At 38.8% G+C, this 57,671-nt stretch carries 60 protein-coding genes (2 of these 60 cut by a window edge); 17 read left to right on the top strand and 43 right to left on the bottom strand.

Features of this window, described 5'->3' with window-relative positions; genetic code table 11:
• From ACTHOQ_RS06185 to dapF, 5 genes are all read right to left on the bottom strand, one after another.
• Positions 1-193: the beginning of a 2-oxoglutarate dehydrogenase E1 component gene (locus ACTHOQ_RS06185; RefSeq protein ID WP_440494876.1), read on the bottom strand. 2,615 nt of this gene lie to the left of the window's left edge; the window shows 193 of its 2,808 coding nt (coding positions 1-193); its start codon is at positions 191-193; the stop codon falls past the left edge of the window.
• A gap of 313 nt (positions 194-506) precedes the next feature.
• Entirely contained in the window at positions 507-1,910 is a 1,404-nt protein-coding gene (locus ACTHOQ_RS06180) for a HAMP domain-containing sensor histidine kinase (RefSeq protein ID WP_440494875.1), read from the bottom strand.
• Positions 1,907-2,578 (bottom strand): response regulator transcription factor, encoded by a 672-nt coding sequence (locus ACTHOQ_RS06175; RefSeq protein ID WP_440494874.1) that lies wholly within the window; start codon positions 2,576-2,578, stop codon positions 1,907-1,909. Before ACTHOQ_RS06175 ends, ACTHOQ_RS06180 begins: the two co-directional genes overlap by 4 nt.
• 108 nt (positions 2,579-2,686) lie before the next feature.
• Complete coding sequence (locus ACTHOQ_RS06170; RefSeq protein WP_440494873.1) at positions 2,687-4,720, bottom strand: sensor domain-containing diguanylate cyclase; 2,034 nt, start codon at positions 4,718-4,720, stop codon at positions 2,687-2,689.
• Between the two features lie 28 nt (positions 4,721-4,748).
• Positions 4,749-5,711, bottom strand: coding sequence for a diaminopimelate epimerase (gene dapF, locus ACTHOQ_RS06165; protein ID WP_440494872.1), 963 nt, complete (start codon positions 5,709-5,711; stop codon positions 4,749-4,751).
• A gap of 387 nt (positions 5,712-6,098) precedes the next feature.
• Here dapF and ACTHOQ_RS06160 point away from each other — a divergent pair, with 387 nt between their 5' ends.
• The gene (locus tag ACTHOQ_RS06160; RefSeq protein ID WP_440494870.1) at positions 6,099-6,647 is read left to right on the top strand and encodes a GNAT family N-acetyltransferase; all 549 of its coding nucleotides are present in this window, start codon (positions 6,099-6,101) and stop codon (positions 6,645-6,647) included.
• Positions 6,648-6,699: 52 nt separating this feature from the next.
• Here the strand turns inward: ACTHOQ_RS06160 and murG are convergent, their stop codons facing one another.
• From murG to ACTHOQ_RS06130, 6 genes are all read right to left on the bottom strand, one after another.
• Positions 6,700-7,776 carry an undecaprenyldiphospho-muramoylpentapeptide beta-N-acetylglucosaminyltransferase gene (gene murG, locus ACTHOQ_RS06155; RefSeq protein WP_440494868.1) on the bottom strand — a complete coding sequence of 359 codons (1,077 nt, stop codon included), beginning with the start codon at positions 7,774-7,776 and terminating at the stop codon, positions 6,700-6,702.
• 437 nt (positions 7,777-8,213) lie between these two features.
• Entirely contained in the window at positions 8,214-8,924 is a 711-nt protein-coding gene (locus tag ACTHOQ_RS06150) for a CAP domain-containing protein (protein WP_440494867.1), read from the bottom strand.
• Between the two features lie 178 nt (positions 8,925-9,102).
• Complete coding sequence (locus tag ACTHOQ_RS06145; RefSeq protein WP_440494866.1) at positions 9,103-10,005, bottom strand: CobW family GTP-binding protein; 903 nt, start codon at positions 10,003-10,005, stop codon at positions 9,103-9,105.
• A gap of 66 nt (positions 10,006-10,071) precedes the next feature.
• Complete coding sequence (locus ACTHOQ_RS06140) at positions 10,072-11,583, bottom strand: lmo1851 family serine protease (protein WP_440494865.1); 1,512 nt, start codon at positions 11,581-11,583, stop codon at positions 10,072-10,074.
• A gap of 165 nt (positions 11,584-11,748) precedes the next feature.
• The gene (locus ACTHOQ_RS06135) at positions 11,749-12,594 is read right to left on the bottom strand and encodes a DUF6612 family protein (RefSeq protein WP_440494864.1); all 846 of its coding nucleotides are present in this window, start codon (positions 12,592-12,594) and stop codon (positions 11,749-11,751) included.
• Positions 12,595-12,849: 255 nt separating this feature from the next.
• Entirely contained in the window at positions 12,850-13,311 is a 462-nt protein-coding gene (locus ACTHOQ_RS06130; RefSeq protein WP_440494863.1) for an RND transporter, read from the bottom strand.
• Between the two features lie 214 nt (positions 13,312-13,525).
• On the opposite strand from ACTHOQ_RS06130, the gene ACTHOQ_RS06125 reads away from it, so the two are divergent.
• Positions 13,526-13,813 (top strand): transposase, encoded by a 288-nt coding sequence (locus tag ACTHOQ_RS06125; RefSeq protein WP_440494862.1) that lies wholly within the window; start codon positions 13,526-13,528, stop codon positions 13,811-13,813.
• Positions 13,814-14,292: 479 nt separating this feature from the next.
• Here the strand turns inward: ACTHOQ_RS06125 and deoD are convergent, their stop codons facing one another.
• Together deoD and ACTHOQ_RS06115 are read right to left on the bottom strand one after the other, a co-directional pair.
• On the bottom strand, positions 14,293-15,000 hold the full coding sequence (gene deoD, locus ACTHOQ_RS06120) for a purine-nucleoside phosphorylase (protein WP_440494861.1): 708 nt from the start codon (positions 14,998-15,000) through the stop codon (positions 14,293-14,295).
• A gap of 196 nt (positions 15,001-15,196) precedes the next feature.
• Complete coding sequence (locus tag ACTHOQ_RS06115; protein ID WP_440494860.1) at positions 15,197-15,418, bottom strand: YozE family protein; 222 nt, start codon at positions 15,416-15,418, stop codon at positions 15,197-15,199.
• A gap of 94 nt (positions 15,419-15,512) precedes the next feature.
• Between ACTHOQ_RS06115 and ACTHOQ_RS06110 the strand changes: the two genes are divergently transcribed.
• A complete protein-coding gene (locus ACTHOQ_RS06110) occupies positions 15,513-17,300 on the top strand; it encodes a methyl-accepting chemotaxis protein (protein WP_440494859.1) in 1,788 nt (595 codons plus the stop codon).
• A 45-nt stretch (positions 17,301-17,345) separates the two neighbouring features.
• Here ACTHOQ_RS06110 and msrB read toward each other — a convergent pair whose 3' ends face one another.
• The 5 genes from msrB to ACTHOQ_RS06085 all read right to left on the bottom strand — a co-directional run bounded on the left by msrB (position 17,346) and on the right by ACTHOQ_RS06085 (position 20,838).
• On the bottom strand, positions 17,346-17,774 hold the full coding sequence (msrB, locus tag ACTHOQ_RS06105; protein ID WP_440494858.1) for a peptide-methionine (R)-S-oxide reductase MsrB: 429 nt from the start codon (positions 17,772-17,774) through the stop codon (positions 17,346-17,348).
• Positions 17,767-18,300 (bottom strand): peptide-methionine (S)-S-oxide reductase MsrA, encoded by a 534-nt coding sequence (gene msrA / locus ACTHOQ_RS06100; RefSeq protein WP_440494857.1) that lies wholly within the window; start codon positions 18,298-18,300, stop codon positions 17,767-17,769. The genes msrB and msrA overlap by 8 nt, the downstream gene beginning before the upstream one ends.
• 12 nt (positions 18,301-18,312) lie before the next feature.
• Positions 18,313-18,885 (bottom strand): YpmS family protein, encoded by a 573-nt coding sequence (locus ACTHOQ_RS06095; RefSeq protein WP_440494856.1) that lies wholly within the window; start codon positions 18,883-18,885, stop codon positions 18,313-18,315.
• Between the two features lie 4 nt (positions 18,886-18,889).
• On the bottom strand, positions 18,890-19,795 hold the full coding sequence (locus tag ACTHOQ_RS06090; RefSeq protein WP_440494854.1) for a GDSL-type esterase/lipase family protein: 906 nt from the start codon (positions 19,793-19,795) through the stop codon (positions 18,890-18,892).
• A 197-nt stretch (positions 19,796-19,992) separates the two neighbouring features.
• Entirely contained in the window at positions 19,993-20,838 is an 846-nt protein-coding gene (locus ACTHOQ_RS06085; RefSeq protein WP_440494853.1) for a DegV family protein, read from the bottom strand.
• Positions 20,839-21,037: 199 nt separating this feature from the next.
• On the opposite strand from ACTHOQ_RS06085, the gene trhA reads away from it, so the two are divergent.
• Positions 21,038-21,685, top strand: a complete 648-nt coding sequence (gene trhA, locus ACTHOQ_RS06080; protein ID WP_440494852.1) for a PAQR family membrane homeostasis protein TrhA — start codon at positions 21,038-21,040, stop codon at positions 21,683-21,685.
• Positions 21,686-21,727: 42 nt separating this feature from the next.
• On the opposite strand, the gene folA is transcribed toward trhA, so the two are convergent.
• From folA to ACTHOQ_RS06055, 5 genes are all read right to left on the bottom strand, one after another.
• On the bottom strand, positions 21,728-22,198 hold the full coding sequence (folA, locus tag ACTHOQ_RS06075) for a type 3 dihydrofolate reductase (RefSeq protein ID WP_440494851.1): 471 nt from the start codon (positions 22,196-22,198) through the stop codon (positions 21,728-21,730).
• Positions 22,199-22,213: 15 nt separating this feature from the next.
• Entirely contained in the window at positions 22,214-23,191 is a 978-nt protein-coding gene (locus tag ACTHOQ_RS06070; protein ID WP_440494849.1) for a thymidylate synthase, read from the bottom strand.
• Between the two features lie 253 nt (positions 23,192-23,444).
• The gene (locus ACTHOQ_RS06065) at positions 23,445-23,636 is read right to left on the bottom strand and encodes an ABC transporter permease (RefSeq protein WP_440494848.1); all 192 of its coding nucleotides are present in this window, start codon (positions 23,634-23,636) and stop codon (positions 23,445-23,447) included.
• 130 nt (positions 23,637-23,766) lie between these two features.
• Positions 23,767-24,261, bottom strand: a complete 495-nt coding sequence (locus ACTHOQ_RS06060; RefSeq protein WP_440494847.1) for an LURP-one-related/scramblase family protein — start codon at positions 24,259-24,261, stop codon at positions 23,767-23,769.
• 104 nt (positions 24,262-24,365) lie between these two features.
• The gene (locus ACTHOQ_RS06055; protein ID WP_440494846.1) at positions 24,366-24,956 is read right to left on the bottom strand and encodes a YpjP family protein; all 591 of its coding nucleotides are present in this window, start codon (positions 24,954-24,956) and stop codon (positions 24,366-24,368) included.
• A gap of 678 nt (positions 24,957-25,634) precedes the next feature.
• Between ACTHOQ_RS06055 and ACTHOQ_RS06050 the strand changes: the two genes are divergently transcribed.
• On the top strand, positions 25,635-26,690 hold the full coding sequence (locus ACTHOQ_RS06050; protein WP_440494844.1) for a nucleoid-associated protein: 1,056 nt from the start codon (positions 25,635-25,637) through the stop codon (positions 26,688-26,690).
• Positions 26,691-26,747: 57 nt separating this feature from the next.
• Here ACTHOQ_RS06050 and ACTHOQ_RS06045 read toward each other — a convergent pair whose 3' ends face one another.
• The 7 genes from ACTHOQ_RS06045 to ACTHOQ_RS06015 form a co-directional block, all read right to left on the bottom strand.
• Positions 26,748-28,544, bottom strand: coding sequence for a M3 family oligoendopeptidase (locus ACTHOQ_RS06045; RefSeq protein WP_440494842.1), 1,797 nt, complete (start codon positions 28,542-28,544; stop codon positions 26,748-26,750).
• Positions 28,545-28,665: 121 nt separating this feature from the next.
• Positions 28,666-30,114: a cardiolipin synthase gene (cls, locus tag ACTHOQ_RS06040; RefSeq protein ID WP_440494841.1), complete on the bottom strand. Its 1,449-nt coding sequence runs from the start codon at positions 30,112-30,114 to the stop codon at positions 28,666-28,668.
• A 28-nt stretch (positions 30,115-30,142) separates the two neighbouring features.
• Positions 30,143-31,141 carry a YdcF family protein gene (locus ACTHOQ_RS06035; RefSeq protein ID WP_440494840.1) on the bottom strand — a complete coding sequence of 333 codons (999 nt, stop codon included), beginning with the start codon at positions 31,139-31,141 and terminating at the stop codon, positions 30,143-30,145.
• Between the two features lie 136 nt (positions 31,142-31,277).
• Positions 31,278-31,910, bottom strand: a complete 633-nt coding sequence (locus tag ACTHOQ_RS06030; protein WP_440494839.1) for a hypothetical protein — start codon at positions 31,908-31,910, stop codon at positions 31,278-31,280.
• Positions 31,911-32,044: 134 nt separating this feature from the next.
• Positions 32,045-33,106 carry a ribosome small subunit-dependent GTPase A gene (gene rsgA, locus ACTHOQ_RS06025; protein ID WP_440494838.1) on the bottom strand — a complete coding sequence of 354 codons (1,062 nt, stop codon included), beginning with the start codon at positions 33,104-33,106 and terminating at the stop codon, positions 32,045-32,047.
• A gap of 258 nt (positions 33,107-33,364) precedes the next feature.
• Positions 33,365-34,354 (bottom strand): SurA N-terminal domain-containing protein, encoded by a 990-nt coding sequence (locus ACTHOQ_RS06020; protein WP_440494836.1) that lies wholly within the window; start codon positions 34,352-34,354, stop codon positions 33,365-33,367.
• Between the two features lie 22 nt (positions 34,355-34,376).
• Positions 34,377-34,856 carry a sigma-70 family RNA polymerase sigma factor gene (locus ACTHOQ_RS06015; RefSeq protein ID WP_440494835.1) on the bottom strand — a complete coding sequence of 160 codons (480 nt, stop codon included), beginning with the start codon at positions 34,854-34,856 and terminating at the stop codon, positions 34,377-34,379.
• Between the two features lie 228 nt (positions 34,857-35,084).
• Here ACTHOQ_RS06015 and ACTHOQ_RS06010 point away from each other — a divergent pair, with 228 nt between their 5' ends.
• The 9 genes from ACTHOQ_RS06010 (at position 35,085) to ACTHOQ_RS05970 (ending at position 42,284) form a co-directional block, all read left to right on the top strand.
• Positions 35,085-35,510 carry a MarR family winged helix-turn-helix transcriptional regulator gene (locus tag ACTHOQ_RS06010; protein ID WP_440494834.1) on the top strand — a complete coding sequence of 142 codons (426 nt, stop codon included), beginning with the start codon at positions 35,085-35,087 and terminating at the stop codon, positions 35,508-35,510.
• A gap of 12 nt (positions 35,511-35,522) precedes the next feature.
• Complete coding sequence (gene paiA, locus ACTHOQ_RS06005) at positions 35,523-36,038, top strand: spermidine/spermine N(1)-acetyltransferase (RefSeq protein ID WP_440494833.1); 516 nt, start codon at positions 35,523-35,525, stop codon at positions 36,036-36,038.
• 9 nt (positions 36,039-36,047) lie between these two features.
• On the top strand, positions 36,048-36,650 hold the full coding sequence (locus tag ACTHOQ_RS06000; protein WP_440494832.1) for an FMN-binding negative transcriptional regulator: 603 nt from the start codon (positions 36,048-36,050) through the stop codon (positions 36,648-36,650).
• A gap of 165 nt (positions 36,651-36,815) precedes the next feature.
• Positions 36,816-37,346 (top strand): YceI family protein, encoded by a 531-nt coding sequence (locus ACTHOQ_RS05995; protein WP_440494831.1) that lies wholly within the window; start codon positions 36,816-36,818, stop codon positions 37,344-37,346.
• A gap of 898 nt (positions 37,347-38,244) precedes the next feature.
• Positions 38,245-38,787, top strand: a complete 543-nt coding sequence (locus ACTHOQ_RS05990; protein WP_440494829.1) for a DUF5412 family protein — start codon at positions 38,245-38,247, stop codon at positions 38,785-38,787.
• An 11-nt stretch (positions 38,788-38,798) separates the two neighbouring features.
• Positions 38,799-39,461 carry an HAD hydrolase-like protein gene (locus tag ACTHOQ_RS05985; RefSeq protein WP_440494828.1) on the top strand — a complete coding sequence of 221 codons (663 nt, stop codon included), beginning with the start codon at positions 38,799-38,801 and terminating at the stop codon, positions 39,459-39,461.
• Between the two features lie 387 nt (positions 39,462-39,848).
• Complete coding sequence (locus tag ACTHOQ_RS05980; protein WP_440494827.1) at positions 39,849-40,370, top strand: sigma-70 family RNA polymerase sigma factor; 522 nt, start codon at positions 39,849-39,851, stop codon at positions 40,368-40,370.
• Positions 40,363-41,916 carry a S26 family signal peptidase gene (locus ACTHOQ_RS05975; RefSeq protein WP_440494826.1) on the top strand — a complete coding sequence of 518 codons (1,554 nt, stop codon included), beginning with the start codon at positions 40,363-40,365 and terminating at the stop codon, positions 41,914-41,916. The genes ACTHOQ_RS05980 and ACTHOQ_RS05975 overlap by 8 nt, the downstream gene beginning before the upstream one ends.
• A 110-nt stretch (positions 41,917-42,026) precedes the next feature.
• Entirely contained in the window at positions 42,027-42,284 is a 258-nt protein-coding gene (locus tag ACTHOQ_RS05970; protein WP_440494825.1) for a translation initiation factor 2, read from the top strand.
• Positions 42,285-42,358: 74 nt separating this feature from the next.
• Here ACTHOQ_RS05970 and ACTHOQ_RS05965 read toward each other — a convergent pair whose 3' ends face one another.
• Positions 42,359-42,835 carry a hypothetical protein gene (locus ACTHOQ_RS05965; RefSeq protein WP_440494824.1) on the bottom strand — a complete coding sequence of 159 codons (477 nt, stop codon included), beginning with the start codon at positions 42,833-42,835 and terminating at the stop codon, positions 42,359-42,361.
• Positions 42,836-43,276: 441 nt separating this feature from the next.
• Here ACTHOQ_RS05965 and ACTHOQ_RS05960 point away from each other — a divergent pair, with 441 nt between their 5' ends.
• A complete protein-coding gene (locus tag ACTHOQ_RS05960) occupies positions 43,277-44,842 on the top strand; it encodes a sensor domain-containing diguanylate cyclase (RefSeq protein ID WP_440494822.1) in 1,566 nt (521 codons plus the stop codon).
• Between the two features lie 227 nt (positions 44,843-45,069).
• Here the strand turns inward: ACTHOQ_RS05960 and ACTHOQ_RS05955 are convergent, their stop codons facing one another.
• The 7 genes from ACTHOQ_RS05955 to ACTHOQ_RS05925 form a co-directional block, all read right to left on the bottom strand.
• Entirely contained in the window at positions 45,070-45,834 is a 765-nt protein-coding gene (locus ACTHOQ_RS05955; RefSeq protein ID WP_440494821.1) for an SDR family oxidoreductase, read from the bottom strand.
• 147 nt (positions 45,835-45,981) lie between these two features.
• Entirely contained in the window at positions 45,982-46,713 is a 732-nt protein-coding gene (locus tag ACTHOQ_RS05950; protein ID WP_440494820.1) for an alpha/beta hydrolase, read from the bottom strand.
• A 9-nt stretch (positions 46,714-46,722) separates the two neighbouring features.
• Positions 46,723-47,508, bottom strand: coding sequence for an ABC transporter ATP-binding protein (locus tag ACTHOQ_RS05945; protein ID WP_440494819.1), 786 nt, complete (start codon positions 47,506-47,508; stop codon positions 46,723-46,725).
• A 5-nt stretch (positions 47,509-47,513) separates the two neighbouring features.
• Positions 47,514-48,542, bottom strand: coding sequence for a FecCD family ABC transporter permease (locus ACTHOQ_RS05940; RefSeq protein ID WP_440494817.1), 1,029 nt, complete (start codon positions 48,540-48,542; stop codon positions 47,514-47,516).
• Entirely contained in the window at positions 48,532-49,542 is a 1,011-nt protein-coding gene (locus ACTHOQ_RS05935; protein WP_440494815.1) for a FecCD family ABC transporter permease, read from the bottom strand. Before ACTHOQ_RS05935 ends, ACTHOQ_RS05940 begins: the two co-directional genes overlap by 11 nt.
• A 66-nt stretch (positions 49,543-49,608) precedes the next feature.
• Positions 49,609-50,607 (bottom strand): ABC transporter substrate-binding protein, encoded by a 999-nt coding sequence (locus ACTHOQ_RS05930; protein WP_440494814.1) that lies wholly within the window; start codon positions 50,605-50,607, stop codon positions 49,609-49,611.
• A 119-nt stretch (positions 50,608-50,726) separates the two neighbouring features.
• On the bottom strand, positions 50,727-51,533 hold the full coding sequence (locus tag ACTHOQ_RS05925) for a helix-turn-helix domain-containing protein (protein ID WP_440494813.1): 807 nt from the start codon (positions 51,531-51,533) through the stop codon (positions 50,727-50,729).
• Between the two features lie 241 nt (positions 51,534-51,774).
• On the opposite strand from ACTHOQ_RS05925, the gene ACTHOQ_RS05920 reads away from it, so the two are divergent.
• The gene (locus ACTHOQ_RS05920) at positions 51,775-52,113 is read left to right on the top strand and encodes a GlpM family protein (RefSeq protein WP_440494812.1); all 339 of its coding nucleotides are present in this window, start codon (positions 51,775-51,777) and stop codon (positions 52,111-52,113) included.
• A 71-nt stretch (positions 52,114-52,184) separates the two neighbouring features.
• Here ACTHOQ_RS05920 and ACTHOQ_RS05915 read toward each other — a convergent pair whose 3' ends face one another.
• The 5 genes from ACTHOQ_RS05915 to sigV form a co-directional block, all read right to left on the bottom strand.
• Positions 52,185-53,471, bottom strand: coding sequence for a hypothetical protein (locus tag ACTHOQ_RS05915; RefSeq protein ID WP_440494810.1), 1,287 nt, complete (start codon positions 53,469-53,471; stop codon positions 52,185-52,187).
• A complete protein-coding gene (locus ACTHOQ_RS05910; protein ID WP_440494809.1) occupies positions 53,458-53,976 on the bottom strand; it encodes a sigma-70 family RNA polymerase sigma factor in 519 nt (172 codons plus the stop codon). Before ACTHOQ_RS05910 ends, ACTHOQ_RS05915 begins: the two co-directional genes overlap by 14 nt.
• 108 nt (positions 53,977-54,084) lie before the next feature.
• The gene (locus tag ACTHOQ_RS05905) at positions 54,085-55,437 is read right to left on the bottom strand and encodes a TraB/GumN family protein (protein ID WP_440494808.1); all 1,353 of its coding nucleotides are present in this window, start codon (positions 55,435-55,437) and stop codon (positions 54,085-54,087) included.
• A 231-nt stretch (positions 55,438-55,668) separates the two neighbouring features.
• Positions 55,669-56,535: an anti-sigma-V factor RsiV gene (gene rsiV, locus ACTHOQ_RS05900; RefSeq protein WP_440494806.1), complete on the bottom strand. Its 867-nt coding sequence runs from the start codon at positions 56,533-56,535 to the stop codon at positions 55,669-55,671.
• Positions 56,528-57,031: an RNA polymerase sigma factor SigV gene (gene sigV / locus ACTHOQ_RS05895; protein ID WP_440494805.1), complete on the bottom strand. Its 504-nt coding sequence runs from the start codon at positions 57,029-57,031 to the stop codon at positions 56,528-56,530. Before sigV ends, rsiV begins: the two co-directional genes overlap by 8 nt.
• 237 nt (positions 57,032-57,268) lie before the next feature.
• Between sigV and ACTHOQ_RS05890 the strand changes: the two genes are divergently transcribed.
• Positions 57,269-57,671: the 5' portion of a YusW family protein gene (locus ACTHOQ_RS05890; RefSeq protein ID WP_440494804.1), read on the top strand. It continues 68 nt past the right edge of the window; only the first 403 of its 471 coding nucleotides appear in the window; its start codon is at positions 57,269-57,271; its stop codon lies beyond the right edge, outside the window.

Raw genomic sequence — 57,671 nt, 5'->3', positions numbered from 1 at the left:
CTTCCGCTGTTGCAACTGGTTGTTGACCATCTGCAAATACAGGACCACCGTAAGCTTGGAATAACTGTACTAATTCCGGTTCAACTTCTTCAGGAGATTGCAGGAATAAGTCATATTGCTCTAATACATAACCTAAGTTAGGACCAGAGAACGCTGACCATGGAGAACCTGCAGGTAATACATTGTTCGACATGAAAATAACCTCCAAATTTTGCCTTATGGCTGTTCCAATAATTTACTTGGAAAGATATAGTTTTGCACATCACTGTACAAAATCAAATTCTTTCTTTGTTGATAATAAAGTATTACTTTTTTATCTACCAAAATAAATCAAATAATATTTTACCATTCTTCCACACAGACTAAAAGCACATTATTAAACGGGGAAAGAACGTTTTTTCCATCTCAATCTTACTACTCTTCACAAAAAATACAACTCTTTTTAGCAAAATAAGCATATTTTTTCTTGAACTATTGAAATAACAATTAGAATGACTAAAATTATTCTATTTTTTCTGGAATTTTAGTAAAAAAACGGTTCCTTTATGAAGGATGCTTTCCACATTCATCTCAATTCGGTATTTTTCCGCAAGCATTTTTGTAATGCTTAAACCAAGTCCTGTACCACTGACTTCATTTGTGCGCGATTCATCGATTCGGTAAAAGCGATCAAAAATATAAGGTAAGTGCTGCTGTGAAATGCCGATTCCATTATCCTCGATTGTCACTGAAATTGTGGATTGCGCATCATAGTCAATTCGTATTCGAAGGTTTGGTATATTGCTACTATATCGTATACTATTACTCATTATATTTCTAAAGATTTGAGCTAGTGCATGTTCAGTAACGGCAGCATTCGCCTTCCGCCCCGCTGCAGCTATTTGAAACCGGACAGCCGGATACAGCTGCTGCAATTCGTTTTTTACATGTTCAAACACTTGTTCGATATCGGCAGAGGCAAGTTCATCAGCTTGTTCACGGCGCGCTAATTGCAGAAGCTCCTCAATCATTTTCTTCATGCGCATAATTTCGGACAATGACGTATCCAACGATTCTTCCATCACTTCCGGTTCATCTTTTCCCCAGCGCTTTATCAATGATAGGTGACCTTCGATTACTTGGATAGGGGTGCGCAACTCATGGGATGCATCCGCGACGAATTGTTGTTGTTTCGTAAATGAAATTTCGAGTTCGTTCATTAAAGTGCGGTACATATGAAGCAAATCGCCAATTTCGTCATTTGCTGTATAATCGAACTGCGGCTGTGCCTTAAACCCGTTATTCCTCACTAAATTCATCGCATCCCGCAGCTGGACAAGCGGCTTCATCAATACGTTCGCCAAATAATAGCTGATGGAAACGGATAAAAGCATGGCACCAAGCCCAACGATAATAATGGTCGTCAAAATATAGTTCATCATCGAGTGAAATGTCATCAATGGATGGATCAGCTGCATAATCCCTTGAAATTGTCCGATTTGAACGGCTTTATGCATGACATATGCTTCTGTACCTTCAATTGATTGTTTCTCTATAATGGTAGAAAAATAATTTTGTTGCCCGACCGGAAAATTGGCGGCAGATGTCGCATCATTGATACGCATTACTTCAATGCCATCTAAATTAAAAACGCGCACAGTTTGCTCTTGCGTTAAGATAGCTTTCATTAAAGCTGTATTGCTCTGCAATTTTTCTATTGTAACACTGTTGCTCTGCGCTTCAAAGAAAGTCGTCATATCATCGACGGTGCGCAGCGCATTTTTTTCCTCGCTATTAATGAGCCATGTTTGCAAAGCAATGTACAATACGATGGATATAAGTGCATAGCTTACAAAAATCGTCACCCCTACAGCAAGCATCCATTTAGATTTTAATGATAGTCGCAGCAGCTTTTCGTATATTTTCCTCATCCGCGCATCACGTATCCTACACCTCGTACTGTTTCAATATACGGGTCATTATTCGTTTGTAGTTTTGAACGCAAATGACGGATATATACATCAACGACATTCGTTTCCACCTCTGTATCAAAGCCCCAAACCGTTTCTAGAATGAGTTCGCGCGTACACACATGATTTTTGTTTTCCACAAGCAATTTCAATAAATCGAATTCCTTCCGTGTAAGATCGATCTTTTTATTTTCAAATTGTACTTCATAAGCATTTACATCTATTTCCAGATTACGCACAATTAACTGTTTTGGGCTTTGTGTATGCTTTACCCTTCTTAAAATAGATCGAATCCGCGCAAGCAGCTCTTCAATTGCAAAAGGCTTTACAATATAATCGTCTGCGCCTGCATCAAGTCCAGCCACACGATCCATTACTTCATCGCGAGCCGTAATTAAAAGAATGGGCACATCGCTCTTCTTTCGTATTCTGCGGCAAACTTCAATGCCATTTAACTGAGGCAGCATAACATCCAGCAAAATACAATCAAAATCTCCGGTGTCCGCCAATTCGAAGCCTGTTCTTCCATCATATGCGACAGCCGTTTCAAATTGTTCATGCTGGAGCTCCAATTCCAAAAATCGGGCAATGCTTTTTTCATCTTCAATAATTAATATTTTTTGTTTCATCCTTTACCCTCTCCCACACGATCAAATGCCATTGTAATTAGTTTACCATGTGCATATCCGAAGTTAAAAAAAGAGTACGGAAAATCCCCGCACTCCCCATCTTTATTGCTACATACTGCTAATGCAGTAATGATTATGTGACATTTGCTTAGCTTTATATAAAGCTTGATCCGCTAAATCGATTAGCTCATCCAAATTTTCACTATGCTGCGGATAAATCGAAATACCGATGGAAACAGTCGGGGAAAAATGAATTCCTCTTATCGTCCATCCTATTTGCAGCTGCTGTTTTATCCGTTCCATAATTTGTTCAATTTGAAGCATCCGCTCTTTAATATTTGCAGACAATCCTGTAAAGACAATTAAAAATTCATCGCCGCCTAACCGGACAATTAAATCTTCATGGCGCACACTTTGCTCGAGGGAATGGCCAAATTGAATTAGAAACTCATCCCCTACATCGTGGCCATATACATCATTTACTTGCTTGAAATTGTCGCCATCGAGATAAAAAATAGCTAGGCTCGTATTGGAAAGATTTGCATTACTCAAAATCATGGGAAATTCCTTGTATAGCTTTCTCCTGTTGCCAAGCTGTGTAAGACTGTCGTGATACGCTAAATATGTCAGCTTGTCCTCCAGCTGTTTGCGCTCTGTTATTTCTCTTGAAACCATGACAATTTCCGACACTTCATGACCGGGCAGATCAAGCGACATCGTATAATCGCCCTCTGTCCAAATCGGGCTATTGTCTTTTTTATGCAATAATAAATCGATTTTTTGTTCTTCTGCTATGTCAATCTGTCCCGGATTCAATGCTTTGTGCCATACATCTATACTTTCCGGCATCAATAAATGTTCGTATGGGGAACCGATCAATTCGTCCTCTTCATATCCAAGCTTACGGGAATATGATGGGGATGCATATTTAATTTTACCGAATCGATCTGTAACAACGATGAAATCATTCGTATTTTCAGTAATAGCCCGGAATGTACGCTCAATTTTATATAATTCGGACAGTAATTTCTTTTCGGAGGAAATATTGTATTGGACCGTTAAAAACTGATCAATCTCTCCGTATTCGTTCTTAAGCGGCACAATTGTCGAATCCATCCAGTAGATTTCGCCGTTTTTTTTGCGGTTGCATACTTCACTGCGCCAGATTTTCCCTTTTTTTACGGTGCGCCAAAGATTTGAAAAGAACTCCTTCGAATGATGTCCGGAATTGAAAACATGATGTGTCTTTCCGATTAGCTCTTCTCGGCTATACCCGGTATTTTTAATAATACGATCATTTATATCGATAATGACCCCGTCCGCATTCGTAAAAATAACATCCGCTGCTGAGCTAATCGCATTCTTGAACATTTCCAATCCATGTGACGCTGTGCGCAAAGCTTCCCCCTGTCTAATAAACGCAGTAATTTCCTGCATGATAATAAATACAGCAATAATATCGCCATTGCTCGTCAACGAGGAAAAAGTAGCAGTAAAACAGCGACGGTCATTGTTTTTATCAATAAAATACAGCATTTTCGATTGTATGCTTTCGCCATTTTGCGCACGCAGTAAAAAATTCTTCAGTCTTGCTGCACTTTTCTCATCGATAAATGGCAATTCAAATAGGCTTTCATCATGAGGACTTTCCATTTGAATATTAAACTCCTCAATAAACTTAGGATCCGCTTCAAGTAATTGCATATCGTTGGACACTAATAAAGTTGACAAAAAGGATTTGAAAAATAATGAGCGCATAAATAAATATTTATCTTCCAAATCCCTGCTTAATGATACTTCTTTTGTGATCGCCAAAATATAGCTTTTCCCGTCTTGCAGCACCGGTATAGCTGTCGTTCGCTGTTTTCGAACTTCCATTTTTTCATACGTATAATCTTCGAATTCAACCTGTTTCTCGTCTTTTAGTGTTAAATCATAATGTTGAATTATCGTTTTCGCTAAGTGGGGCGGGATCACCTGCTCGATAAATTTTCCTGAAGGATTGATATTTATTAGTTTTATCGCGGCTTCATTGACAAAAATATATCGATACTGCTGTCCCACTTTCTCCATAAAAAAAACAGCATCATTACTATTCGCAAATAATAAATTTAATTGATTAATAGAAAAAATGGAGCTCATTGTCTATATCCCCCTATTGCACTATTCTCTACATATAGCTTCTTAACTTATTTTCTGCAAAAATATTACATTTCTCATATTGTACTTGCTCATCCGTTAGAAAACAATTCATAAAAATCATTTTATCACCAATAAGCTCAAATTCATAATAACCAATAATGGTTGCATTTCCGATTAGTGCTAATTTCCATTCATCATGAATTTTGGAAACTTCGCATTGAACGAAACCACCAGGGTTGTATACGGTCACCTTATTCTCTGTGACGAATTTTTCAATCGTCGCAATAAGCACTGAGGCGGTCATCGCCGTACCACAAGCATTTGTAAAGCCCACACCACGCTCAAAAGTGCGCACGAAAATTTCATTTGGCGAAAGAGGCAATACATAGCTGACATTCACACCATCCGGACAATATTCATTATCCGCATTTAAAAAAGAAGCAAGTTGCTGTTGATGTGATGTATTTTCTATATATTTTTTGTCTACGATTCCTATTAAGTGAGGATTAGGTACAGAAACCGCAGTAAATGGAATTTCGTGCGAAAATGCGGGAATTGGTTCATGCTGCTGTTGTACTTTGTTTTCAATCGTCATTGGCAAAGAAGATAAATTAAATGAAATCGGCGAAATTTCAACAGAAAAAGTAGGCAGCTGCTCAAAAATTGACGCTGCCCTTCTAATATTCAAACATGCATGCATCGTCTCAATAGTCGCTTCATCTACGCGCAATTTTTCGCATATATAGCGGGCGACACAGCGCAATCCATTGCCGCACATCGAAGCTTCCGAGCCATCCGCATTGATGACACGCATTTTAGCATCCGCAAATTTTGATGGCAATACGAGGAGCAGACCATCCGCGCCCCCATTATTGGACTGATCGCATAATTGTTTTGCCGCTTTCACAAAATCAATCTGCTCATCATATAATGCTTCGTATAAATAAAATGTATTGCCTGAACCTTGAACTTTAGCAAATTGTACTTTCACTTTTTTTGCCTCCACATTCTCTTTATTACTATATTATACTTTGCAAAAAAAATACCTTTTCATCGGCATATTTAATATTTATATTTTTCAGAATATAAAGATTTTTAATAGAAAAAAATGTTTTTTTCGAGCTTGAAAGTTGCAGAAAGAGAAGATATTATAATAAAATGTAGATACAATTCTTATTTCGATATTGTTTTTCATTGTCTAGGATAGAGCGAGACATACGAATTATGTACAATAGTTTAACGTCAAATTCTTTTAGGTAAGATCAAGTTCGAAATGACTGTTGCCTTATGATAAAGAACCTTTTAGCATTAGAAGATTATTTACACAATTTCTTTACAACAGGCTCTACCATTTTCTTCTTAAAAGGAGGCGTTTCACATGTTAAAACAACGAGAACTTCACGAAACTGCAGAGCTATACGAGCTATTACGTCATCCATCCGTATTTCCATTCGTACGTCATAAAGCAGCTTCAGCAGAAGAGTACTTATTTATGACAAAGCAATTAATTGAAGAAGAACAGAACGGTTTAACGATTTCACGTACGATTGTCGATGAATGGGGTGCTCCTATCGGGACAATCAGTATTTTCGATATTCAAGAAGGTGCTGGTTTTTTAGGCACTTGGATTGGAAAACCATTTCAAGGATTAGGCTACAATCAAAAAGCAAAACTAGCTTTTCTGAATGAGTTATTTTTTGAATTTGAATTCCATACAATTTTTTTGCGTATCCGCGAGGAAAATGGGCGCTCACAAGCAGCGGCGTTAAAATTACCATATGTAGTGGATGCCGAGCTTACAAATCCATCGCTTTTTAACGAAATTAACCAAGGCGCCACTAAATTTCGCCTATACAAAATTCCGAAAGACTTATTCTATTTAACAACTGCTTATGCGCATGAGGAAGCTGAAGAACAAGCAATGTAATAAAAATCAAGGGGCTATCTCAAAAGTTTTGACTTTTGGTTAGCCCCTTTTCTCATTTTTCATATTGTGTAATTAATGCAACCATTTCTTGCGGTGTTTTTGGTTGTTCGACATCAAGCATTTGATCGATCATCTCATCGGCATGCGCTACAAGCTTGTTGATCGCTTGTAAAAAAGCCTCTTTTGTCAATGTTTCTTCATCCAATACTTGTGCAAAGCCTTGTTTTTTAAATAAGTTTGCATTTAAAATTTGATCCCCGCGGCTTTTGGCTGCTGAAAGAGGGATGAGCAGCATCGGCTTATGCAATGCCAAAAACTCAAAGATTGAATTTGATCCTGCACGCGATACGATATAATCTGCCGCATACAAAAGGTCGGGTAATTCTGTCGTCACATATTCAAATTGGCTATAGCCTTGCAAACTTTCAATTGTTGTATCCAGATTCCCTTTTCCGCATAAATGAATAATTTGATAATGTTCGAGCAATGTTGGCAAGTTTTCCCGAAGCGCCTCGTTAATGACAACCGAGCCTAAGCTTCCCCCCATGACTAGCAGCACCTTTTTGTCTGTCATGAATTGGCACAGTGCTAAACCACGCTCACGATTCCCCTCAAAAAGCTGCTGGCGAATAATAGAGCCGGTGCATGTCGTCTTGTCGCTCGGCAAATGCTTCATCGTCTCTTTAAACACCGTAAATATATGCGATGCAAAAGGTAGTGAAATTTTATTCGCCAAACCTGGTGTAACATCAGATTCATGCACGACAACCGGGATATCCGCCAATTTTGCCGCTATCACGACCGGCACCGATACAAATCCGCCTTTTGAAAATATAACGGTAGGTTTCACTTTTTTTATAATTGAAAATGCTTGCGTAACCCCTGCCAATACTTTGAATGGATCTGTAAAGTTCTGCATCGAAAAGTAGCGGCGCAGCTTCCCGCTTGATATGCTGTAATAAGGCAATGATGGGAAAGCATTGCTTATCAGTTCTTTTTCAATGCCGTCATGCGAACCGATGTAATGGACATCGTATCCTGCCTCTATTAATGATGGAATGATTGCCTCATTTAACGAAACATGGCCAGCCGTTCCTCCACCTGTTAAAATAATTGATTTTTCGTTCATAAATTTCTCCTAACAAAACAAATGTCATTTCATATATTTTATGCAACATGATAATTCATCATGCTTCGATAAATTTCTTAATTATTTAGCATGTTATTTTATTAACATTTTTTACTAATATAGCTTTTCAAAAATCAGCAGCTGTTTCTATGTATACAAGCTAACTATTTTCATTATTTCAAAAAAGTATTTTTTTCGTAATTTCTCCCTTCTCACTGCATAAAATTTCCTCGTTTTTTTTATAGAGCATTATAAAGTATATCGCCTATTGTAGCATAATTGAACATGTTATAAAATATTTGCTTTAAATTTGCTCGAGCATTATCGATATTTCCTACTATAAATATGTCAAAATGCGAAAATGATTATTATTTAAATAAAGGAATTTAAATGTAAAAACTACCCTTTCCATTTCGAAAAAGGTAGCTGCATTTTCTTTATTTTTTTATAAATTGCTGTGTCCAAATATTGCCGTCTTGTACATACCCGACACCGATATGCGTGAAATCTTTATTTAAAATATTCGCGCGGTGTCCTGCTGAATTCATCCAGGCTTCTACAACTTGCTCTGGCGTTTTCTGGCCTTTTGCAATATTCTCTCCTGCAGATTTATAAGAGATGCCCAATGCTTTCAAGCGGTCAAACGGGCTGCCGAATGTCGGTGATGTATGCGAGAAATAATTATGGCTTTTCATATCTTGGGATTTTTCACGCGCTGCTGCCATAACTGCCCGATCTATTTGCAATGCCTGTAAACCGTTTTTGGCGCGCTCCGCATTTGTTAGTTCAACAACTTTTTCTTCAATCGACAATATTTGATCTGTCTTTGTTTGATCATTGTTTGTAGTAGTTGCTGTTGTTTTTGCTGATGCCGCAGAATTTGTCGGGACGTTTGCCGATTCCTCTTTTTTTGCTGCTTGCTCTTTTTCGATTGGAGTTGTCTTCTTCTCCGCATTTTTTATCGTCAATTTTTGTGGTGTTGTTTTTACAGTTTTAAAGTAATTATTCAACTTTGTTTTATAGTCGGATGTCGATTGATAATGATTGATTGTTGTTGATTTGCCCCCCTCGATCGCGTTCGCATTCGCAACGGGTGCTTGTGTTGCAAAAAGTATTACTGCACAAAATGGTAGAATTAGTTTTTTCATTTTGTACGCCTCCTTTCGTGATTACATCGTAAATGTAAAATCATTAAAAAAAGGGCCTATAAATTGGTAAACTGTCCATCTACCAATTTATAAGCCTTAAAATCTCGCTTAATTCTGCTGTTTTACGATAAATTTATCCAGTTTCCTCAAACATTGCATCTGAAAAGCTATTGACGAATTATGAATGACCAATTACTTCGACATCTTTTATGTTTTCGCCAATCATTACTAAACTCGGTGCCATCTTCACATATTCAGGCAGCCATTGCACCATGCCGTACGCATATTGAAACAGCATTGGATTCTTAATTCCTTCAATAGGCACATATCCTTTCATCCGGTATACGGTATCCGGCAATGCACGCACCCAATTTTCAAACTGCTCTTGTGTGAAGCTTCCATCAAATTGAATTAGCCGGGAGCCTAAATTAAAGCTCTCCCCGATACGGGCAGGTACAATATCTTTCTTTGAAATACGAGCAGTCGATTGCATATTGTGCAATAGTTTCAGTGGAACGCGCGCATTTGTCGTTTGCAAAATAAAGGCATTCGGGTTGAATCCTTGCAGCTCATATACGACTTGCGCTTGTTCTGAATCAGTTAGCAAGTCTGTTTTATTCGCCAATAGTAAATGTGCATGACGAATTTGCTCCATGAATAGCGAGCGAACTTGCGGTGTCAGGCTGGAGCGGTCCAGCCATAGGCGACTATCGGCAACCGTAACGATTCCTTTAATATTCAACTGTTCCGCAAATAGCGGCGAATAGACAGCATCGAGCGCTTCTACCGGATGTGCGGCACCTGTTGTTTCAATAATGAGCACATCAAACTGCTGGTCGTGTAAAAGCGATTGAATTTGCGCTTCGGTCTTTTCTGCACCGCTACAGCAAATACAGCCTTCCAGCATTTCTTTCAATGGGACATCCTCTTCTACCGCCTGTGAATCAAATGGAAGTTTTCCTAATTCATTCATAATAACAGCAGGTTTTAAATTGGCTTCTTTAAGTTGGCGTATTACATCTATTAACATGGATGTTTTCCCACTACCTAAAAATCCACTGAATAAATACACATCTTTCATGTTTTCACTTCCTATAATAATGGACCGGCAATAAAGTGATATGCACTTTTTACCAGCCCATCTTTTTTATTCGCCAGCAGATGTTTCCGCTGCCTTCACACCTAGTAACTCTTTTGCCTTTAAAATTTGCGGATCATCTGTTTTCAGTTTTTCGCTAATTGCATCCATTAAGGCATATGTCGTATCGCCCGTTAAAATACCCGTTACTTCCAGTTCATTATCTTGCTCATATGCTTTTAATGCAGCCTCTGTCGCTTCATCAAATATTGTGTCCACTTTACCCGGTTCATAGCCCAGCACTTCCAAAATGCGCTCTGCTGTTTTAATGACCGCATGCTCGGCACCTTGTTCGTATTGCTGACTTGGATCAATATAAGGCAATGATGCATAATCAGGATAGTCGACTTTCACGTCAGGGGCGATTCCTTTTTCATTCACCCAATTGCCGTCTGGCGTCAACCATTTGCCTGTAGTGAATTTTAAATTGGCTCCGTCTTCCATATAAATGATTTCTTGCATCGTCCCTTTGCCGAACGAATTTAAACCGACGATTTTTGCACCTGCCGACTCTTTTAAGGCACCTGCCAAAATTTCGGAAGCGGAAGCACTGCCTTCGTCGATCAATACTGTTACAGGCTGCTTATATTTTGTACGATTGTCCGCTGCAACAATTTGCGGCTCTAAATCGCGCTCTTGGATCTGTACAATGGTCTTGCCCTCTTCGACGAATAAGTTCGAAATGTCGATCGCTGCTTTTAAAAACCCGCCAGGATTTTGGCGAACATCCAAAACAATTCCTTTCATTCCTTGTTTTTCGTATTCGGTTAACAGTTTTTCAAGCTCTGCTGCTGTATTTTCGCTAAAAGACGTAATTTGGAAATGTGCAATGCCCGCTTCATCTATATCCCCATATACAGTTTCCACTGGGATATCATCACGCACTAGCGTAATATCAAAGCTGTCTGCGTCTCCACGCTGGATTGTCAAAGTCACTTCTGACCCTTTTTCGCCGCGGATTAATAAGACCGCTTCTGTCGAGCTCATTCCTTTCACGCTTTTGCCATCGACGGCCAGCACCATATCTTTCGGCTGTAAACCAGCTTTTTCGGCAGGTGTGTTTTTAATTGGCGAGACGATCATGATATACCCATTTCGCTCTTGAATTTCTGCACCAATTCCTTGGAAGCTAGAGGATAGACTTTCATTAAATGAATTGGCCTCATCTTTGTTCATATAATCCGAATAAGGGTCCCCCAATGCATCGAACATTCCGTTAATCGCACCGTACACCACTTCTTCTTCATTTACTTCTTCATAATATTTTTGCTGAAGAGCATCATATGCTTCATACAGCTTTTTAAATTCTGTTCGTTCAACCGGCACTTTTACCTCGACAACTTTTTGCTCACCGAATGTTAACGCAAAAATAGTCAAACCGGCTGTACATAAAATTGTTAGGAAAATGAGCATAATGAAGGCAAATGGTTTCAAGCGTATATGCTTGCCGGCAGGCTTTACGCTTTTGACTTGCTGCTCACTCACTTCTGTTTGTTCCTCGTCTCTTTTTTGTTCATCCATTTAAATTTCACCACTCTCATTTTTACACTGACTGATGTCACACTATACCAATAATATCAGTTTACGTGCGACTAGAAAAGGACAGACGCCATTTTTTTTATTTAGTTTCCTATGTAATGGCAAAAAGCAGTGAAATTACGCAAAAGCGAGTTCACTGCCAGCCAATTATTCTGTTTTTGCTTTGTTTTTTACTTCATTAGGTATTTCAATCGATTTTACTACATCGAATTTTGAATAGACAATCTTCGCATCGTTTTCAATAGTTGTTTCCTGGCCGTCGATATTTGTAATTATTTTTAAATCCAAATCAATTTCCTTCGTATCGAATGTGTCTTTTGCAACGACGATATTATACTCAGAATCTTCAAATGACATATTCGCCAAAATGTCGCCGCTCATTTCCATCGATTCACCTAGGCTTGCCCCCATTTGAGCAAGCATAAATTGTTTAAACTTCTCGCCTTCGATATTCAGCGTCAGTAAATAGTTTTCATCATCTTGCTCAAATGCAAAATCATCCACAAATTGCTCAAGCTGTTTCAGTTGCTCTGTCGCATCTGCCTGCGCTCCGGCTTGCGCCAACATTTGGGTATATTGTTCCTCAGGGAGCTTTAGCCATTCATTCGTGTCGCCATTTAGCAAGTAAAATCCGTCTTCCTCAGTCATATACATTTCCAATGGCATTTCATAATTTTCGCTTCCCATATTCATTTCGACCGTGCCTTTAGTGTACATAGCCAGCGGGTTTTGCTGAATGTCCATTTCCAAATTCGAAGCACTCGTTAATTGCATCGTTTCCCCATCCATCATCACGTTCGTCGCTTGATCCATCGTCGCCACCGCATGCACACTCTTCAAATTTTGTTGGCGTTCCATCGCTTTTTCAAATACTTGCTCTAAAGTCAAATTTGATTCATCTTTAGTGCCGCTTACCGGTGCAGCCGTATCACCACATGCTGAAATAAATGCTAATGACATTGCTGTAGCTGTGAAAAAGTATCGTTTTTTCAAAATGCTTCAACCCTTCCTGAAATAAAGTTCACTCATATATACCCTTTTTTAATATATTAATCTCTTCTAAATATGATTATGTTAGAAAATATATGAATGGCATACAGGAAACGCTGATAGATTTATGTACTGGGAAGAACATAAAGTTTGGCAAAAACATATTGGTGGCTTTGTAATCCGGTTGCTGCTTTTCGCAAAGGGGCTGCCAAGAAAAAATCGTGGATATCGATTTTTTCGGACAGCCCCTTCACCCTCTCACCAATTTAATTCAATACTATATCGTTCATGTAAAAATACGTGTAATTCTTTGTACGTAGTCAAACCAATTCCAATCACAATTTCATTTTCGCTCATCTCCGGGGCGATTCTAAGATTTACATCATCAAAAATATGAAAGCCCATAGGCAATGCCTTTATATCTACGCTAATATTATGGGCCGCCTTATTTCGCCAGTAATTCAATAGCCACAAATTTTCAAACAGTTTTTCCTCGATTAGGCCTAATGCATAAACAGAATATAATTTTGTACTGTAATTAGAGCTGGCCATTGGGATATATGTGCTATTATCCTTAAAATTTTTTACTTTCGGCAATTTCTCGTGAATAAGATGATTTATCGCATTTTCACAAAAAAGACTGATTGTGACAATATTCGCTAACGGGTCAACTGTACTTGATATGCGATCGACAAATTTCTTCGCTACTTCTTGACTCATTTCCTTCACCTCTCATCGCTTTGCTCATCGCCACACGAATGCAAAACAGTGTTTTTCCATAGTAAAGCCAGTTTGCCCACAAGGTATATCCGTTATGCCGGATTTTAATGGTACAATTTGTTATTAAAAACAGGTATATGAGCTATAAACAGATTGACTGCTTGTTTATTAACGACTGGAAAAGGGCATTATTTTTAAAAAAGGCGTGGTTTGTTTGAAAATCATTCTTATCGCTTCAATTATTATAGTGCCCGTTTTCATGCTTTATCTTACGAAAAAAAGCGAGCAGTTCCAAATTATTTTGAATGCTGCCGCCGTGATTTCCGTCGTTATTTTCGGTGTCATATTGTCTACTTCTGTTTATCAAATCATTATTGACGACGCTGTATTTATGACGGCGATTCATGCAATTTTTTTAAATCCGTTTTTCCTTCTGACCGGTTCATATTCAGGGGCTTTTATTATTTACCGTCTATTAAAGCTGACAATTGATGAAAGATAATGTTATGGAACGGTTAAAGCATGTTGCCGCAAATAAAGTATATTACTAAAATATTCATGACGCTTAAATCAATGTATTTCCTCTTCTAATATGTTAAACTTATTGGGGTCATAGCGATTATTTGAAGCTATTGCCGGCTTTCGATAGCGAATATCGTTATGCCGGAAAAGCTGTGATACGTCTATTGGAAGGGAGTTTATTTTATGCCGTATTGGTTACATAATACACTTTTTGTTATTTTACTAATTGTGACTTTTGGATGTGTTTCAAGTGGAATAGAGTGGAAATCCAAAGAGAAAGCTGCAGAAAACTGATTACATTTCATTTAGGGATTAGATGAATATGGTAATAGTGTTTAAGTCAAATCACCTCTCCCCGATTAAATTATTCGGGGCGGGTTGATTTTTTCATATTGCATTAAAAAATGAGCACTGTACAAGCATATTTGCTTGCATAGTGCTCATTTTAATAATAATTAATTAATCCTGAATCGCTGCCTCAAGCGCAATAACCATCATATCATTGAACGTTGTTTGACGTTCTTCTGAAGTTGTTACTTCACCTGTCAGGATGTGGTCAGATACTGTTAATACAGTTAGTGCTTGACGGCCGAATTTTGCAGCCAATGTGTAAAGTGCAGATGTTTCCATTTCGACTGCCAGTACACCATATTGCGCCAATTTTTCGTTTTGCGCTTCGTCAGAGTAGAACATATCCGCTGTAAAAATGTTGCCCACACGTACATTTAAATTCGCTTCTTTAGCTGCATTGTAAGCTTTCAATAATAAATCAAAGTCCGCTGTTGGTGCATAGTCAAGCGCACCTCCGAAAATAACGCGGTTCATATTTGAATCTGTTGAAGAAGATTGTGCAATAATCACGTCACGCACTTTAACATCTTTTTGGATCGCTCCGCAAGTACCTACACGAATTAGCTTTTTCACACCGTATTCTTGCATTAATTCAGTAGCATAAATCGAAATCGAAGGTACACCCATGCCTGTACCTTGCACAGAAACACGTTTGCCTTTATATGTTCCTGTATAGCCCAAAATATTTCGCACTTCGTTATATTGCACTACATCTTCCAAAAATGTTTCCGCAATATATTTTGCGCGCAACGGATCTCCTGGTAATAATACGATTTCTGCGATTTCGCCTTGTTTGGCATTAATATGAACGCTCATCAATAAAACCTCTTTTCATCATCATTCTTTTAAATTGTAAACGTTTTCGTATAAATATTCAATCGTTAGACGTCCTTCTTTATAAAAAATAGTGCGCTAAATACAATATTTAGTCAAAAACATAGCCGATTGAATTGTGTCGTACACCTAATTAAACTATACCCTAAAAAATAAGCTGCATGCAAAACATCGATTGCTAGCAGTATTTGCTTTTATACAAATCCCAAAGAATATCAAATGCGCCTATTGTCAAATACTCATTTGATTGAAGTTCAATATAGTTCGAAAGTTCCTCAAAATCATCAGAGGTTTTCGGGAATGCATGATCAACAAACATACTTTCCGCAAAACGGACTTTTTCATCCGCCCATTCTCCCCCTCTAAATGTAAGCACATAATGATAAAATGATTTCTTCAATATATTTCCCCCTTCATATAAATTTTTACAATAAATAGTGTAATATTTCCATTTATGTAGTAGAATAATAAAATATTGACTTTTCAGAAAGATGGTGAGTTTTTTGCGAAAGAAAAAGAAATCAGCGCCTATCAAAGAAAAAAACAACAAAAAGATAAAAAGTGGCAAAACACCATTTAAATTTATTCATCTCATTCGCGGAAAAATATTAATAGCCTTCACTATTTTAATGGCGATTATCCTTTCTATGCAAATATTGTCGTATATTAATATAACGAATTTGCAAAATAGCTTACGTGATTTTGCGGACGAGAATTTAAAGCAGCAAATGCTCATTAATAATCTCGCCTCTGACATCGCAAAGCTTTCAAGCCATGAACAGACATTTTTGATCACAGGCGACGAAAAGTATCTTCAATTATATGAAGATACTAAAGAAGAGATTAATACAAATTTAACTTCTGTCCAAGCTTCACTTGGCAACCATGAGGAAGAGCTTAAAATTGTTGGTCTCATTCAGCAATTTTATGCAAATTATTTATCCTATTCTAAATCGACAATCGAAGTACGTCAAAAATATGGCTATGAAAATGCAGCAAAGCTCTTTTCAAATAGCGGAAGCCAAAACTTTAAAGCATATATTGATGAAAACACGACAAAGCTCATACAAATTCTCGAACAACGCAACGAAGAAACGATCACTGATTTAGAGCAATTTGCCTTAGCTTCCAAAATCTCATTCTTTGTATTGGCGTTGCTAGCGATTATTTTAACTATTTCGCTAGGCTATATATTATCTAAATCGATCCGAAGAAATACGATTGCGATTAATGAATCGATTTTAGACATCGCACAGGCAGGCGGCGATTTAACACGACGTGTAAACTTGAAAACAAAAGATGAATTTTCCCAGATTGCAGACTCTACGAATATTTTAATTGAATCGATTTCAAAATTAATTAAGCGCGTTTCGGACCTTGCGGAAAATGTATCCGGCAGTTCGCAGGAATTGATGGCGTTGGCAGATGAAAATGCCCGCACGATTGATTTGATCGCAAATTCGACAATTGACATTGCCGGTGATAGCACCGAGATTTTAAATAGCATCGGTAATGCAGCAAACGAAATGCAGAAACTCGAGCAATCAATGCATGATCTTAATGAAAAGGCACTAGAGGTTCAGAATGCTGCTTTCCAAATGAAGGAAGCGGCACATATCGGCAGTAATTCTGTCACTCAATCATCCAATGTTATGCTAGAAATAGAAGAAACGATGGCAACTACTTCTGCCACAGTGGAAAATCTCGGCCGCAAATCCGAAAATATTACATCCATTATCAGCACCATTACAGCGATTGCCGAGCAAACAAATCTGCTCGCTTTAAACGCGGCAATCGAAGCGGCGCGCGCGGGAGAACATGGAAGAGGTTTTGCAGTCGTAGCAGATGAAGTGCGCAAACTTGCTGAGCAATCACAACTTGCTGCAAGCGAAGTATCCACTATTGTCGGATCGATTCAAACAGAAGTGAAATCGATTATTGAGCAAAACGAAACGGGTGTACAAAAAGTTATCCGCGGCGTCGAGGTGACGAATGAGACGACCGATTCCTTGCAGAATATTTTGCTGCAAACAGAAAAAACTTCAGACATCTTAACACATATGGTTGGTCAAATCGAGCAAACATTAAACAATAGCCACGATGTGAATTCTTCCTTTGTTCATGTTTCGGCAATCGCTGATAACACTGCTGCCAATACAGAGCGCAGTGCTGCGGCTGCATCACAGGGCTCTGCTTCAATGGAAGAAATTAATGCGTCCGCTGTCGAATTGGCAGCCCAAGCAGACAATTTACGAAGTGTTGTAAGTGAATTTAAAATTTAACAAAAAATAACTCGCTCATGGAGGTTTCCATGAGCGAGTTGTTTTCTATTCAAAAATCTTTAAATAATGGCCATACCCTTCTTTTTCAAGGTCTGCTACGGCGATAAAGCGCAGTGCTGCGGAATTGATGCAATAACGCAATCCGCCCAATTCCTTTGGACCATCAGGAAAGACGTGTCCTAAATGCGAATCGGCCGTTTTGCTGCGGACTTCTACACGTCGCATACCATGTGAACTATCAAAATGCTCTGTCACCTCGACTTCTTCAATAGGTTTGGAAAAAGATGGCCAGCCACAGCCTGCATCATATTTATCCTTTGAGCTGAAAAGCGGCTTTCCGGATACGATATCAACATAGATTCCGTTTTCAAACAAATCATTGTATTCATTCCGGAAAGGTGGTTCTGTTCCTTGGTTTTGTGTCACATGATATTGCATGTCTGTTAATTGAGCCAATCGTTTTGCTTTATCCATTATGTCGCCCCCAATGTTTTTCAATGAACCCCGCGCGGCCTGAGCCGATTGAATAGCGTTCATAATGCGCCGGATTTTTTTTGTAATAGTATTGATGATATTCTTCCGCACTGAAAAACGGTTTTGCTTCTAGAATTTTTACCGCAATCGGTGCTTTAAATTTACCGCTTGCCTGCAAATTTGCCTTAGAAAGCTCCGCAATTTGCTTTTGTGCATCATCATGATAAAAAATTGCCGTTGTATACGATTCACCACGGTCATAAAATTGGCCGCCAGCATCAGTCGGATCGATTAATGTCCAGTAAAGCTCGACCAGTTTTTCATACGGATAAATGTTAGGATCGAATGTGATCTGAACTGCCTCTAAATGCCCTGTTGTTTCACTGCAAACTTGTTCGTATGTGGGATTTTCAACATGCCCGCCTGTGTAGCCTGATACGACCTCGATAATGCCAGGCTGCGTATCGAACGGCTTCACCATGCACCAAAAGCATCCCCCTGCAAATGTTGCTTTTTGTAATGCCATAATAACTACCTCCTAGTTTGATCCGTTTGGAATGATAACTTCCAGTTCTATTTTATCATTCGGCAAATCGATTTCCTTCGCCCGCACCCTTGATCCACTAGCAATATTGATTCGTGAAAGATCAACGTAAATTTCCTCGTCATTCGGCTGGACAGTAATCCATGACGGGAAATTTACTGCACCTTCCATTAGCTTCAATACCGCTTTTGGTTGTATATTAATTTTTCCTACATGGACGGCCTCCTGAGATAAAATAATATTTCCATTGCTTACGATTGGTTCAAAATCCATCTGGATAGGCACTTCAATATTAAACACGGTTAAAGTGCTGTATAAATAAATTTTGTCATCCACAACAAGCTCAACAGGTACTGGAGAATTTTTCATTGCGGCCCCTAAATATTGTTTCGCAATTGCTTCAAATTCCTTGGCTGTCGTTTCTACCGTCAATACATTTCCCTCAATCGCCAATGGTTCATTTCTATTTGTTTGTTCAACGTCTGACGTTAAGAAATAAAGGATGCTTACAACTATTAATAGTACTGCTCCTGCCAATAGCAAAAAGGCTACTTTCCATTTGTTCATATATTCACTCCTCAAATCCTATTAAACCGTCTGACATCTGCTCAATATCACATGTTTGCATCGTTTCAATAATGCGTTTTGCCATGCGATCATACCCTATGCTGTTCGGATGAAAGAAGTCTACATGATATACCATATCCTCATTTGTCACAAATAAATCCTCTACCGATACAAAACAAGCTTTTCCATCTTTTGCTGCAAGTTGTTCAATCGTCATATTCCATTCAGAAATGATCGGTTCAAAAGGTGTCACTTCATCTACTACGATTGAAAATGGGTTGTAAAAACCGACCAGCAAAATCGGAGCTTCGGTATTGACTTTTCGAATTTCGGCAATGATTTTTTCATAGCGTTCAGAAAAACGCGGCAATTCTTTATCGAACATGGATTTTTTCATGGAAAAGAAATTTTTTTTCACGATTTTCATAATATCATTGCCACCGAGCGATATGGAGATGAGATTTGCTTGTGCGAGCTCCTCATCATAATGCCCCCGCTGTAATAATGCGAGCAACTGATCACTGCGCCTTCCATTTTTCCCCCGATTGTCCAGTTCCACAGATTCAATCATCGGCCATTTTTCGAGCTCCTGCTGTAAACGGATTGTATACCCGTAATCTAGGGTTTCATCCCCGACACCGCGTGTCAACGAATCCCCTAAGCCTAAATAGAGTATATGCTGTGCATTTTCTTCTTTACGATCAGACCAGTTAAGTTGAAACACATCGCTTATTATATCAAGGAAGCTCGTTGTTTTTGGCTGTTCCAATTCGGCTTCCGAAACAGATTGTTCATTACTTTCAGTTGATGGATTATCGGACTGTTGCCCTTCTTCTAGCTTTGGGTCAACTGTAATGGAACATGCGGACAAAACAATGACAGCGAACGATGCAATAAATAAACGCCACATACAATCTCCCCCTTTATTTTTTGTTATTTCATTATAAAATATTTTCTGCATCTTTAGGAATGTTTTGCCTTAAAATTGTGGTATATATGGAATCAATGCGATTACTTTATATTATGTTATGATTGAATGATGAATTTCTGCTATTTTGACTTAAAAAAGGTAATTCCAAAGTTTTCATCCTTCAGAATTACCTTTTCTTATTCAGTATAATACATAAAGCCAATTGCGCCTTCACCTGTATGTGTACTGATTACGGGTGATGTAAAGGCAATTTCCACATTCCCTTTATAGCCTGTCGCTTTCACTTGCTCGATTAATGGCTTAACTAATGTGTCCATCGAATTCGCATGGGAAATTCCGACAGATAAAACCTTTTTGCCGTTCGTATCTTTTTCGAATTCGCCCATTAAAAATTTAATGACCTGCTTGTAGCTGCGGGGCTTTGCACAAATCGTCACTTCGCCAATATCCAAATGGCCGATAGGTTTAATGTTAAGCAACGAGCTTACAACTGCCTTTCCTTTTCCGATCCGGCCGCCCTTCACCATATTTTCCAATGTATCCAATGCAACGAAGAGTCTCGTGTTTTCGCGGACTTTATTGACCGCTGCCGCAATTTCCTCAACAGTGGACCCTGCATCCCGTAGACGTATCGCTTCACGAAGCTGGAAAGCTAAACCAAAGGCAATATAGCGTGAATCGATTACTGTTACGTCTGAATCGCTCATTTCCGCCGCTTGGCTGGCGGATTGATACGTACCGCTCATACTTCCCGTCATATGAATCGAAATGATTTTCGAACCGTCTTTTCCTAGTTCATCATACAATTCCTTGAATGCACCTGGAGATGGCTGAGAGCTTTTTGGTAGTTCTTTTGCTGTCTTCAATAAATCAATAAATGTATCCGGTTGCAAATTTACACGGTCTGTATACGTTTTTTCATCAATTTGAACAGTTAATGGCACTACATGTATCCCATGCTTTTGAATTTCCTCATCTGTTAAATCACATGTTGAATCTGTAACGATATGAATTTGACTCAAAAAAAACACATCCTTTTTCTATCTTCTTTACTATTATAAAGAAATCATATTTGTTTACCAATATGACATTTGTCATCGTAAATCGACATTATCTATCATCTTTTCGTAGTGACATATAGCAGTATAACATCATGACATTCAACTATCACGTTTATTCTATTGTCGAATTATACTAGTATAAAGAGGAGTGTGATAAATCATGCAAAAAAACGATGCATTTGATTATAAAAATTTAAAAGAAGAACTGTGGAATGCGATCACACATTGTATTGGACTGGCGATTAGTATTCCTGTCTGTATATTATTGATCATTTATTCCGCGGCAAACGGATCTGCTGTACATATTGCCTCATATTCCATTTTTGGCGCATCATTGATATTGCTGTTTTTAATGTCGACATTATTGCATAGTGTGCCTGAAAAATATAAGCGTGTTTTTTCGATTTTAGACCATTCCTCGATATATATATTAATTGCCGGTACGTACACACCGTTTTTACTTGTAGCAATTGGCGGAACTGTTGGTATCATTATGCTTTGCATTATTTGGACGATCGCGGTTATAGGCGTTATTTTTAAATGCTTATTCATTCATCGTTTCGAAAAATTATCATTGCTTTTATACATTTTTATGGGCTGGCTCATCATTTTTGCGATTCGGCCATTATATAGTTTTTTGACGTTTGATGGCTTTATGCTTCTGCTGTTTGGTGGATTATTTTTCACAGTCGGCGCGATTTTTTATGCTTGGACTCGCCTGCCCTATAACCACGCCATTTGGCATTTATTTGTCATTGCGGGCTGTGGCTGTATGGTAAGCTGTGTTTATTTTTATTTAATTAAATAAAACGGGAGTGCTGAACTTTAAAAATTCAGCACTCCCATTTTTTTATTTTTCGTATATACAATATTGGAAAGTGTAGCCTTCATCTGCTTTAATCGGTTCGCGGCATGATGTTTTTCTCCAATTCCCATAAATCGGGAAGTACGTATCCCCGTTAAAGCTGTTGTGTATATGTGTAATGTATAATCTGTCGGCCAATGCCATCGCCTGCTCGAAAATTTGTGCCCCCCCAATGATCATGATTTCCTCGGCATCTTTCGCAAGCGCTAAAGCTTCTTGTAAGGAGCCGACAACTTCAATTTCGGCTGCTTCATAATGCTCATTGCGGGTAATTACAATATTGCGGCGTCCGGGTAAAGGTCGGCCAATGGATTCAAATGTTTTGCGGCCCATTATAATCGGTTTGCCCATCGTCATCTCTTTAAAATATTGCAAATCGCCCGGCAAATGCCACGGCATCCCATTTTCATAACCTATTACACGATTCTCGTCATGTGCGACAATTAGTGAAATCATAGAATAAACCCTCCATTATACTGCAATTGGTGCTTTTATTGCTGGGTGCGGGAAATAGTTTTCAATCGTAATATCTTCCAACTCAAAATCAAAAATCGATGTCTTATCCTTGTTAAGCTTTAATGTCGGCAATTGTTTTGGTTCACGTGCGAGCTGCTCCTTTACTTGATCAAAGTGATTCGAATAAATATGAGCATCTGCAATACTATGGACAAACTCTCCCGCCTGCAGACCGCATTCATGTGCAATTAAATAAGTTAAAAGCGAATAGCTAGCTATGTTAAATGGTACGCCTAAAAACGTGTCTGCACTGCGCTGTGTGAGCATGCAGCTTAGTTTTCCGTCCGCTACATAAAACTGGAACATTGCATGACATGGCGGTAAAGCTGCTTTACTGCCTTTCCCTCCTGCATCAATCACATCTTCCGGATTCCACGCATTGACGATAATTCTCCTCGAATCCGGGCTTTGCTTAATCAAATTTATCGCATCGTGCAGCTGGTCAATCGATTCACCCTCCGACGTTGTCCAGTTGCGCCACTGTTTCCCGTATACATTGCCTAAATCCCCATATTTCGCCGCAAATTCATCATCATTTAGCACACGCTCGCAAAATGAAGCGAGCTCCTTTTTGTACTGCTCATTAAATGCTTCATCAACGAGTATACGCCGTCCAAAATCCGTCATGTCAGGACCACGGTATTCATCAGATTCAACCCATTTTTTGAATGCCCACTCATCCCAAATATGATTGCTATGTTGAAGTAAATAGCGAATGTTTGTATCGCCTTTCATAAACCATAGCAACTCGCTTGCTACATGTTTAAACGGTACACGCTTCGTCGTTAGCAGCGGGAAGCCTTCCTGTAAATTGAAGCGCATTTGATAACCGAAAACACTGCGCGTGCCTGTTCCTGTGCGATCGGATTTGTCTGTACCGTTGTCCAAAATATGTTGTAATAAGTTTAAGTATGTATGATCTGCATGTGTCAATTTATTCACTCCTAAACGATGTTCTTCGTTTATTATAAGTGCTTGTGCGGAGAAATACACGTCCCTGCTAAAAATTCGTTTGAAAAGACTAGTTTTCATAATGTGGCTATCACTGAATTCCGATTTTACTATCCGTATCAATATGTATAAAAATAGGCATTATAAAAGGCGCTACTCGTATTTCGTTTGCTGAGTAGCGCCTTTAGTCAAATGTGTCTAAGTCATCGTAGAGCTCAATCGTTTGCGTCAATTTTTATGTTGCCTCCTTAAGTATTGTTTTATTGTTTTCTAAAATTTGGATCATTTGCTGTAATATTTTTTCCTCGATTTTCGGGGAATTATTTACTTCTTTTGCAATCACTTTCGTCAACTCTAAAATTGTATTTACGTCGAGCTTATGTTTTTCCGCTAATTGGAATGCTCGCCCTAACTGACCGGTTATCATCGGCAGTCCTCCTTTTTCTATAGTATACAAATATTATAACTGTAGTTACATAAAAATTCACCTTTTATATTTAAATTTTTCGAATATTTAGTGGGGAAATAAATTAATCAAATTTGTCCATTCCGATTAATTATGGGGAAGCATTGGCTGCCGCCGCCTGATCTGCTTTTACACAGTCGATTGCCACGACAATCGCTATAATGATTTTTTCATACGCTTCATCATTTACTTGGATTTCATAGCTATCGCCGAATGACAGCCATTTTTTGTTAACGCGTCCAATTACACTTCCTGACTTATACACTTCAAAATTCATATCCCACCAGTTTCCGCTTACTTCGATTCCCTCTGCATCAATGGAATAGCTCGCTTTAAAAAATGTAAAATCTTTTTTGATTGTCATCAATTCCCGACCATCGACTTCAATAAAAAATGTAGGGAGCCAGCTAAACACCTTTTTCGTAATTGTCGCTATCTCATCTCGGGAAGTGTTGAATATAGAATAGCTTTTTGGGATTTGCAGAAATGTCCCTTCAACAAAATATTGATCGTTTTGCCGTTCATCCACAATAGTAAAACGGCCGCGTAAACTCATCACTTTTTGCTTCATATACAATAGCTTCATCCGACCCCTGCTTTCAATCATATTTTAATCAGTTACAATCAGGTGTATGCCTCCCAGAATTTTTTTCGGTTTAGGCCCACAGACTGGTAGCGAATACTTTATTATTAAGATAGCCATTTAGGCGGTGTGTTTTTGCTCCAATAAATATCTCCAAGGTCATAGTGTTTCGAATAGTCATCTTCAAATGTATGATAATGGAAGTTGTAATAATAGCCTTCAAAAGGGCGATTTTCAGTACGTACATGGAAGCGTATAACGTCCATTTTCGATGCATTATCTACAATGTGGAATATTTTTTCCGAATAATCCCCACTAGGCTTTTCGGAGATTATTAAATTGCGAAGCTTGTCTTCCCCTGTCCTGTCAACAGTCATCGCGATTGCTTCTTCGATTTTCGGGAAGATTTTAGACTCGAATTCCTGTTCGATGACAGGTCCAACACGGGTGCCGAATTTTATGTAAGATTGCTCTTTTGCTGCGGATACAAAATATGCAGTTGTAGGAAGCGGTTCTTCTACTAAAATATCATCAAGCTGATAGGCAGATGTAATATGATTGTCACTTGGGCGATCAAAAATGGATTTATCATGCCGATCCCCTTCAAAGTTTGCCCAAATTTCGTGCTTTGGTGTAATTAAACCAAACGATAATAATGCGACTGATACAACAAGAGATTTATGAAGCCATTTCTTCATGTATACCACCTACTTTAATTATGTATAATTTTTAACACTCTATTATAATTATATACGAATCAACTAAGAAAAGGTTTCATCTTTTTCCTAATCATTGTACAATAAAAAGGAAGATATTGTAGGTTATTTAAGGGAGGTTTACAAAAAATGGACATTGTAATTGGTCTTGGTTTATTGGTAATGCTTGGTTATATGACTTCTTTATGCTTCACGGACTAATATTTATTTTTACCTGCCATCCAATAATTGCTGGATGGTTTTTTAGTTCAATAAATTGGACAAGGGGCCCCCACTTAACATGGGGACCCCTTTAGTATTTAATAGATAGCATTATAAATAAATGAAAGTCTCAACCCGATCATCCGGGGAATTTATATCTCATTCGGAGTAGCATAACTCCAGTTTTAACCGCGGTAAAATTCCACTAATCTCTTCTAACTTAAGCAACATAGTCCCAACCTGCTACTATGTCCTTGCAGCCCTTAAGCTTGCGCCAGTGTGAATAAGTATCCTCAAAAACACTAGCAGAAATGCCAATTCATTTATAGCACTATCTAAAATAGCACGTAAATATCATAGCATATATGTTCGATTTTGTAAATTAATCGGGTTGTCGTGCAAATTTATTCATTGTCCGCTATACTTGAAAAATCGGAATTTAAAAGGAGCTATAAAAAGATGAATGAAGTTGAAACAACATTATCAATCCAAATGAAACGCATGGCAGTGACACTTCTTGATATGGAGCAAAGCCGTTTCGTGTCTGCAAGTGAGACGATGGATTTATCCGCCTTGCAATCTGAGGTGTATAGTAAGTTTTTCGAAGCATACATAGATGCGACAATGAATAGCCCAAAATCGGTCGCATGTAAATTCCTGGATCGCGACAATGATATTGCGACAAAAATCAATCGCTATGTCGAATATCCGGATGATACGCATTTTTTATCGCTGACAAATGATTTGTCAAATAAGCTGTACCAAATTATGCAAACAGTTTCAAATAGTAATGGGTCGGTATTTGTTGCCCATATTGAGCTAATCGGCGAACAATATATATTGCTGTTAAAGCTCGATCCGAAAGATGCTGTGCAAATTGATCTGGAAACACTGCACCTGAAAACAATCGGAAATATTTTGCCTGATGCTTCGAGTCGTGTGCAAAAATGTGCGCTCATTCGCATGAATTACGACCCGCTTGAAGAAAATGTATACGTCCTTGATAAACAGTCCGATGGGGAACCCGCCAAGTTTTTCATGGAGACTTTTTTACAGGCGACACCGATAGCATCGGATAAAAAGAAAACGAAAATGCTCATGAAGGAATTATATGAAAAAATTGCAGAATCATTAACCGAAGAAGAAACGCCGCGTCTTCAAAAAGCAATTGATGAGGAATTTGAAAACGGCAAATATATCGAGCTGGATGCATCCGTACATAATATTTATGAAGCGATTGCCCCCGAACAGAATCGTGAAGATTTTATCGAGCAAGGGGCGAAATTGTTTATCAATGAATTTACAGATCGAAATCCCGACTTTACCCCTACTTTTGAAGTGAAGCGCGATGATTTATATGTCGTTTATAAATCTGCCGAGGGCGAAATATTGTTCCGCTATGATAAACGCCTTGAAAATATTGATGTAAAGCATGATCAAGTAAACGGCACATATACGATCACTATTCGAGATGCAGATTCACTTGACTTTACATTACATAAAAAACCGCTTTAATATAAAAAACAAGACTGCATTGAAAGTCATTTCAACTTTTAATGCAGCCTTTTCCAATTATTTTGAAGTTAGCGCTATAAATTCCGCTACGTCTTTTTCACAAAGCGCGATTCCCTTCAGCCAGAAATCCTCGTTTGTAATATCTTCCCCTAAATGCTTCATCGCTAAATCCTCCACCGTCATAACGGCAGTATCACGCAATAATGCCATATACTTCTCCTCGAAGCCTTTCCCTTCCTCTTTCGCCTTTGCATAAATGCTTAACGAGAAGAGGTAGCCAAATGTGTACGGGAAGTTGTAGAACGGCACACCTGTAATATAGAAGTGCATTTTAGAAGCCCAGAAGTGTGGATGAGTTTCGCCTAAGCCCCCTCCATGTGCTTCAATTTGCGCTTCTTCCATTAATTCGTTTAAGCGGCTTGTCGATACGATTCCTTTTTTGCGCTCTTCATAAAAACGTGTTTCAAATAAATAACGTGCATGAATATTCATGAAAAATGCAACCGAACGTTGAATCTTATCTTCCAATAACGCGATTTTTTCTTGCTCATTCGAGGCTTCTTCAACGGCTGCGTCAGCTACAATCATTTCCGCAAATGTCGAAGCCGTTTCAGCGACGTTCATAGCATAGCGACGGTTCAAAGGATGCACAGGACGGAGTGCATAAGAATGGAAAGCATGACCTAATTCGTGCGCTAATGTAGACACATTTGACATTGACCCTGAGTATGTCATGAAAATGCGCGATTGCTCAGACAAAGGCATCCCTGTGCAAAATCCGCCTGGACGCTTATTGTCGCGGTCTTCCGCCTCAATCCAGCCCTCTTCAAATGCCTTGCGTGCAAAGCTTTCCATTTCCGATCCGAAGCGGCCGAAATGTTTTAAAATAAACTCGGCGCCTTCCTGATAGGAAATTGTTGCTGTAGAATCTGTTACAGGTGCGTCAAAGTCGAACCAATCCAATTTCTCAGTTCCCAAAAGTTTCGCTTTATGCGTTAAATACTCAGCAAATGTCGCTTTGCGTGAAGTAATGGCTCCCCACATCGCGTCAATCGTTTCTTGCTTCATACGGTTAATCTGCAGCGGCTCTTTTGTCACCGATTCCCATCCGCGCTTTTTATATACGGCTAAACGGAAGCCTGCCAAATGGTTTAATGTTTTCGCGAAAAACTCTTCGCGCTCTGTAAATACTTGCTCTAAAGCATCAAATGCCGCTTTGCGAACAGCGCGGTCTTTATGTGAGCTTAAGTTATTTGCCTGTCCTACAGATAAGAGCTTTTTCTCGCCTTCTACTTCGACTTCCACTTTAATATCGCCAATAAGCATACTATAAAGCTGTCCCCATGAGCTATAGCCATCAACACCTAATGCGGAGATCAATGCTTCTTCTTCTTCGGATAAAGATTCCTTCGATTTTTCCCGCCATTCCGTCAAAATGAATTCGAATTGAGCTAGCTCCTCTGTGTTCGCCAATGCATCAAATACTGCTTTTTCAATTTTTCCAAGCTTTTGGTTAAAGCTTTCCAAAATTGGCGACAAATTTGCCGCAACGCCTGATAATTGCCCTTGTAGCAATAATGCTTCACGATCTGTCGTATCTTGCGCCGTTAAACAAGAGAGCATCGCACCCGCTTGTGAAACATGCATCATTACTTCCTTAATGCTTTCCAAAATGGATTGAACGGCTAGTGCCGCACCACTATCTGTCGGCACTTCAAAGCTTTCCACCATTTCCTTTAGTACATCAAATTTTGGATTCAAGTTTTCAATATGCTCTTTTAATTGTGGGGATGCACTTCCTCCCGGGAAAAATACATCTAAATCCCATACTTCTGGATATTTTACGTTTGTCATGCCATTGCCTCGCTTTCTGAATTGTAGTTCAATTCCCATTTTACTAAAAAATTAATAAAAATGCTCGGAAATATTTCGGATTTTGAAATATTTTCGAGCTTATTGGGGCTGGCATTCGATTTTATAATATAGGGGATAGTAAGCGGGAAACGGATTCGCGTATTTTAGTCCATGTATTTCGTTGCTCGTAAAGCTCTTTTGTCAATTCGAAGCTATCTTTCTCGTCTACTTCAAATAGCTTTCTGCAGTTGACCGCTATTTTTTCATCATATACAATCGCGTTAATTTCGAAATTTAAGCTGAAGCTGCGGACATCGATATTCGCGGTGCCAATCGTTGCCACCTCATCATCAATGACAAGCATTTTTGCATGCAGAAATCCCTTTTTATACCGGAATACTCTGCCTCCATGTTCAAGCAAATCCCCGCCATAGGCAGAATTTGCGCCATAAACGAATGGATGATCGGTATTTTCAGGGGTCATAATGCGTACATCTACTCCCGATGAAGCGGCAATTTGAACCGCATGTAAAAACGCTTCATCCGGCACGAAATACGGAGATTGAATATAAACATACTTTTGGGCGCTTAAAATCATGCGAATATAGCTGTTTTTAATCGATTCGAAGTTTGTATCCGGTCCACTCGAAACAATTTGCACAGGCGTGTCCGAATCGACCGTAAACGAAGGAAAATATTTTTGGTCGACCGCTTTAAACTCTTCATTTCTTGCTTGATGCCAGTCAAATAAAAAATGTGCCTGCATATTGTAGACGGAATTGCCTTCGATTCGCAAATGTGTATCACGCCAATAGCCGATTTTCTCATCAAGGCACGCATATTCATTTCCAATATTAAACCCGCCTATATATCCGAGCCGACTATCAATAATGACTAATTTGCGATGATTCCGGAAATTAATGCGCGGATTTAAAAGCTTTAAATATGAGGAAAAGAAAGCTTCTACTTGCCCGCCTGCATCAATCAGCTGTTGGAAATCCTTTCTTCGTAGCTTCCGCGAGCCTAAATCATCGTAGATTATCTTTACCTCCACGCCTTCGTAAGCTTTTTTTATAAGCGCTCTTAAAATACTTTTTCCAACGTCGTCCATTTTAAAAATATAATATTGAATATGAATGGATTGCTTTGCATTTTCGATATCCTCTATGACAGAGCGAAACTTTTCCTTGCCTTCAGATAAAATACCGACATCATTTTTAGCACTTAACAATGCATGGTTGTATTCAACATTCATCTTGATTAATGGGGCGTGTTTTTCGGCTATATCGTTCGGGAATTCATATGACCCATCTTCCATAGCGCTTTTTTGCTCCTGGAAAATTTCTATCGTCTCTTCCTGCTGTACGGCATGCCAACGAACGAAATGCTTTTTCTGTAAGTTGCGTCCAAGCAATAAGTATAATATGAAGCCAATAATCGGCAAGAAAAACAGGACAAATAGCCATGCCCATGTAGAGGATGCACTTTTACGGCTTATAAAAATCAATACGAGCGCAAATAATAAGTTCAGTACATAAACAGCAATTGTTAAAATGCTGGTAAGTGCCAACAAAGTCGCCCCCCTTTCATAAAATGATTTAAATATAGCCTTTCATAATAAAATACCAGCCGATTGTAAATAGAGCCAAAATAAAAAGCTGCCGCCACTTTGTCATTTCTAAAATGCCGATATATTCCCTCATAAATGCATTTGGAATATAATACAGCGCCGTTTTCGAGCCAATCCCCACTGCTTTTAATTGGACTTTTGCAGCATGCATGCTTGCGCGATATACGTGGAAATTATTCGTTACGAAAACCCCATGTGCATTCGGTACCCGCTCATCAATAATCGCTTTTGAGAAGAGCAAATTTTCAAAAGTTGTTGTCGACCTGTCTTCTGCAATAATTTTGTTTGGTTCAATATGATGTTTTTCAATTATATACTTCTTCATAGCACAGGCTTCTGATACGAGCTCATCACTCCCTTGCCCGCCTGAAGTAATAAGCAGAGGTTTCTCATTGTATTTTTTATATTGCTTTACGGCCTTGTCTAAGCGGCTCGCCAACAATGGCGGCACACGATCCCCGATTAAACCCGAACCTAAAATGATAATATAGTCGGGTTTATAGGCGATTGGCGTTATAACATAAATCCATGTATAAAGAGCACAGCTTGTAAATAGCCATAAAAAGTAGACGAACAAAGCGACAACATAAAAGTAAAGAAACTCCGATGTAATAGATTTATTCGTATTTAAATATTGATAGACGCTAATGCATAATACGAGAAGTGACGCAATTCCAATGCCTGAGATAAATAAGTTGCGAATACGCCGCCCTTCCTTTTCCATTAATATTTTGCTGTTGAAAAATGTAATAATCGATAATAGCAGCAACATAAATGGAATGAACGCAAAGATCAGTACCGATATTGAAAGATAGTAAAGTTCGTTGTCTTCTTCTATTTTAAAAAATGTTTCGTTTAAAAAATATAGCACAAAGGCGATTAATATGAACCCGAGCCAATAGACGTTAAAAAAACGGCTGCGATCCGTGAAAAATAATATAATGAACATTGCTACTAAAAATGCCATACAATCCCCCGCTTCCATTAATGAACAGCTATTTCCGTTATTTTGCTATTCCCATCATACTGAATTTTAATTCAAATGTTAAAAGTTATACAAAAGAAAATATCGCTCACTAATATAGTAAGCGATGAGGGCTATTTCATATTTCATTAAAATTATGTTCCAATTTTGCCTTTTTCAAGCTATGATGCAATGCAAAACGCTGCAATCCTTTTGCGCCCTGTATGGCATCACTTGCAAATTGATCAAAAGCTTCCAGATTATTTTCGGTTAATGCCAGTTGTGCTTCAATCGCAGCTTCCATCCATTTTGTGTTTAAAGGATAGCTTTTTGCCTCTTCCCGATTGCCTAAAAATGCTGCAATGCATGCTTTGCCATATGGCCCGTACTTTGTCCCGGGGAGTTTATCGGCAAAATATCGGGCACGTTCCCAATCATCGAGGCGAATGGCGCGATTCATCTCATATGTATTTTTAATAACTGGCTGTCTATAATGCGCAATGACACGCTCCATTGCATCAATTTCCTCTTCCTTTGTACCTTCTTCAACGACAAGCAAATAATTTAAAAACGGATCTTTTTTGTTTTTTTCAATATATTTTTTTATTTTCCCTAAATCCGTCGATGCATATGCAATGTAATACATACGGCCAATCGAGCAAATCGCAAATAGTACTATAACCGATATTGCTACAGAAAACGGCCAATTAAAAATTGCACTTAATACGCCCAGCAATATGCCTAATACAATCACATAAATCCAATTAATCATTTTTCCACATCCTATATAATTACTTCATTCATTATAGCGCAAACCTTTATCCTTGCAATACATTCACCGTCCCTTTATTCCGGATAAAAAAATAAAGCAGATGCGCACAATATTCATGCACATCTGCTTTTGATTCATTTCTTCTTCTTTAAATTTTTTGAAACTTGCTTCCATTTTCTTTTTTCGGCGAGCATAGCATCTGTACTCGCTTTTGTCTCGATAAAGGCAAGCTCTCGCTGCAACTTAAAATAGCTTGCCAGTCGGGAGGAATCAAGCCCGCCTTCATTTACTGCCTGTAAAACCGCACAGCCAGGCTCGTTTTTATGTTTGCAGTCTCTGAAGCGACAGTTTGCCGCCAGCTGTTCAATATCTGAAAAGCTTGCACTTAAACTATTTCCTTGATCCCAAAGCTGCAGTTCACGCATGCCTGGCGTGTCGATCAGACATGCGCCTGACTGTAAAACAACAAGTTCACGATGTGTTGTCGTATGGCGTCCCTTTGCATCATCTTCGCGAATATCGGACACTTTCATTTGTTCCGCGTTTAATAATGCATTTGTGAGCGTCGATTTACCGGCACCTGAAGAGCCTAGTAAAGCCGCCGTTTTCCCTTCTGTTAAAAATGCGTTTAATTGAGGAATTCCTTCACCTGTTAATGCACTAACCGCTAAAATGTCCACACCGAGTGCGACCGTCTCCACCTCTTTTAAATATGCGGCCACATCATCGCAAAGGTCCGCCTTTGTTAATACGATAAGAGGCGTCGCACCAGAATCCCATGCTGCGACTAAATAGCGCTCTAAGCGGCGTATATTAAAATCGGCATTTAAGCTCATGACAAGCAAAACATAATCCACATTTGCCGCGACGATTTGTTCATCTATTTCCAAGCCTGCCATCTTTCGTGTGAACTTCGATTTCCGTTCAAATAAATGATGGATTATTGCGCGCTCTTCCCCAGGCATTTGCTCGATGGCGACAAAATCGCCGACTGCGGGGTAATCTTTCCTTGAGAAAGCGTGATACGCAAAGTTGCCGGACACTGTTGCCAAAAATTCCCCATGCTCTGTCATGACACGATATGAATGCTTATGCTCCAATACGACCCTGCCAACAAATTTTTGCGTCATATCAAATGTGAGTGATTGTAATTGTGTTTCAAAATACGTTGTAAATCCTAATTCCTGTAAATTCAAATGAATTGCCTCCTAATGGCGTATAGTTGTATTTTGTTTTAGGCAAACAAAAAGCCTTATGACCAGCAATTTTGCTCGTCATAAGGCTCCATACGCACAGTTAAGAAGCGTGATCCGTCTAAATTAAGAAGGCACACTGGTGGCGAATGTCATATGACAAGCTCAATTGCATCGATTCAATCTCATGTAACTTTGTCATATCCATCACCATCTTTCTTGAATTATTATTTTAATTATACTAAAATATAGAATGTTTTGTCAATACAATTCCACTGTATTTTTTAAAATAGTTAACAGTTCAAGTAAATCTTCCATTTTTGCTTTCCCGTTTTCTTCAGCCAATTCTTTTGTGGCTTTTATATAATCATCGAGCGTGTAATAGCAAAGATAGCCAAACTGCTTTTCTTCCTTCATCATATCGAAATCATCCATTGCGGTCATAAGCAGCTGATCCACTGCTTTTGTTTTTTGTGCAAAGCGCAGTTCCCCTTCAAGCTCGACCACTTGAAACTCTCCATATGCTGTATAGATCGTTTCGACGATTCCTGATAAACCTTTGCTAGGAATTGGATGAAATTCCTTTAACATTTCATTTATTTGCGAACCATATTGTCCATTAAAGGCTCCAAGTGCATCATTAACTAATTGCATATAGTCTTTATTCAATGGGTCATACGCTATATTAAGCTTTTCGAATAAGCGCTGTGCATAAACATCATAAATAAGCTGCTGCTCCGCAAGTAATTTTGCATATTTTTCATCTGTTAAATTAAATTCCCTAAACAATGCGTCATAGCGGAATGCAGTCATATCACTACTTTCTTTTCCCTCCTTAAATGCTTCTAAAAAGCTTTTGATCAATGCTTCCGTTTCTTCTTCTGTTACAACAATGTCCTTTTTTTTCGCATAATCGATAATGGCTGCTTGCTGAAGTACTAAATGAAGCACTTGTTCGTAATTTTCCGCTTTACGGTTAAATTGCATGGATAAATAAAATGTGTCATAATACAGCACTTCAAAATACTGCTTGCTCAACGTTCCCAATCTTTCGTTTTCTTTATTCATCGGCAGCTGTGACCATAAAAATCCTGCTGCGACAAATAATATAACTGCTGCAATGATTGGAAATTGCCAATGGATCTTTTGTTTCTTTTTATATTGTCCATTCAATACACTAGTTTTTATCATTTTTTGCGTCTCGGCTAAATTGCCGAATTGCTCATCAAAAGCTTTTTTTACTTTATTCATGTGAAAGCACCTCCCAATCGGTTTATGGAAGCTTATCCTTTAATAATTTCCGCGCTTTAACTAATCTTGTTTTTACTGTACTTTCGGGAATTTTCATCATTTCCGCCATTTGTGCCGTTTTCAATTCTTCATAATAATGGAAATATAAGACTTCCCGATATTTGAGCGGCAATTTGAATATTGCTTCTCCAATGAGTTTTCGTTCTTCGTCTGCAATGAGTGCATCTTTATTCGTAGTGGACTTTTCTATGTACACTTCCTTAAAAAGCAACATGCGGTATGACCATGATTTCAAATAATTTTTGCTTCGGTTGACGACCAATGTTGTTAAGTAGCTTTTTATTTCCCCTTGCTCCCTGTAGTGGCTTTGCTCATAAAGTTGCAGGAACACTTCTTGTACAATATCTTCGGCACTTTGCCTATTTTTCACATAGACATATGCAAGCTTTAGCATGTATAGACTGTAGTCATCCATCAGCTGCTCGATTTCCTCGTGTGTCAAACGTTTCAACCCCCTTCTGATGATAAAACAAAGCAGCATTCGATTTGGTTTTCAAATTTCTATTTATGAAGAAGAAAATGCATTGTATTTAAACTAAAAACATTGTTTAATCAAATGAATTTTGTTGCATTTACAACAAAATTATTCTAAAGTTAATTTATACTGTTTTATTGCTAATATCATACGGATAAGGAGCTGAATAGAATTACTATATTACGAGAAGTCGGTATGATTGCCCGTGCACTAGATTCGATAAGCAATATAGAATTTAAAGAATTTGATTTAACGAAGGGCCAATATTTATATGTTGTACGCATTTGTGAGCAACCCGGCATCATCCAGGAAAAATTGGCAGACATCATCAAAGTAGACCGCACAACAGCCGCACGTGCAATTGCAAAGCTTGAAAATAATAACTTCATCGAAAAACGTGAAGACGATACAAATAAAAAAATAAAAAAACTTTATCCGACGAACAAAGCTTTAGCAATTTATCCTTCTATTTTAAATGAGCATAATCATTCAGAGAAGACAGCACTGACAGGTTTTTCGCAAAAAGAAATAGATCAGATTGCTACTGCATTAGAAAAGATGCGAAAAAACATAGAAAAAGACTGGGAATATGTAAAAAAGGGTAAAAAAAGACAATATTAAGGAGTAATTTAAATGAACATTCAACTAATACAATGTACGTCAGAGCATTTACAGGCATTGCAAAAAATAAGCCGTGAAACATTTTACGAAACGTTCCATGAGCAAAACAACGCCGAAAATATGGCTGCTTATTTAAATGAGGCATTTTCAAATGAGAAATTAACTACCGAACTGCAAAATGTACATTCTGTTTTCAAGTTACTGTATGTGAATGAAGCACTTGCAGGATATTTAAAAGTGAATGCAAATGAAGCACAGTCGGAAAAAATGGAATCAGACTCTCTGGAAGTAGAACGTATTTACATTTCGAGTAAATTTCAAAAATTAGGGCTCGGAAAAGTTTTGATGGATGAAGCAATTCGATTGGCAAAAGAAATGGAAAAAACGAAAATTTGGCTCGGGGTTTGGGAGAATAATGAAAATGCGATTGCGTTTTATGAAAAACAAAGCTTTCAAAAAACAGGAGCCCATTCATTTCACATGGGTGAGGAAGAGCAAATTGATTTGATTATGACTAAAGAATTGTGAGGTAAAAACATGTATATACCAAAATATTATGCATTAAAAGATGAACACAAAATTGTTCAGTTTATAAAAGATTACAGTTTCGCGACTTTTGTAGCGATGCATCGCGGGATTCCAGCCGCCACCCATTTACCGCTTCATTTAAGCGAAGACAATCAATATTTATACGGTCATTTTGCGCGTGCGAATCCACAATGGAAAGACTGTGTCGATCAGCAGATCCTCGCTATTTTCAACGGTCCGCACAGCTATATCTCGTCATCTTGGTATGAAACAAAGGATTCAGTCCCTACATGGAATTACGTCGCAATCCATGTAAACGGCCGTGTCGAGCTGCTGGAAGATAAAGAAGAAATCCGGGTGTCATTGCAGCAATTAGTCAAAAAGTACGAAGCCCCTAATAGCCCGTATGATGTGAATGACGTTGATGATAATTATATGAACAGCTTATTAAAAGGGATCGTTCCGTTTAAAATTCACGTACAGTCGGTTGAAGCTGCCGCAAAATTGAGCCAAGGTCACTCAAAAGAGCGACAAGCACTCGTCATTGAAGAATTGCTGAAACGTAATGAAGGATTTGATGAAAAAATTGCTAAATTAATGATGGAAAATTAAACAATCTAACCTTCTATTCAATTATTTCCTATACGCTTCGAATTATCGGAATTTTCAAAATTACAGACTCTTTCAATTGACAGTAATCTCTTGTTATGGTAAATTTACTTCGAATTCAAGATAAAAACAATCTTGAATTTTTATAATAGTTGGGAGGAATTTAACATGGCAAAATGGCAAATCGATCAGGCACACTCAACAATAGGCTTTGAAGTTAAGCACATGATGGTTTCGAAAGTTAAAGGACAGTTTACTGACTATTCAGCAGAAGTTGAAGTGGATGATCTGACAGACTTAACGTCAGCAAACATTGATATTACAATTGATGCGACAAGTATTACTACGAACAACGGTGATCGTGACAATCATTTAAAATCAGCCGAATTCTTTGACATCGAACAATTCCCCGAAATTAAATTCAAATCGACAAGCATCGCAAAAAACGGCGATGATTATAAAGTTTCGGGCGATTTGACGATTAGAGATGTGACAAAACCTGTTGTATTTGATGTAGAATACGGCGGCAAAGGCACAAATCCATGGGGTGTGGATGTTTACGGCTTTGAAGCAGAAACGAAAATTGATCGTGAAGAATTCGGGCTGACGTGGAATGCCGCGCTTGAAACAGGTGGCGTATTAGTAGGAAAAGATATTAAAATAAAAGTAGAGCTAGAATTAAATCCCGAAACAGAATAGTAAATAACATTCCGGACGTTTTTTTAAGTTAAAGATTTTACAAATTACGCTCGCTATTCAGATGAAAACAAGGCATTTTCTATTCAAATTGAGTAGAAAATGCCTTGTTTCATTTTTATTTAGCGGTTCTAAAATACATTTAATTTTAACTGAATTTATCGGTATTGCTGCCTTGGATACCCATGCCAAATAAGCTCGCTGCTTTAGAAGTTTAATATATAAGGATTTTTAACTTCATTTTTTTTGCAAGCACGTTGAACTCATCCATCCCTTGCAAACTCCTCGGTACATATGTTTAATGGGTTTACGGTAACGAAATAGACTTTATGTTTCATTTTAATATAAAAGCCCTTCTCTTTTATTAAATAAAATTTTCATTTTCGGATTTGAAATCTTAACCTTAAATAAATGAAAGAAACTTAAGCGGCGTTTTTCCGGTTATATGTGTAAGGAAGTCCGTTTTGCGAATATATAAAGGGAATTTTTCCGGTTATGTAAAGAATAAATCTCCTTTTTCTTATTTTAAGGGTTGATAGGCGGAATTTCTCCGTATATTTACGTTATTTTTTGTTCAACTTTCTGAATAGACGGAGTTTTTCCGCCTAATTTTTAGATGAAATGCTTATCCCGATACTCCAACAGATAAGAGCGTACCCTGTTCATCCCACATACTAGGTTCAGTATCTCTTTATCGTCTTGCCGTGTAGCTTCAAATACTCGTCGATTGCTTTATCGGATATGGCTGCCCAGATTTCAATTAACTTATAAAATTTCTCGAATGAAGAGGACTGTTTTTCAGCGCTCTCTACTTTTATAGTTATTTTTCAAGCAACCTTACTCCCCTATTGCCGTCCTCATTATAAACATTATTTTCCAGAGCACTTGGGGAGGCGCTTTTTTGCGAAATTATTATTCAGGCATTGCTTTATTTAGTTCTTGTCTGCTATTTTTAATCATCTGCTATTATTTGTTGATGAATACGTTGTGGGCATTTTCCAGTACAACGCTTATTGCCTTGGCCATCCTATTTGTATTGACCTTTTACATTATGCTAAAAGAATTTAAACGGCTCACTCGCCCGAAAAAGGTTATAGCTGTTATTATCAATACAATATGCTTCATTTTCACAGCATTAATACTCGTGTATTTTGCATTAAAACTGCTCATCATTTCCTTAGGCGGCGCGGAACATTTGCTGACATCACAATCGCCAAACAAACAATATACCGTTGATTTTTACGCATTCGATGCAGGCGCGATGGGTACGTTCGGGATTCGGGCAGAGCTTGATGGTCCTTTAGGATTAAAAAAGCATCTTTATTACGAACGGCATGCGGAACAAGCAAATGTACAATGGCTTTCAAACGAAATTGTCATTATAAACGGGCATGAACTGAATTTAAAAAATGGCGATACATTCGGCTATAAAATTACAAAGTGAGGACGATTCCAATGCAGACAGCAATCATTTTCGATATGGACGGCACATTATTTCAAACAGATCTTATTTTAGAAAGAGCACTCGAGCAGACATTTGAGCATTTGCGTGGAAATGGGCTTTGGTCTGGCAGGACACCGATAGAAACATACCGCAGAATAATGGGGGTTCCATTAAATGTCGTATGGGAAACTTTATGTCCCGTACATTCCGCGGAGATCCGGGAACAGAGCAATCAGCACTTCCAAGTCGCACTTATAAATGAAATCGAAAAAGGCAATGGCGCATTATATGCCGGCGTTGAAAGGACACTGCAAAAATTGAGCGAAAAGTACCCTTTATATATTGCCAGCAATGGTGAAACAGCTTATTTGCAAGCAATTATGGAACGGTATCGATTAAATCGCTGGATAAAAAAATGCTACAGTATTGACCAGATCGAGTCAAAAGATAAATCGCATTTGGTCGAGCATATTATGAACGAGCAGTCTGTTCATTGTGGCTATATGATCGGTGACCGCGCTTCGGATATAAATGCGGCCATTCATAATAAATTGACTTCCATTGCAGTGAATTTCGACTTTGCACAGCTCGGTGAAATTAGACATGCTAACTTTATCGTCAATCAGTTTCCTGACATTTTTAATATTGTTATGCATGAGCCATTAGGGGTTTAATACTGTGACTGCTTGAAAAACGTTTTCATATTTATTTCTGATTCCAAGGTTGCTAACATTGGTTTTTTCCTATGCATAGGAATTTTTGATCATGTCTTATATCCCACCCAATTTACTGTACCCGAAGCACGGTTCGCACATTTTTCATCCATGGACGAGCAGAGGATTTTGCGGACGGAACTGCACTGCTGTACATCCCTTTCTCCATATGCCCCGTATTATTGACAGCGCCTAATTTATTTTGCAGCTTAAAAATTTCAAAGTCGGCTTTGAAATGATACGGCGCGGAAATCTCCAGGTATGGGAGCAGACAATTGCCCATTACCTGGTTTTTTTGAAACTATATGCATGCGTCGCTCGTCTATTGCGCAGAGAAAGGAGGCATTTATGAGTACATATGAAATGAGAGAAATAATGCAAACTTATGGCGATTATTTGACACGGCTTTCGTATGTTTATGTGAAAAACTGGACAATTGCAGAAGACATCGTACAAGACGTATTTATTAAATATTTTGAAACCCGGCAATTTGAAGGACGTGCCAGCTTAAAAACTTATTTAGCGAAAATGACCATTCATAAAAGCTGTGACCATTTGCGAAGCTTTAAAAACCGGATTCGTATATTGGAAAATCTTTGGAATAGTATGCCGAGCGATTCAATGCCCTCCACAGAACAACAGACTTTAAAAAAGCTTGAGCAAAACTCCATCGCTAATTCAGTATTACAATTGCCGATTAAATATCGTGAAGTAATTGTGCTGTTTTATTATGAAGAATTAACAAGTCTGGAAATCGCGGCATTGCTTGACACTTCTGAAAACACTATTAAAACAAGGTTGCGGCGAGGCCGGGCTTTATTGAAAACATCGCTGAGCGGACTCCAATTGAGAGGTGATTTTTTTGAATGAAATAAAACGCCAACTGCAAAATGTATTGGAAGAGGAATATCGATTTGTGAATAAAAACGAACAAGCGGTTATCAACCATATTCAAAATCGAAAAAAGAAAAATCGGAAAGTTTCCGTCGTTGCTATAAGTTTCATTGCGTTATTAGCGCTCGTATTACTCGCCGGGTTTTGGCAGCAGGATCGGCAGCTGCACGCAAAGTTCGAGCGTTATTTTGAAGAAAAAATGTTCGGAAAAGACTACGATATTCTATTCAGACAATTTGACTACTTGAAGGAACAAGATGCACTTGTCGCTTTCATTGAATACGAAAAAGAGCGCAAAGTTATCTATTTAGCGTATTTTGAATATGAAGACGGCTGGGAATGGAGACAAACGACCGGTGCGCAAAATAATCCATATCACCATGAGCGTTTGTGGAGTTCAACAGTGCAGGAGCCGTTCATGTATGCTGGTGTCATCGAAACAGCCCATCTAGATAAAATACTTGTCGGTCAAAAAGAAGCGCATACTGTAAAGCTTGATAATGACTTAACATATTGGTTTGCGGTAAGCGAAAAAGCAGCGCGCATCGTTGTTCATAAAACGAATGGCGAATGGGTTCGTTTAGCCGAATCTATTAGTGCTGAAAATGATGAAGCAATTACTGTGCCGGTTGTTGATTCATTGTCCCCTACCCAGTCTTTCATTGAGCTAAAAGTGGACACGATGGATCGCGGTAATAAAGACTATTATGAATATCCTCTTGTCGTCGATTCATCGATAGAAAATTTGCAGCGCGGCGATGTAATCACATATATAAATAACAATGGGCAGCAAACGATTAGCCGTGTGCTGGGGCTCCCTAACGAAAAAATCGAAATAAAAAATGGTTCGGTAATAACGAACATGAATCATATCGCCCATGATTATATGTTCGCAAAAATAATGGGCGAACCAGTATACGAACAATATATGGAAAAAATGAAAGGACAGCATTTTAATGAGCAGGAAGCAAAAAATATATATTTCACCAGCTTCCCTCATACACAGTTAGCTGCGAACGAATTATTCGTCGTGCCAGACAATTGGGCGCGAGGGGCAGCAGAAGTTATTACTCTTGATCAGTTGCGCGGAAAAATTGCGGGCTATGCTCGTCAAAATTACGATGCACTTTGGTCGGAAAAAGAACGCGATTTATATACTCAATTTAAAATGGCAAACGATGTTGAAATATTTCGCGGTGTGGATCCGATCACATATGTTCGTGTTCAGCTTTATGCAAAGTTTTTAATTGATGAACAAACAAATTATCGCATGTACACATCAAAAGAAGGTCATGTACTTTGGTCCGAGTCTGAACATATGAAGGAAAACACAATTATCGGGAGTGAAAAAAACCGTTTTTGGGCATTGCGTCGCGCGAAGTTAATCGAACGAGGGGAATTCCAGGAAAATGGCGATGATGGCGTCATTAAATACAAACTGGAAAACGGGGATACTGGCATTTGGACGATGACAAAAAGCAATACCGGCATTTGGCAATCGAATTTTTTGCCGATTCAATAATGGCCTTGGCAAGGGAGTATTGTAAAGACGCAATCCCATCTTCTTTTTTCCATGCTAGTACGAGTGAAATTATGGTACCCTTTTTATAAACGTATATAGGGAGGCCTTCAATGGACAAAAACAACCGTTTACTTAAATTAAGCTTGATTTTTGCGATAATCGGAATGTTGCTCATAGTATTCAATGGTCATCTTGCGAATATGTTTGGGTCTGTTTGGTTAAATTCAATTGGCGGCATTTCCGACAGCGAGCAATTTTTATTCGTCAAAACAAGTTATGCCAATGCTTCCCTCATAATCGGGGGTATATTGTTTGGTGTCAGCTTCACCGCATCGCTCTATAGCTGGTATGAAACATTTGGCGAATAATAGCAGAAAAGGCATCGGGAGTAATATACCCGATGCCCTTCGCTTTACAGATTCTTGATTTCAAAGTTACTTCTCTACTTATTACCGGTTTTATATTGCTCTTGAATGGAACGTTCCTCCACAGGCTCGTCCGGCAATCGATTGTACGGTTTCTTCTCCGTTTCAGTCAATTTTGCGGCCTCTTCATGTTCAACATTGCCCTCTACATGACTTCTTTCATTGTAGCTTTCCATCTGTTGTTCATCGCGCTCATCCGGTAAACGATTATACGATTTCTTTTCTGTTTCCGCTAAGTTTACATCTTCTTTATTTTCTTTCCTTTGTTCTATATGGCTTTTTTCATTATAATTTTCGACCTCTTTCTCATTGCGTTCGTCTGGCAGGCGGTTGAACGATTTTTTTTCAGTTTCTACTAAAAGATCTTCTTTCACATTGTCTTGCTGGATATCGACATGATTTGTCTCATCGAATTCCTTCACAGGCTGTCCTTTATGTTCATCCGGCACACGATTATAAGATTTTTTATTCGTTTCAAATTCTTTGTTTTCCATGATTAAATCCTCCTACTTTTTAAAATAGTCGATAAAGCATTATAGGAACTTGTAAATTGTCTTTTCCTCTAATCATCGACATTAAAACATCGGCCTCATACATGACAACGAAAATAAAATGCCATACTCGTAGAAAAAAGCCTTCTATTATTTATACAAAGCCTGTAATCGTCATCCCTTTGTCTTGTATAAATACGAAATAAACGGCTCAATTTGTCCGTGTGCTTATATACATGCCTCCATGCTTGAGAAAGGAAAAGCATATCCAAAATTGGGATTGCACCGATTTTCGAACATGATGGACTTCATTTAAATAATCCACAATCGGAAAACCTTTTTTTGGCGGAATTGATGATTTTCATGAAACGCGGGAACATTCCCTATGGTATACTAGCGATAGTTTAAATCATTAACATACCCAGATTGGGACAGGAGATTGTAATGTTTTCGTTACGGAACTATATTAAATTAAAATATTTATTTATTTCGGTCATTGCGCTGGCGTTCGTACTTTCTTCCATCATTAGTGTTTACAGCAGCTATAAGGGGAATATTCTCCTTATGCAAGAACAGACGCTTGAAAATAATCGGGTTTACGCTTTGAAGTTATCTGAAACGATTGATAAATTTGTTGCGGATACAAAGCAAATTATGCAGTATAGTGCAAAAATAATCGCATCTGATTTTGACAATGCCGAAAAATTGCAGCAGGAAGTGGACCGCCTTTATTCACAGGAGGATACATTTAGCTCGGTGCTGATTGTCGATGCGGAGGCTAATATTTTGGTCAATGCACCGCAGACGCTTGGGGCAGCAGGGAAAAAGGCCGAAATCAGGGAAGATCTTCGCAATCGGGAACCTTATATTTCAGACCCGTTCATTTCGCCAACCGGTCGTGAATTAATCATCCTTTCTGTGCCCATTTTTACAGATGACGGCATATATAAAGGATTAATAAGCGGGACAATCTATTTGCACCAGTCCAATATTTTTGAAGTGATTCTCGGACAGCATCCTTATGAAAACGGTTCGTACGTCTATGTTGTAGACACAAAAGGAAAACTCATTTATCATCCCGATCGATTGCGGCTAGGTGAAGACGTATCAGAAAATGAAGTCGTCAAGCGGCTGTTAAATAACAAGCAAGGCTCGCAGGCGATTGTCAATTCCGAAAACAAATCCATGTTGGCAGGATATAGCGGCTCTAAAACGACACGCTGGGGAATTATCGTCCAAACACCATATGACGAAGCGATTAAAATGGCCGGAAAACAAGGGCTGAATATTTTCTTTATCAGCTTGCCCTTCATTTTATTATCAACCATTCTTATCTTTATTTTGGCAACTCGCATCGTGAGGCCTCTCCAAAACATGGCTGAAATTGCTGAAAATAGTGTGAAGGAATACGAGGTGAAAAAGCTGAAGGATATTCGTGCTTGGTATTATGAAGCATACAAAATACAAGAAGCGCTCATCCAAAGCTTTTCGAGTTTGCATGGTAAATTAAACACGCTTAAAGAAGAATCATCGACAGATTCACTGACAAAGCTGCTCAACCGCCGTTCTTTTGATAAAGAAATGCAAATGCTGGCGGAACAGCAACAAGCCTATTCACTGGCCATTTTGGATGTGGATTGGTTCAAAGCTATCAATGATACATATGGGCACACAGTAGGCGATGAAGTTTTACAGCTGCTAGCCGGCAAATTAAAAGACTGCCTGCACAAGGATGACTTGGCGTGCCGTTACGGTGGAGAGGAATTTATACTCGTCTTTTCAGAAGCGTCTGTACAAGATGCTGCCTTCCGCGTTAAAGCGCTCCAACAAGAATTTTCGGAATTAGTCAGCCTTGTCGGCAAACCGCTCACTTTTTCAGCGGGGATTGCCCATTACCCATCACATGGCAATAGCTTGAAAACCATTATAGAGCAAGCCGATGAAGCTTTATATGCGGCTAAAGAAAACGGGCGCAACCGTGTGGAAATTCAAAAACTGCCTTCCTTATAAACAAGTAGTCTTTCTAAATGCTTACTGGAATCGGATGCATTGAAAGACTGCTTTTTTCTACCGCTCTTTTAAAGTATGGGAAACATAAGCAAAAAGAAGTCCCCGCAAGATTTCTCTTGCAATGAACTTCCTTTCCTAAGTGACTGCATGCATTTTCATGAATTGTAATGCAACGCCAAAATCGTCCATGCTATTTGCTGTTGTAGGTAGCTTCTGCTTTTTATCGGCTAGTATGCGCTCCATCCGGCATCTGCTGCTAGTACGACACCATTAATATATGATGATTCATCACTTGCCAAAAATAATGCGATATCGGCAATTTGATCTGGCTGTGCAGGTGCCGGCATTAAATCCTTTACACCGCGCGTTGCTTGCCCAAGACCAAACATATCGAAGTTTTCGATTGATTGAACTAGTCCTGTATCCACTTGCCCTGGGGCAATCGCATTGCAGCGGATGCCCATCAAGCCATAATGCGAAGCCACGTTTTTCGTCATTCCGGTAACTGCATGCTTAGCTGCTGTATATGTAAAGCCACCTCGGCCGCCCTGTAGGCCTGAAAGTGAAGACAAGTTGACAATTACTCCGCTTTTTTGCTCTTGGAAAATGGGTAAAATTTTACGAATGCCGCGCATTACGCCACCAACATTTATGTCCATGACACGCTGCCAAATTTCGTCGTCTACATTATGTGCCGCTTTCATATTATCAAGTACTCCTGCACAGTTCACTAAAATGTCCACACGGCCAAAATGTGAAACCGAATCATCAACCATCCGCTGAATATCTTCTTCGACTGCCACGTTCACTTTTACGCCAAATGCTTTCTTGCCGTCAGCCTTAAATTGTTCAACAGTTGCATTTAACGCTTCTTCATTGAAGTCGGCAATGACAATTTTTGCGCCCTCTGCCGCATATTTTGCTGCGATAGCTTTACCAATCCCGTTTGCTGCACCTGTAATAATTGCTACTTTATTTTCTAAACGCCCCATTTTAATAAAGCCTCCTTCTATAAGTTAGTACTAATATTAAACCATATTGAAAGCATCGTCAAAATACCGTACTCTTTCCTTAAAGTTCGTTCGAAAGGAGTTTTATATGTACAGCAGCCTGTTATTATGTGGTGTGTGCTCTGTTTGTTATAGTGTTTTCAAAAAACGCAGCACACGGCTTATTGTTGCCGGAATGACAGATGCATGATTTTCATCTGCGGCAATATAAAATTCACTATTCATCGTTTTTTCTTTTATCATATGAAAGAATTTTTGTGCATCGTCCACCATGTCCCCTTCCTCTCCGCCGACTGCAATATAAAGCGGCGCCGTAAAGCAGTTTTCTGCTTGCTGCATCATCTTGAGCAGCTCATGATTATTCCACCAAATCGATGGGCTTAATGCTATATACTTATAAAATGCGGAAGGATACGTTAAATAGCTCCAAAGCACAAACAATCCACCTAAGGAATGGCCGTAAAGCGATATCTTCTTTGCATTTACAGCATATTTACTGCAAATCATCGGGATAATTTGATGCAAAAGATAATCCATTAACTGCACCGCACCGCCAGCAGGCATTTCTTTCATAACCTTCCCCCTGCGAACCGGGAAATGATAGTGGGCAGCCGGTGCTGTAAAATCATAAAAACGCTGGTTTGGAATATCTTTTTCATAATGCCCGATACCGACAATGACAGCAGGCTCCACGCCAGTTTTTGCACGATTTCTTAGCTGGTTCGCCAATATTTCATGTAGTATTCTGCCATAGCGCGTGCCATCTAAAACGATAATGACAGAAAAACCATCTGCTGGCGGTGCTTCATCTAGTGAGAAAATCTCGATATTATATGAGTAATCATTAAATTTTGAATGCATTTTATCCACCTATTTCATTAAATTATAAGAAAAACATACGGGTGCTTGATGCTCATCATCCACTACAATTTTCGCATCAATTTGGAAAACGTCTTTTAAAATTTCCGCTGTCATGATTTGTTCTGGTGAACCTGTATAAAGCACCTTTCCTTTTTGCATTGCAATAAGCTCATCCGAAAATCGCGCAGCTTGATTCAAATCGTGCAGCACCATAATGATCGTGCACCCGAAATTTTTATTGAGCTGCTGCACGATTTCCAATACTTCGAGCTGATGCGCCATATCTAAATACGTTGTCGGCTCGTCCAGCAGCAAAATGTCTGTTTCTTGCGCTAATGCCATTGCAAGCCATACACGCTGGCGCTGTCCTCCTGATAGTGCCGAAATTTCCCGGTCCCTAAATTCTTCTGTATGTGTGACTTCCATTGCCCAATTGATTTTTCCGATATCCTCTTTCGTAAGTCGGCCAACATTTTTGCGATGCGGATAACGACCATATGCAATTAGCTCATGTACTTTTAGTTGCCCTGGCGCTGCTGGCGATTGGGCAAGCAACGCTAGTTTTTTTGCGATTTCCTTTGTCGCCATTGTGTTCATGTTTTCCTGCTGCAAGAAAATATCGCCGCATTCTTTTTTTAATATGCGGCCAATCGTTTTTAAAAAAGTCGACTTTCCGCAGCCATTCGGTCCAATAATTGTCGTAATTTTGCCTGTTTGAATCGAAACATTCAAATTTTCGATGATTCTATTGTTTTCATAGCCTGTCGTTAAGCTTTCAACTTCGAATACATACATATTGCTCACCCTTTCGCCTTTACGAGTAAATACAGGAAATACGGAATGCCGACTAGCGAGACGACAATGCCAACAGATAGCTCAACTGGTGAAAATACCGTCTTTGCAATATAGTCGGAAAATACGAGTAAAACGGCTCCTATAAAGAGGCTTACCGGCATCATATAGCGGTGATGGATGCCGACAAGCTGTCTTGCGATATGTGGAGCCATAAGTCCGATAAAACCGATGCTTCCTGACACAGAAACACATGCACTTACAAGGCCGACACTTGCTAATAATAATTTTATTTTTTCTTTTTCAAAGGAAATGCCAAGACTTATAATCGTGTCTTCTTCTAATTGAAAATAATCGAGCAAATACGATTTTTTATAAATATAAAAACCTAAAATGAAAAGCCAGGGCAACATCGCACTAACGAAATACCAATTCGAGTTATAAATCGAGCCATTCATCCAAATCGCGGCTGCTTGATAATCCCCTTCATCCATTTTTAACGACCAAAAAAGTGTCAGGGCACCAAAGCCTGTGTTAATCGCAATTCCTGTTAAGATGAGCTTTTGCATATCCATACGCCCTTGCTTATATGAAATCGCCAAAATAATCGCAGCTGCGAGCGCCCCGCCGACGAAGCCAAAAACCGGAACGATTAAAATTTTCAACAGACCATTGATTTCTACACCTATTAATTCAACTTGGAAGAAAAACATGAAGATGACAATTGCACAGCCTGCACCGGCATTAATGCCGATAATTCCCGGATCTGCCAGTGCGTTTTTTGTAATGCCTTGCAGCACGACCCCTGCCATTGCTAGACCCATTCCTACTAAAGCAGCCGTAATGATTCTTGGCAAGCGGAAATCGAATACGACAAGATCAAATTGCTCATTGGAATGAATGCGCAACAATGTTTTAAAAACTTCAGGTGTCGTCATCGTAAATGCACCGCTCGTCAAATGAATATACATTGAGGCAAAAAGAATAAAAAATAATGCACTAATAACAAATAGCCATTTTGTTTTTTTAAGCGGCATATTTTTCACCGCCTTTTCGACGAATTAAATATAAGAAGAATGGAACTCCAATAAGTGCAGTCACTACTCCAACCGGTGTTTCGAACGGGAAATTAACGTAACGACTTATTAAATCACATGCAGATAGGAAAAATGCCCCTAACACTGCAGAGCACGGGATAATCATCCGGTAATCAACCCCCATCAGCATCCTGACAATATGCGGTACGACTAATCCGACAAATGCGATTTTCCCTACAAGGGCCACAGCTGTCCCTGTTAAAATCGCAACAGCCAGCATGCTTAGTACTTTTACAGTTCTCGTTTTTTGTCCCAGACTTACTGCAACCTCTTCCCCTAGCGCCGTTATTGTGACAGCACGAGATATTAATATGGCTAGTGCGAGCCCGATGAGCCCAATCGGCACACATAAATAAATCAGTTCCATTTCGACCGTATGTACTTTTGAGTTGTACCACATCGTAATTGTTTGCGAAATTTGATGGTACATTGCAATCGCAGTGCCGATACTGCTAATGAATGTTCCTATTACTGTGCCGATAATTGCTAACCGTACAGGCGATAAGCCATTTTTTATTATTGAAGCAAAGCCAAAAACGAGCGCTCCACCAAATAGGGATCCGAGCATTGATATTAATACTAATTGAAAACTGGACAGCCCTGGCAAAAATACGAAAGCCATCGTAATGAAAAAAGCCGAGCCATCCGTCACTCCCATTATCGAAGGAGATGCAAGGAAATTTCGCGTAACCCCTTGCATAATCGCTCCGGCCGCTGCTAAAAATGCCCCAACAAATAACACAGCGAGCACGCGTGGAATCCTTCCTGACCAAATAATTTGATGGTCTACATTTTCTTTATCAAAATGTAAAATCGCTTCTACTATAGTATTTCCGGGAATCGGCTTTGTCCCGAATGAAATCGAAACAATTGTCACGATAATGATTAAAATAGGCATAATTGTTGAAAATACAGTGAAATGCCGATATGGATGCTTCAAAAATCGTCAGTCCCCTTTTGTATGAATATAAGAAAGCCGGCAAGAATTTCTTACCAGCCGCATTTATTATTTCAATACGTTTTCATTAAACGCTTTTAAGAAATTGATTTTGGACCAAGCAGTTCCGCCCTGTGCCATTGCATCAACAATATTCACATGCACATTATTTGTTTTTGCAGCTGCAGTGCTCTTGAAAATGGGGTTATCTAAAATTTCCTGCAATAGTTCCGGTGTTTCTTTGTTTTCATCAACGGCAAATTGCAGGAAAATTATATCCGGATTCCATTCTGCCAATGTTTCATATGTGATCGTCGTCTGTGCTTCGATGGCATTTAACTCTTCCGGTACTTTAAAGCCGAAATCCTCATATAATGATGGATTTAAATAAACGCCCGCTGGATAAAGCGCTAAGCCGTCACGCACACGAATTATGACTGCTTTTTTGTCTTTTAAATCACTGCTGGAAATTGCTTCCTTTGTTTTTTTCACTGTTGCATCATAGTCGTCCAATGCTTGTTGGGCTTCTGCTTCCTTGCCTGCCAATTGGCCAAATAATAGCAGGTTTTCTTTCCAGTTCGTTGAAATATGGGAATACGGGAATGTTGTTGCTACTTTGTTGTAGTTCCCCATTTGTGCTTCATCCCATTTGCTCGTCCCTAAAATTACATCCGGATTTAATGCCAGCATTGCCTCTGTGCTTGGCTCTTTTTTCGAACCAACTACAGTTGTGCCTGCTAAATCCGCTTCTAAATATTTTGGAATTGTCGTACCGTCATTTGAAATAACGCCTGCTGGTTTTACGCCAAGCACTGCCGCATCTTCCATCGCTTCTAAACTTGCGGCGATAATGGAATCGATCGTTGCAGGGACTTCATATTCGTTCCCCAAATAGGAAACTCTTTGTGTTGTCGCCTCTTCTGCCCCCGGCTTATGTTCATTTGCCGCTTCCACCGTTTTTGCCTCTGATCCGGCTGCTGAAGATGAATTAACTTCTTCGTCCGCATTGCAAGCAGCCAGCATTAGCGTCAATGCCGCAGCACCGATTAATGTACGATATTTTTTCAACATAATTTCCTCCCATATATTGATAACGATTATCATTATCAACTTGTTTACAAATATGATGTTATCAAACAGCCGTATGTACGTAAATAGAGTTTTTTACAATAAAAATGGATTTTTGCTCAATCAGCTAAATATTGTCTGCGATAATCTGTCGGTGTTTGGCTGTACTGTTTTTTAAACACGCGGCAAAAATAAAATCCGTCCTGATAGCCTACTAATTCAGCAATCTCCTTAATCGGAATTATCGTTGTCCTTAAAATTTCCTTGGATTTTTTCAATCGGATTTCTGTTAAAAATTGAATCGGTGACATTCCGGTTTGCTTATCGAATAAATAGGCTAGTCGTCGCCGGTCACAGCCTACTTCTTCAGCAATTTCAGCAATTGAAATCGGCAATGCATAATTTTCGGTCATAAAAGCAATGGCTTGTTCGGCCGCATTGCTAGTCGTTTGTATTTTTGCGCAAATGACGATAAATTCTATTAGCTGCAAAAATAAAGATTTGCATTTTAGCTTGTTCAAATCTCCCGGAATTTTATCAAAATGGATCAACTGCTGAACATAGTACTCCATTTTATGATGGCTCCCCGTTTCGATTTCAAAATGCCCTTTTTCAAATGAGTAAGTGTTGCATTTCGCTTCATAATGAATGACCGTATAATGCCAGATTTCCTTGCTCGTAACTGTAATATCAATGGCCATATTCGGACCGGCATGCAAAATCACGCCTTTATGCAATGCATACACTTCCCCATCCAATGAAAAATTGGCGCTGCCTGATAGCGTGATTACGAGACCGTTAAAAAACGGGGCCGTGCTGCGATTAGTATCACGTACATTCGCCTTTAAGCTTGTCACAAACAAATCGGTATATTGCACCGTTGCATTCGCGAAATATTTAATTAAGTCATTAGTTTGAGCCGTCATGGCGTCCCTCTTTTCCATTTCACCGTTTCCATGCGAATGATAATCATTTTCATTAAGCGTACACTGAAAATGAATGCTATGACAACCTTTTTTTAAAATATATTTGTATTTAAAATGCTTAGTTTGCGCTCTATATCGGTAATCTTTTGTAATTTTTACTATTTTGCAAAAACAGTATTGAAACCTTCGTTCGGATCATCTATAGTTATTGTATTTTAAAAGAATAGAGGAAGAAAAATTCGTGTTTTATATTATACAATTCATTATTGGCGGCACTGTCATGCTTCTTGCTTCATGGTTAAGCCGTTCTAATTTGCATTTTTTATCGGGTGTCATCACTTTGTTGCCGATTTTAACGCTATTCAATATGCGCCTTCAAATGAAAAGCATGACAGCCGAAACATTTCATGCTGTTCAGCAAAATGCTATTTTCGGGGCAGTTGGCATGGTATTGTTTACAGGATTCGTTTTTTATTTTTCGAGTTTTTGGAAACCGAGTCATGCCATTTTCAGCGCACTGTCGATTTATGTGATTTTTATGATTGTCGGCAAGCCTTTATTGGCATATTTTCAATCATGACAAAAGCCGCGCATATTTTTGTATGCGCGGCACAATTATGCTTGGATCAATATGGGAAAGGCATTATATTCTTAATCCGCAGCTTTTCTATGCAGATCATTTACTGCTCCTTTAGAGACAGGAATATCGTATTGCTGTACATCATTTGAGAATTGCCGGTAGCTTTGATCGTATATTGAACAGCCAATAGCAAATAAATAGACAAGTATATGGATGGCGGCCAATTGTATAAAGAACATTCGGTTTCTCGGCAAGATGATGCATAAACCAAGAACGATGAGAGCGGGAAAACAAATCATCAGCATGCCTATTCCTGCAAATCCGTCTTGATACAATACTCCTGTATTAAATGAAATAAGCCAGCTCAAAATCGGTGTATGCACAATGAGCCACATGAGCGTCCATATAATTTTCGTTTTTTTCCGGGAAGCATTTTTCAATGAATAATGCATGATTACAAAGCTCAATACCGAAATGATCAAGCAAACGAGCATCGACTTCCCTCCGCGATTCAACCAATTGTCCTCAGTTGTTACCTGTTTCAGATCAAGTGTCCGGATTTCATTGTTTAAAATAAAGTCTTTCACAAAATCGGTCATATGCTGTTCGCTGATTGATGCAGTGCCATCGTATCCGATATGATAAAGGAGCCCATCAGAGTAGCTGTAATATTCGTTTGCCCGTGTAGCCGTCACTTGAATTGCATTTTTTTCTTTATTGTAAAAATAATGTGTAAATACGAGACCGCTCCCACTTTGATTTTTTTGCTTCACTAAAGTGGCCGAGTCATTTAATCGTTCAAACTCAATTGGATTGCCTGCTGCGTCCACTGAACTTTCCCTCAGCAATTCTTCATTGATTGGAACATATAAAGGGGCCAGTGAAATATTCAAAAAATGTTCGCCTGATTTAAAATGGAACTGCAGCTCGGTAAAATAGCCGTCATTCACGGCGATGACTGTGCCGTCTTCTTTATTAAAAGGTTCCGGCGGCTCCGGGAACGACACATTGTTCGCAAGCAAAAATTGCTCCAGTGAAACTTCATTGTAATAGCGCAAACTTCGAAATTGCTGCATATCCATTTCCTTAAAATTTTCACTGTAGGCGACACCCGCACCGTCTATTTCATGGAATATATTCAATAAGGCAGGTTGCTGAGTGGAGCTTGCCGCATTATGATCCGGGGTTAGCTGACTGATGACAAATATTAATATAGCTATACTAATAATGGCTGACAATAAAGGAATATGAAAAAATCGTTTCGGTCTTTTCCCGTGTATTTTATGTTGGACAGCTTGCTGTATTTTTGTTTCATGGATCGTCGTATTTCTTAGCTCTTTCAGTTTATAACGTATCATTTTTCAACACCTCCCATTCGATTGAACTTAGCTTTTCCCTCAGTAAGTTTCTCCCTTTCACGAGCCTGGATTTCGCGGTGTTTTCATTCAGCCTTAATATTTCCGAAAGCTCCGCAATGGAATACCCTTCCAAATAATAGTATGCAACAACTTCGCGCTGCTTTATCGGCAAACTTAAAACTGCCTCACTGATCATTTCCTCTTCATCTTTTATAATGAACGCATCCTGCATTTTGCGTCCAGCCCTATGCAGCCACTTTTCCTGTAAAACAAGCTTTTGATAGTGCCAGCTTTTTAAATAATCTTTTGATTTATTTGACGTCATCACTATTAAATAACGTTCAATTGCATCAGCATCGAGCTCGATATTTTTCTCATAAAACTTAATAAACACGTCTTGAACGATATCTTCAGCGGTATGTAAATTTTTTGAATAATAATAGGCGATGCGAAAAAGCTTCGCAGTATGCCGGTTCATTAAAATAGTAAGCTGCTGCTCATCCATCCTTCTCACTCCTTTCTCTATATAGTAACGATTCAAAATGGGGATTCGTTGAAAAAAATGAAAAACACGGAGCATTTACTTTTGTAAATAAGCTCCGTGCCGAAAATCTTATTGATAAAACGGTTTCACTTCATATCCTTTTTGCTCCAGATGATAGCGAATATTTTTGTCCACTAAAAAGTGGCCAGCCCCTACGACTACAAAGAATGTGCCGTCTTGCTCTTCCAGTACATCAGCAAGTTTTGCCGCCATATTTTCATCGCGTTTGCCGAAAAGCATTTGGTTGAATTCCGATGTGTCCCCTTCCATTTCGGTTAAGCTCGCCGCAAACTTATCAACATCGCCATTAATCCAATTTGTAAACCAGTCCGCCATTAATTGAAGATCTTCGTCTGATTGCTCTGTCGGCTCTAAAATGCCATCAAGTGCAGCGACTAATGATTCTTCCTGCGCTTCTAGCGATAAGCCCTCAAACATATCGACTTGCGCATTCATGCCCTCCAGCTCATATACAGGCTTTTGCTGTAAATAAGCGCTTAGCAAAAATTGCATATCCACACCATGCATCGCCATTTCCTCTGCCGTCAACCCGAAAGCATCATCCATCGTTAATGATGTGAAATTATTTGAAATTAGCCACGGCTTTTGCAATTCCAGCTCTTCCATCGGCAATCCCAATTTTTCAGCAACTTTTTCCAACTTTACATATGTTTCTTCGCTTACGGCATCTTTAATTGTGCGACCATCCGTATACATCGCCTTTTCCATATAATACTCTATACCTGATGGATCCAATAAGTTTGCCTCTACAAAAAGGCCTTCCGAATCATTGAATGCTTTCGTTAATTTTTTATGCATCGGGTATAAATCCGGTGTGCCGACATGGATCGAACCGAGCAAATAAATTTTCGTGTCCTCATCTTCCACTACCCAAGCCACACCTTTAGCGCCGGCATTTGCTTGCTCAAACGTATCTTGGATTAAACGAACAGCAAAAATAACTGCATGCTGTGTCGTTGCTTCCTTTTCAAGCATTAGCCCTTTTTCGGAGCCTTGTAATATTTTGCGCTCCTGCATATATGCAACTGCGTCTTCTGCAACATTTAAATCGTATTGGGCAACAATGTTGTATAGACGGTTAATAATATCGCCACGCGTATTGTCGCCGCGCACTGCTGCTGGTGTGAACGATTCATTTTTCGGCAAATCCAAACTTGCAATTTTTTTCTCCGTTAAATCCATCAGCGAATTTAAACGCCCATTTGAAATAACCGAACGGAAACCTTCATAATACCATTCGACTGGGAAAATACCGAACTTTTCGCCATCATTTAATGCTTCAATTGCCCAATTGCTAATATCCGGCGTGATTTCTTGTGCTTTAACTGCAGGCATGATTGAAGTTAGCATTAAAGTCGTTCCTAACGTCGTCGCCAAAGCCGTTTTTGTCATCTTTTTCATGTAGTCATCCTCCTAAAAATGATTGAATAAACCGCAATTTTCAATGGATTATGTGAAATAATGTATTAATGTGTGATCAAATTCATACTTCAATCAATGTTCCACTAAATAATTGTAACATAAAAGTACCTTGAAACTGGTTTTACTGGTAATATTTATTAGTCAATTATCCGATTTTTCCGCTTCGATAGCAAAAGGAGCATCTGTATATTTCACGATGCTCCTTACCCGTTATTTAATATAAATATTGCTTACTAATACATCTTGAATGATCTCCGTCGGAATTTCGAATTGTACTAAGCCCATATAGCCTGGCGCAACTTCATACTTTTGAAAAGCAATGACGAGCTTGCCTTCATTCGATATATAGAAGTTCTGGTCTTTGCGGATTTTTTGGAAGCTATCGAATACCGGCTCCTCTGAATCTGATTCGACCCAATATACTTTCTCCCCATTGGAATCCGCCATTTCACGCTGCATTTCATCGGCAATATATGCACTTATAATGTCAATATAGCGTTCATCTTTAAAAAGACTTGGCAGTGTTATCGCAATTTGCTGTGCTTTATCTATTGTCGTATATTCCATGACCGTAGACGAAGAGCCGACTATTTCCACGACATAGCGACCAACTGATAAAAGCTGCTCATTTTCCGTCACGATTGTATAGCCGCTTTCCAATGCGTGATGACCATCTTCCATCTCGTTGGAAAATTGCACATATTGGTCATATAATGCTAAACCTTCTTCTTTGTACTTTGCATTCAGAGCGGCGATTTCCTCTGAATCCCCTGTAATTTGCGGGATTTCTATCTTTGTTTCGTATGTTCCGTTTTTCTCTTCGATTTTTGTAAATGTCAGCACCTCGACAAAGTTGCTTAATATCGGGATTTGTGCCATGTTCTTTGCAAATGCCGGGCTCGTATTGATTGTTGCTGTAAACATTATACTTGCAGCCGCAACAGAGCCGAGTATCCATTTTGGATAAGGACTTTTCTTTTTGTTTCGGTGCAATGCTTTTTCCACGACTTCATTTAATTCATCCGGAATCGGGACATTTTTGTATTGCTTTTTTAATTCCTTTAACTTTTTATCCATGTCCATGACGCTCCTCATTTTCCATTTCGATTTTTAATAATTTCAATGCTTTATACAATCGGGATTTGGCGGTGCTTAGCGGAATTTGCAGTATGACCGCAATATCGTCGAGCTTCAGATCTTCAAAAAAGCGCAGGATGACGACTTCCCTTAATTCGAGGGGCAGCTGCTCCAATGCATTTTCCAAATCCATATTTTTGTAAGTATCCTGACTTTCCTCGCATAAGTACATTAATGTTTGTTGATCGGTTACTTGTATACGCTTCATTTTGCGTAAAAAATCAATCGATGTACGGACAACAATTTTATAAAACCAACTTTTCATTTGTGCATGATTGTCAATGCGGTCCAATGCTAACCAACCTTTTTGAATACTATCCTGCACAATATCCAATGCATCCTGTTCATTTTTCACATAGCTGTACGCTAGTATGTAAAGCTGTTTTTTGTTGTCCCGCACATATTGAATGAAAAGTTGCTCTAAAAGTTGATTCATTATGAGTTGGGCCTTTCTTTTATTTTGTCGACACTTATTAGACGTCTGGGCATATAAAAAAAGTTTACGGAAATAAATAAATTTGCTCATTACCGCAAGTTTTGCACAGAATGATGAACAATACCATAAAAGACAGCTATAAGATTGTTCACGTAAATAACTTTTTTTAAATAATAACATGCTGATTAATTTTTAATAAACCGGGTAATTTAACAGTAGTAGAAAGGTGGCTAAACAATGAAAAAATTCTCTTTATTATTAGCAATAAGCACGAGTGCATTATTAGTAGCTTGCGGGGATAGTGAGGAGGCGACTAATTTACCGGATAATGCGCCGACTGAACAAAACAGCATGAATCAGACAAGCACGGTGACAGATACTTCGAATGCACCTTTTAACTTTACACATTTTGAGCTGGATATTAAATATGCAAATGACGAAAGCTATGAAGTGAACTACGAAAACGAAGCTTCACGTGCGGAGGCGAAAATTGATGATGAGGTCAATAAATCAAAAATAGAAGGAAATGAAGCAACAAATAAATTAGTTCCGATTTTTGAAAGCTTTACTTTTGATGCTAATACCGAATCAGATGCAGTCATTGATGAAGTGCTCCAAAAATTCAATCAGCCCGATAACT

This window comes from Solibacillus silvestris (assembly GCF_051967575.1).
In the GTDB taxonomy this organism is placed as follows: domain Bacteria; phylum Bacillota; class Bacilli; order Bacillales_A; family Planococcaceae; genus Solibacillus; species Solibacillus silvestris_B.
Note: the sequence above shows the minus strand (reverse complement) of the source record. Positions and strands in the feature narration are given on the sequence as shown.

Excerpts from the sequence above, each read along its gene's own strand:
- ACTHOQ_RS06180 (WP_440494875.1), bottom strand. The coding sequence starts at position 1,910 with ATGAGGAAAATATACGAAAAGCTGCTGCGACTATCATTAAAATCTAAA.
- ACTHOQ_RS06175 (WP_440494874.1), bottom strand. The coding sequence starts at position 2,578 with ATGAAACAAAAAATATTAATTATTGAAGATGAAAAAAGCATTGCCCGA.
- ACTHOQ_RS06170 (WP_440494873.1), bottom strand. The coding sequence starts at position 4,720 with ATGAGCTCCATTTTTTCTATTAATCAATTAAATTTATTATTTGCGAAT.
- ACTHOQ_RS06160 (WP_440494870.1), top strand. The coding sequence starts at position 6,099 with ATGTTAAAACAACGAGAACTTCACGAAACTGCAGAGCTATACGAGCTA.
- murG (WP_440494868.1), bottom strand. The coding sequence starts at position 7,776 with ATGAACGAAAAATCAATTATTTTAACAGGTGGAGGAACGGCTGGCCAT.
- ACTHOQ_RS06150 (WP_440494867.1), bottom strand. The coding sequence starts at position 8,924 with ATGAAAAAACTAATTCTACCATTTTGTGCAGTAATACTTTTTGCAACA.
- ACTHOQ_RS06145 (WP_440494866.1), bottom strand. The coding sequence starts at position 10,005 with ATGAAAGATGTGTATTTATTCAGTGGATTTTTAGGTAGTGGGAAAACA.
- ACTHOQ_RS06140 (WP_440494865.1), bottom strand. The coding sequence starts at position 11,583 with ATGGATGAACAAAAAAGAGACGAGGAACAAACAGAAGTGAGTGAGCAG.
- ACTHOQ_RS06130 (WP_440494863.1), bottom strand. The coding sequence starts at position 13,311 with ATGAGTCAAGAAGTAGCGAAGAAATTTGTCGATCGCATATCAAGTACA.
- deoD (WP_440494861.1), bottom strand. The coding sequence starts at position 15,000 with ATGAGCGTTCATATTAATGCCAAACAAGGCGAAATCGCAGAAATCGTA.
- msrB (WP_440494858.1), bottom strand. The coding sequence starts at position 17,774 with ATGGATAAAGCAAAACGATTGGCTCAATTAACAGACATGCAATATCAT.
- msrA (WP_440494857.1), bottom strand. The coding sequence starts at position 18,300 with ATGGCATTACAAAAAGCAACATTTGCAGGGGGATGCTTTTGGTGCATG.
- ACTHOQ_RS06095 (WP_440494856.1), bottom strand. The coding sequence starts at position 18,885 with ATGAACAAATGGAAAGTAGCCTTTTTGCTATTGGCAGGAGCAGTACTA.
- ACTHOQ_RS06090 (WP_440494854.1), bottom strand. The coding sequence starts at position 19,795 with ATGTGGCGTTTATTTATTGCATCGTTCGCTGTCATTGTTTTGTCCGCA.
- trhA (WP_440494852.1), top strand. The coding sequence starts at position 21,038 with ATGCAAAAAAACGATGCATTTGATTATAAAAATTTAAAAGAAGAACTG.
- folA (WP_440494851.1), bottom strand. The coding sequence starts at position 22,198 with ATGATTTCACTAATTGTCGCACATGACGAGAATCGTGTAATAGGTTAT.
- ACTHOQ_RS06065 (WP_440494848.1), bottom strand. The coding sequence starts at position 23,636 with ATGATAACCGGTCAGTTAGGGCGAGCATTCCAATTAGCGGAAAAACAT.
- ACTHOQ_RS06060 (WP_440494847.1), bottom strand. The coding sequence starts at position 24,261 with ATGAAGCTATTGTATATGAAGCAAAAAGTGATGAGTTTACGCGGCCGT.
- ACTHOQ_RS06055 (WP_440494846.1), bottom strand. The coding sequence starts at position 24,956 with ATGAAGAAATGGCTTCATAAATCTCTTGTTGTATCAGTCGCATTATTA.
- ACTHOQ_RS06050 (WP_440494844.1), top strand. The coding sequence starts at position 25,635 with ATGAATGAAGTTGAAACAACATTATCAATCCAAATGAAACGCATGGCA.
- ACTHOQ_RS06045 (WP_440494842.1), bottom strand. The coding sequence starts at position 28,544 with ATGACAAACGTAAAATATCCAGAAGTATGGGATTTAGATGTATTTTTC.
- ACTHOQ_RS06035 (WP_440494840.1), bottom strand. The coding sequence starts at position 31,141 with ATGGCATTTTTAGTAGCAATGTTCATTATATTATTTTTCACGGATCGC.
- ACTHOQ_RS06030 (WP_440494839.1), bottom strand. The coding sequence starts at position 31,910 with ATGATTAATTGGATTTATGTGATTGTATTAGGCATATTGCTGGGCGTA.
- ACTHOQ_RS06020 (WP_440494836.1), bottom strand. The coding sequence starts at position 34,354 with ATGAATAAAGTAAAAAAAGCTTTTGATGAGCAATTCGGCAATTTAGCC.
- ACTHOQ_RS06010 (WP_440494834.1), top strand. The coding sequence starts at position 35,085 with ATGATTGCCCGTGCACTAGATTCGATAAGCAATATAGAATTTAAAGAA.
- paiA (WP_440494833.1), top strand. The coding sequence starts at position 35,523 with ATGAACATTCAACTAATACAATGTACGTCAGAGCATTTACAGGCATTG.
- ACTHOQ_RS06000 (WP_440494832.1), top strand. The coding sequence starts at position 36,048 with ATGTATATACCAAAATATTATGCATTAAAAGATGAACACAAAATTGTT.
- ACTHOQ_RS05995 (WP_440494831.1), top strand. The coding sequence starts at position 36,816 with ATGGCAAAATGGCAAATCGATCAGGCACACTCAACAATAGGCTTTGAA.
- ACTHOQ_RS05985 (WP_440494828.1), top strand. The coding sequence starts at position 38,799 with ATGCAGACAGCAATCATTTTCGATATGGACGGCACATTATTTCAAACA.
- ACTHOQ_RS05980 (WP_440494827.1), top strand. The coding sequence starts at position 39,849 with ATGAGTACATATGAAATGAGAGAAATAATGCAAACTTATGGCGATTAT.
- ACTHOQ_RS05970 (WP_440494825.1), top strand. The coding sequence starts at position 42,027 with ATGGACAAAAACAACCGTTTACTTAAATTAAGCTTGATTTTTGCGATA.
- ACTHOQ_RS05965 (WP_440494824.1), bottom strand. The coding sequence starts at position 42,835 with ATGGAAAACAAAGAATTTGAAACGAATAAAAAATCTTATAATCGTGTG.
- ACTHOQ_RS05960 (WP_440494822.1), top strand. The coding sequence starts at position 43,277 with ATGTTTTCGTTACGGAACTATATTAAATTAAAATATTTATTTATTTCG.
- ACTHOQ_RS05955 (WP_440494821.1), bottom strand. The coding sequence starts at position 45,834 with ATGGGGCGTTTAGAAAATAAAGTAGCAATTATTACAGGTGCAGCAAAC.
- ACTHOQ_RS05950 (WP_440494820.1), bottom strand. The coding sequence starts at position 46,713 with ATGCATTCAAAATTTAATGATTACTCATATAATATCGAGATTTTCTCA.
- ACTHOQ_RS05945 (WP_440494819.1), bottom strand. The coding sequence starts at position 47,508 with ATGTATGTATTCGAAGTTGAAAGCTTAACGACAGGCTATGAAAACAAT.
- ACTHOQ_RS05940 (WP_440494817.1), bottom strand. The coding sequence starts at position 48,542 with ATGCCGCTTAAAAAAACAAAATGGCTATTTGTTATTAGTGCATTATTT.
- ACTHOQ_RS05925 (WP_440494813.1), bottom strand. The coding sequence starts at position 51,533 with ATGACGGCTCAAACTAATGACTTAATTAAATATTTCGCGAATGCAACG.
- ACTHOQ_RS05915 (WP_440494810.1), bottom strand. The coding sequence starts at position 53,471 with ATGATACGTTATAAACTGAAAGAGCTAAGAAATACGACGATCCATGAA.
- ACTHOQ_RS05910 (WP_440494809.1), bottom strand. The coding sequence starts at position 53,976 with ATGGATGAGCAGCAGCTTACTATTTTAATGAACCGGCATACTGCGAAG.
- ACTHOQ_RS05905 (WP_440494808.1), bottom strand. The coding sequence starts at position 55,437 with ATGAAAAAGATGACAAAAACGGCTTTGGCGACGACGTTAGGAACGACT.
- rsiV (WP_440494806.1), bottom strand. The coding sequence starts at position 56,535 with ATGGATAAAAAGTTAAAGGAATTAAAAAAGCAATACAAAAATGTCCCG.
- sigV (WP_440494805.1), bottom strand. The coding sequence starts at position 57,031 with ATGAATCAACTTTTAGAGCAACTTTTCATTCAATATGTGCGGGACAAC.